We start from the raw sequence: 56,607 nt of genomic DNA on the forward strand, positions 1-56,607 counted from the left end.
TGATCGATGACAACGTCGATCTGGCGATCCGCATTACTGATCGCCCACCCGCAGGACTGGTCGGTCGGCAATTGCTGACCATCGACCATTTGCTCTGCGCGACGCCGCAGTACCTGGCCGAACACGGCACGCCGACCCATCCCCACGACTTGCTCAATCACAGCTGCATCTACCTGGGTGAAACCCCGAGCGATGCGCGCTGGAAATTCAAGAAAGGCACCAAGGCCGTGACCGTCGGCGTGCGCGGACGTTATGCGGCCAATCACACCGGCGTGCGATTGGGCGCGGTGTTGCAACACATCGGCATCGGCAGCCTGCCGTATTTCACCGCGCGTTATGCGCTGGAGCAGGGGCTGATTGTGCAAGTGTTGCCGGACTGGACCTTCCTCGCCTCTTACCATGGTGGCGCTTGGCTGCTGCATTCGCCGACTCGTTATCTGCCGCCCAAGCTGCGGGTGTTTATCGATTATCTGGTGGAGTGCCTGGAGAAGGAGCCGACCTTGAGCAAACCGGGTAAGCCCAGTGCGTTGAGCAAAGTCGCGGCGGAGTATGAGTTGCCGGAGAGTGATGGGTTGCTCTGACGGGCCTCATCGCGAGCAAGCTCGCTCCCACAGGGATCTTCATTGATTGCAAAATGGGATTCCGACACCGGTCAAATGTGGGAGCGAGCTTGCTCGCGAAGGCGTCCGTACAGGCACCGCATTACCCGAAGCAATGCCACAAAAAAAGGCCCGCATGAATCACCATGCGGGCCTTTTTGTATTTCCAACCGTGGATCAGTGCTTGCTGTCGTCCTGCGACATTGCCAGCAGCTGTTTTTCCTGGTTCCAGTCGAAAGGTTCGTCGTTCTGTTCGGCTTCAAAACGACGCTCTTCCAGCGCCTGATACAAGTCGATTTCATCATCGGGCATGTAGTGCAGGCAGTCGCCGGCGAAGTACCACAGCAGGTCGCGCGGCACCAAGTGAGCGATTTGTGGGTAGCGGGTGATTACCTGGCACAGGATGTCCTGGCCCAGGTATTGGCTTTCGATCGGATCGACCGGCAGCAATGCACGCAGTTCATCGAAGCGCTCCAGGAACAAGGCATGGCTTTCTTCGGGAACCTGTTCGGCCTCACCCACGGCGACCAGGATGCTGCGCAAGTGGTCAAGCAAGACGAGATGATCGGCAACGACATTGGACACGAGATAAGTCCTCAAGAGCAAAACGGGCGCGGGAGTATAAAGCTCCCGCGCCCATTTTTACATCGATGGCTGGATCAGCGGACTTTTCCCTCCTCCAGCATAAGCTCCTCTTTGTGGAAATCATCGACATCGATCACTTTGCGTCGCGCCACTTCGGCGTCACGCAGGGTTTGCGCTTCACCCGGTTGCAAGACCCCGGCTTCCAGCGCCGCGTCGATGGCATGTTCCCCGGCGGCCGGTTTGACCTGGCCGCTTTTGAGCGCCACATGCAGCTTTTTCTGCAACGGTTGTGCTGCGTTCAGCAGGTTGCAGGCATGTTGCAGGGCGCCGACGGCGTCGTCGGCCGATTGCGGACGGTAGCAACCGCCGAGCAACTCTTCGAGAGTCGGATCGCCCTTGGCCCGGCCAATCACCGCTGCCACTTCGGCACCGAGTTTGTCCGACGGCCCTTTGTGGCGACGACCGAACGGGAACACGATCACCCGCAGCAGGCAACCCAGCACCTTGTTCGGGAAGTTGCTCAGCAGTTCATCCAGTGCGCGCTCGGACTGGCCCAGGCTCTCTTCCATGGCCCAGATAAACAGCGGTGCCATGTGATCCGGTGAATCGAGATCGTGGTAACGCTTGAGCGCGGCGGAGGCCAGGTACATGTTGCTGAGCACATCCCCCAGACGCGCCGACAGGCGTTCACGGCGTTTCAGTTCGCCGCCCAGCAACATCATGCTCAGGTCGGCGAGCATCGCGAACGCGGCGGCCTGACGATTCAGGGCGCGGAAGTAACCCTGGCTGAGCTTGTTGCCCGGCGCGTGTTCGAAGTGCCCGAAACCGAGGTTCAACACCAGCGTACTGGCGGCGTTGCTCACGGCGAAACCGATGTGCTTGAGCAACAGGCCATCGAACTCGGTGAGTGCCTGATCCTTGTCTTCACGACCGGCGAGGGCCATTTCCTTGAGCACGAACGGATGGCAACGGATCGCGCCCTGGCCGAAGATCATCAGGTTGCGCGAGAGAATGTTCGCGCCTTCCACGGTGATGAAGATCGGCGCGCCATTCCAGCTGCGACCCAGGTAGTTGTTGGGTCCCATGATGATCGCCTTGCCGCCATGCACATCCATGGCGTGGCTGATGCACTCGCGGCCGCGTTCGGTCAGGTGGTATTTGAGAATTGCCGACAGCACTGACGGTTTTTCGCCAAGGTCTACCGCATTAGCGGTCAGCATCCGTGCGGCGTCCATCATCCAGGCATTGCCGCCGATACGCGCCATGGCTTCCTGAATACCTTCGAAGGCCGACAGCGGTACGTTGAATTGCTCGCGCACCTGAGCGTACTGGCCGGTCACCAGACTGGTGAACTTCGCCGCGCCGGTGCCGACTGCAGGCAGGGAAATCGAACGCCCCACCGACAGGCAGTTCATCAGCATCATCCAGCCCTTGCCGAGCATTTCCTGGCCGCCGATGAGGAAGTCCAGCGGAATGAACACGTCCTTGCCGGAGTTCGGGCCGTTCATGAACGCGGCGCCAAGCGGCAGGTGACGACGGCCGATTTCAACCCCGGCGGTGTCGGTCGGGATCAGTGCCAGGCTGATGCCCAGGTCTTCCTTGTCACCGAGCAAATGATCCGGGTCATAGGCCTTGAAGGCCAGGCCGAGCAGAGTGGCCACCGGGCCGAGGGTGATGTAGCGTTTTTCCCAGTTCAGGCGCAGGCCCAGGGTTTCCTGACCTTCCCATTCGCCTTTGCAGATGACCCCGGTGTCGGGCATCGCGCCGGCATCGGAACCGGCCAACGGACCGGTCAAGGCGAAGCACGGAATGTCATCGCCGCGAGCCAGCCGTGGCAGGTAATGGTTGCGTTGTTCGTCGGTGCCGTAATGCAGCAACAGTTCGGCCGGGCCGAGTGAGTTGGGGACCATCACGGTGGAGGCGAGGTCGCCGCTGCGGGTCGCCAGTTTCATCGCAACCTGGGAGTGGGCATAGGCGGAGAAGCCTTTGCCACCGAACTCTTTGGGGATGATGAGGGCGAAGAAGCCGTTTTCCTTGATATGCGCCCAGGCTTCGGGCGGCAGGTCCATGTCCTGGCCGATCTGCCAGTCACTGACCATGGCACAGAGTTCTTCGGTCGGGCCGTCGATAAAGGCCTGTTCCTCTTCGCTCAACTGCGCTTTTGGATAGGACAGCAATTTGTCCCAGTCCGGACGACCACTGAACAGTTCGCCGTCCCACCAGACCGTGCCGGCGTCGATGGCATCGCGTTCGGTTTGCGACATCGGCGGCAGGGTTTTCTGGAACCAGCTGAACAGCGGCGCGCTGAAGAATTTGCGGCGCAGGTCAGGCAGCAACAATGGCGCTGCGACCGCCGCGATCAAGACCCAGAGAAGCAGCAACAGCCAACCCGGCGCATGGCTGAACGCGCCCATCGCCACCACGTACACCGCAACGATGCCCAAGGCAGGCAGCGGGGCGATGCGGCGATGGGCCAAATAAGCTATTCCAACGATCAGAACCAGTATCCACAACAACAGCATATTTAATCCTCCGTGAAGCCAGGGCAAAACCAACTTTCAGAGCTTAGACGGCATCCGCAAAATCGGGTGGTCAGAGCAATGGATAGAAATCGTGGGAAACCTTGGATGGGTTTTGTAAGACCTGTTGGCATCAGGCCTCGGAAATCGTTCGCAAGGTGAGCGGCAAAGCGCCCATGTTTGGCCGAATCGTCGTTATCTCTGTGCTGAAGGTGTCGTTAGACTCGAGGCTCCCCCAGGAGATCGCCCTCATGCACGAGTATCTGAATCCCGGCCGCTTCATCGATAGTGACCACCCTGCGGTGGTGGAGTTCGCCGAAAAACATCGCGGTGTCAGTCGCGATCCGTGCGAGCAGGCGATCAATCTGTATTACGCGGTGCGTGAGGCCGTGCGCTACAACCCTTACACCTTCAGTCGCGACCCAGACACCTTGCGCGGCAGTTACGCGCTGGCGGCCGGCGAAAGTTATTGCGTGCCCAAGGCCACGTTGCTGGCGGCATGTGCCCGGCATTGCGGGATTGCGGCGCGCATCGGCCTGGCGGACGTGCGCAATCACCTGTCGACCCCGCGTCTGCTGGAGCTGCTCAAGAGTGACGTGTTCGCTATGCACGGTTATACCGAGCTGTACCTGAACGAACGCTGGGTCAAGGCCACTCCGGCGTTCAATCAAGGTTTGTGCGAATTATTCAATGTCGCGCCGCTGGAATTCGATGGGCTGAACGACAGCGTTTTCCATCCCTTCAACCGCGACGGCGAGCAACTGATGGAATACCTGGTGGACCACGGCCAGTTTCCTGATGTGCCTGAAGCGTTCTTTTTCGAACACCTGGAAAAATGCTATCCGCATCTGTTCGGCGAGCAACTGCCCGTGTTGTTGGGGGACATGCAGAGTGATTTGAGTCGCGCCTGATCCGGCGTATGCTGCCTGCGCATTCATCCAAGAAGAGGCAGTCATGCTGAAGATATGGGGTCGGAAAAACTCGTCGAATGTCAGGAAACCACTGTGGGCCGCCGAGGAACTGGGCCTGGCCTATGAGGCCATCGATGCCGGTGGAGCGTTCGGGGTGGTGGACACGCCGGAATACCGTGCGATGAATCCCAATGGCCGCGTGCCGGTGATTCAGGACGACGGCTTCGTACTGTGGGAATCCAACGCCATCGTGCGTTACCTGATGGCTCGCCACGCCAGCGACACGGCTTGGTATCCGCGCGACATCCAGGCCCGGGCGTCTGCCGATAAGTGGATGGACTGGACCAGCTCAAGTTTTGCCAGCCCGTTCCGCACGGTGTTCTGGGGCGTGGTGCGCACCCCGAAAGAGCAGCAGGACTGGACCGCTATCAATGCGGCGATCAAAGAGTGCGATGGCCTGCTGTCGATGGTCGATCAGGCGCTGGCGCTGAAGCCGTACCTGTCCGGCGATGAAATCGGCATGGGCGACATTCCTCTGGGCAGCTTCATTTATGCCTGGTTCGAGATGCCGATCGAGCGCGCGCCGCAACCGCATCTGCAAGCCTGGTACGCGCGATTGAAACAGCGTCCGGCGTATCAAAAAGCCGTCATGACCGCGTTGACTTAATACTCACTATCGACACACTTGACTGTACTTGTGTGGCGGCGACAAGCACCATTGCCCTCATGCGCCGTGGTTGTATTGATCGCCGCCCGCCCTTATTTATTCCTTTCCTCCCTTCTTGGTGCGTATCCCGATATGAGTTCCGCTCTGTCCATCCGGCAGCTAACCAAAACCTACGGCAACGGTTTCCAGGCCCTGAGTGGTATCGATCTGGACGTCGCTGAAGGTGACTTTTTCGCCTTGCTCGGCCCTAACGGCGCCGGCAAATCCACGACCATCGGCATTCTTTCGACCCTGGTGAATAAGACCACGGGCACGGTGAATATCTTCGGCCATGACCTGGACAAGAATCCTGCGCAGCTCAAGCGCTCCATCGGCGTGGTGCCGCAGGAATTCAACTTCAACCAGTTTGAAAAGACTTTCGACATCGTCGTGACCCAGGCTGGTTATTACGGCATCCCGCCGAAAATCGCCAAAGAACGCGCCGAGCAATACCTGACGCAACTGGGCCTGTGGGACAAACGCGATGTGCCGTCTCGCTCACTGTCCGGCGGCATGAAGCGTCGCCTGATGATCGCCCGCGCGCTGGTTCACGAACCGCGCCTGTTGATCCTCGACGAACCGACGGCGGGGGTGGACATCGAATTGCGTCGCTCGATGTGGACCTTCCTCACCGAGCTGAATCAGAAAGGCATCACGATCATCCTCACCACGCACTATCTGGAAGAGGCTGAACAGTTGTGCCGCAACATCGGGATCATCGACCACGGCACCATCGTCGAGAACACCAGCATGAAGCAACTGCTCAGCCAACTGCATGTGGAAACCTTCCTGCTCGACACCAAGAACACGCTCAACGTGGTGCCGCAGTTACTCGGTTACCCGACCCGGCTGATCGACGGCCACACCCTGGAAGTCCAGGTGGACAAGGCCATGGGCATCACCGCGCTGTTTACCCAGTTGGCGCAGCAGAACATTGAAGTGCTGAGCCTGCGTAACAAAACCAATCGCCTCGAGGAGTTGTTCGTGTCCCTGGTGGAGAAAAATCTGTCGAAGGTGGCGGTATGAGTTCCGAGCTGCAACCCAACCTCGTCGCCCTCAATACCATCGTTTACCGCGAAGTGAAGCGCTTTACCCGGATCTGGCCGCAGACCCTGCTGCCGCCGGCAATCACCATGGTTTTGTACTTCGTGATCTTCGGCAATCTGATCGGCAAGCAGATTGGCGGCATGGGTGGCTTCACCTACATGGAGTACATCGTGCCGGGGCTGATCATGATGTCGGTGATCACCAACTCCTACGGCAACGTGGTGTCGAGTTTCTTCGGCAGCAAGTTCCAGCGTTCCATCGAGGAATTGATGGTCTCGCCGGTGTCGCCGCATACGATTCTGATCGGCTACACCCTGGGCGGCGTGCTGCGCGGGCTGATGGTCGGGGTGATCGTGACGATCCTGTCGCTGTTCTTCACCGATTTGCAGGTGCATCACCTGGGTGTGACCATTTTGGTGGTGGTGCTGACGGCGACGATCTTCTCGCTGCTGGGCTTCATCAACGCGGTGTTTGCGCGCAACTTCGATGACATCTCGATCATCCCGACCTTCGTGCTGACACCGCTGACGTACCTGGGCGGGGTGTTCTACTCGATCTCGTTGCTGCCACCGTTCTGGCAGACCGTGTCCCTGGCCAACCCGGTGCTGCACATGGTCAACGCCTTCCGTTACGGCATCCTTGGCGTTTCGGACATCAAGATCAGCGTGGCGATTACCTTCATGCTGGTGGCGACCGTGGCGTTGTACATCGGTTGTGCGCGGTTGCTGGTGAGTGGGCGCGGGATGCGTACCTGATTCGGGACCGCGTCGCCTGAAATCGCGAGCAAGCTCGCTCCCACATTGGACTTGTGAACGACACAAAACCCCTGTGGGAGCGAGCTTGCTCGCGATAGCGTCAGCCCAGACAACTCTATAAAAAACGGCCTCCAAAATTGGAGGCCGTTTTGCATTCTCACATCCGGTTCTTCTTGCGCCGCGCCCATTGCCGCGCCACCCACCAACGCCAATACATCATGGTTGCGCAATAGGCGAGGGCGCCCAACACCAAACCCACCACCACCGACCCCAGCAAAAATGGCTGCCACAAGGTCGAGAGTTCGCCGCTTATCCACTCCCAGGTCAGTTCGTCGGGCAGATGCCGGGCCGGCACATCCATCAGCCAGGCGCCGGTCTGGTAAGTACAGAAGAACACGGCGGGCATGGTGATCGGGTTGGTCAGCCAGACCAGGCTCACCGCGATCGGCATGTTGCCGCGCACCATGATCGCGAGCACCGCAGCCACCAGCATTTGCAGCGGAATCGGCAGAAACGCCGCGAACAGGCCGACGGCCATCGCCCGGGCTACCGAGTGGCGGTTGAGGTGCCAAAGGTTCGGGTCATGCAGCAGGGTGCCGAGAAAGCGTAAGGATTTGTGTTCCTTGATGCTGGTCGGGTCTGGCATGTAGCGTTTGAATAAGCGCCGGGGCATAAGGCTTCTCGGTCGGTTCAGGCGGCAAGTATGTCTGGATTCTATTAGCGACCCATTCAGACTTTGTGACAATTGATAACGACGTCCGTGCGCCGGGTCGTCTATGCCTAACGAGGGAACTCTCAAGGACGGGCTTATGCGCACAGGGATGGTGGCGCTGGCGCTCGGGTTATTGGCGTTGCGTTTTTTACCGGTGTTACCGCCGGTCTGGTTATGGTTGTTGCTGCCGGTGGTGGGTTTGATGTTGCTGCCCTTTCCCACGTATCCGTTGGCATTTTTTCTGTTTGGCTTCAGTTGGGCCTGTGGACAGGCGCAATCGGCGCTGGACGATCGACTGCCAGCGAATCTGGACGGTGAAACCCGCTGGGTCGAAGGTCGAGTGGTGGGTTTGCCGCAGAGCAGCGAGAAAGTGCTGCGTTTCGAATTGGCAGACGCGCGTTCGCGACACGGATCTGTGCCGCCGCTGATGCGCCTGGCCTGGTACGGAGGGCCGCCGGTCAATAGCGGCGAACGCTGGCGGATGGCGGTGAAGTTGAAGCGCCCGACCGGCCTGCTCAATCCCCACGCTTTCGATTACGACGCCTGGCTGCTGGCACAAGGCATCGGCGCGACCGGCACGGTCAAGGATGGCCAGCGCCTGTCATCCGCCCGCTGGGCCTGGCGCGACGGTATTCGCCAGCGTTTGCTAAGTGTCGATGCCCAAGGGCGAGCCGGAGCGCTGGCGGCGTTGGTGCTGGGCGATGGCACCGGGTTGAGCCGCGAGGACTGGCAGGTGCTGCAAGACACCGGCACCGTGCACCTGCTGGTGATTTCCGGGCAGCACATCGGTTTGCTCGCGGGTTTGGTGTATTTGCTGATCGCCGGGCTCGCCCGATATGGCCTGTGGCCGGTGCGTTGGCCCTGGTTGCCGTGGGCGTGTGGGCTGGCATTCGCTGCGGCGCTCGGTTATGGGCTGCTGGCCGGTTTCGAAGTACCGGTGCGCCGGGCCTGCGTGATGATTGGCCTGGTGCTGTTGTGGCGGCTGCGCTTTCGTCATCTCGGCGCTTGGTGGCCGTTGTTGCTGGCGCTGGATGGCGTCTTGTTGCTGGACCCGCTCGCGAGTCTGCAGCCCGGATTCTGGCTGTCCTTTGCGGCGGTGGCGGTGTTGATTTTCACTTTCGGCGGTCGGTTGGGCCCTTGGCGCTGGTGGCAAACCTGGACCCGCGCCCAATGGCTGATTGCAATCGGCCTGTGCCCGCTGCTGCTGATGTTGGGGTTGCCCATCAGCGTGAGTGGACCGCTGGTTAATCTGCTCGCGGTGCCGTGGATCAGTCTGGTGGTCTTGCCGCCAGCCTTGCTCGGGACATTGCTGTTGCCGGTGCCTTACGTGGGGGAAGGGTTGCTGTGGTTGGCCGGCGGGCTGATCGATTTGCTGTTCAAGGGCCTGGCACTCATGGCGAATCAGTTGCCCGCGTGGGTGCCGGTGGCAGTGCCGCCATGGATCGGGGCTATCGGCGCATTGGGCGCCTTTCTTCTATTAATGCCACGCGGCGTTCCGTTGCGCCCATTGGGCTGGCCGATGCTATTGCTGCTGGCATTTCCACCGCGCGAAGAGGTGCCCGAAGGCTGGGCCGAGATCTGGCAACTGGATGTCGGCCAGGGTTTGGCAATCCTGGTGCGCACTCGCCAGCACACGCTGCTGTACGACGCCGGCCCGCGTTTCGGTGATTTCGACCTCGGTGAACGGGTGGTTCTGCCGGCATTGCGCAAACTCGGGGTGAACGGAGTCGATCTGATGCTGCTCAGTCACGCCGACGCCGACCACGCTGGTGGTGCGCGAGCCGTCTCACAGGGACTGAAAGTAGCGCGGGTGATCAGTGGCGATCCGCTGGCGCTGCCAACAGAGTTACAGGCCGAGGGCTGCGAAAGTGGCCAGCAATGGACCTGGGATGGCGTGACCTTCCGGCTCTGGCAATGGTCGGCGGCCAGCGAAAGCAATCAGAAATCCTGCGTCTTGCAAATCGAAGCCAATGGTGAACGCCTGCTGCTGACCGGCGACATCGATACCCACGCCGAACGCGCGCTCCTGGACAGCCCATTGGCGGTGCCCACCGATTGGCTGGCGGCGCCACACCACGGCAGTCGCAGTTCGTCATCCATGGCACTGCTCACCACGCTGCAACCCAAAGCGGTGCTGATCTCGCGCGGTCACGGCAACTCTTTCGGGCATCCCCATCCGACGGTCATGGCGCGGTATCGCAAACGGGGCTTGCACATCTATGACAGCGCCGAGCACGGCGCCGTCCGTCTGCAACTGGGCAGCTTCAAACCACCGCGAACGATGCGTCAACAACGGCGCTTCTGGCGCGATGTGCCTGCGCTGAATAAATAACTGGCCGGACGGGATGCGACATCCCGGTCTTCGGTGCGCCGACCCCCTATGTTAGAGTGGCGCACTTTTTCGAGGGGACTGTCACTGTGTGGGAATTGGTCAAATCCGGCGGCTGGATGATGCTGCCGATCATTTTGAGTTCCATCGTGGCCATGGCGATCGTCGCCGAGCGTCTGTGGACCCTGCGTGCCAGCCGAGTCACCCCGGAGCATTTGCTCGGGCAAGTCTGGGTCTGGATCAAAGACAAACAGCTCAATAAAGAAAAACTCAAGGAACTGCGCGCCAACTCGCCGTTGGGCGAAATCCTCGCGGCAGGCCTGGCCAACTCCAAGCATGGTCGCGAGATCATGAAAGAGTGCATCGAAGAGGCCGCTGCCCGGGTCATCCACGAACTGGAGCGTTACATCAACGCCCTGGGCACCATCGCCGCCATGGCCCCGTTGCTCGGGTTGCTGGGGACGGTGCTGGGCATGATCGATATCTTCAGCTCGTTCATGGGCACGGGCATGACCACCAACGCGGCCGTGCTGGCCGGCGGTATTTCCAAAGCCTTGATCACCACGGCTTCGGGCCTGATCGTCGGTATCCCGTCGGTATTCTTCCACCGGTTCCTGCAACGGCGCATCGATGAGCTGGTGGTGGGGATGGAGCAGGAAGCCATCAAGCTGGTTGAAGTGGTGCAGGGCGACCGTGACGTGGACCTGTCCGAGGGCAAAAAAGCGTGAAATTCCGCCGCAAGCAACGGGAGAATGTGGACATCAACCTCGTGTCGCTGATCGACGTGGTGTTTGTCCTGCTGCTGTTTTTCGTTGTGACCACTACCTTCACTCGCGAAACCCAATTGCGCGTCGAGCTGCCGGAAGCGGTCAGCGGTTCGCCGGCTGAAGACCAGCAGGTCAAGCAACTGGACATCGCCATCAACGCCGAAGGGGTGTTTTCGGTCAACAACCAGTTGTTGCCGAAGAATGACCTGAGCAGCCTGATGGACGCGTTGCAGAAAGAATCCAACGGCGACACCAACTTGCCGCTGTCCATCACCGCCGACGGCAAGACCCAGCATCAATCCGTCATCACCGCCATGGACGCCGCCGGCAAGCTCGGTTTCAGCCATCTGCGCATGACCACCGTCGAGGCAGCGCCGACGCACTGATGGCCATGTCCGATCGATTGCTCGCCGCGTGGTATGCCGGTCATCCGGCCCTGAAGCTGTTGCAGCCGCTGGAATGGCTGTATCGGCGGGTGATCATCGGCAAGCGCAATCGCTTTCTCGCGGGTGAGGGTGAGATCTATCAGCCACCGGTGCCGCTGATCGTGGTCGGCAATATCACTGTCGGCGGCACCGGCAAGACGCCGATGATCCTGTGGATGATCGAGCACTGCCAGCGCAGTGGTTTGCGGGTCGGCGTGGTCAGTCGGGGTTATGGCGCCAAGCCGCCGCACCTGCCGTGGCGGGTCGAGGCTGATCAAGGCGCCGACATCGCCGGTGACGAGCCGTTGCTGATCGTGCAGCGCACCGGCGTGCCCTTGATGATCGACCCGGACCGCAGCAGTGCGGTCAAAGCCTTGCTGGCGAGTGAACCGCTGGACCTGATCCTGTCCGACGACGGTATGCAGCATTATCGATTGGCCCGGGATCTGGAGCTGGTGCTGATTGACGCCGCCCGTGGCCTGGGCAATAAACGTTGCCTGCCCGCCGGGCCGTTGCGCGAACCGATCGAGCGTCTGCAAAGTGTCGACGCGGTGCTCTATAACGGCGCCACCGATGACCGCGACGACGGTTTTGCCTTTCAACTGCAACCCACCGCCTTGATCAATCTGAAAAGCGGCGAACGCAAGCAGCTCGACCATTTCCCCCCAGGCCAGGCGCTGCACGCGGTGGCTGGGATCGGCAATCCCCAGCGTTTCTTCAACACCCTCGAAACGCTACACTGGCAGCCAATCCCCCATGGGTTCGCCGACCACGCCGAATACAGCGTGCAGGCCTTGAATTTCACACCGTCATTGCCGTTGGTGATGACCGAAAAGGATGCGGTGAAGTGCCGTGCCTTTGCCGCTGCCGACTGGTGGTACCTGGCAGTCGATGCTGTGCCTTCGCCGGCCTTCGTGGCCTGGTTCGATACGCAGCTGATGCGCTTGTTGCCGAATCGTCTTTTGCCTTAAAACCGTTTTTATCCAGGGAATGCTCATGGACACCAAATTGCTCGATATCCTCGCTTGCCCGGTCTGCAAAGGCCCGCTCAAGCTCAGTGCCGACAAGACCGAGCTGATCAGCAAGGGCGCCGGCCTGGCGTACCCGATTCGCGACGGCATCCCGGTAATGCTCGAAACCGAAGCGCGCACCCTGACCACCGACGAGCGCCTGGATAAATGACCACAGCCTTTACCGTTGTCATTCCATCGCGTTACGCCTCCACCCGCTTGCCGGGCAAACCGCTGCTGCTGATCGCCGGCAAGCCGATGATCCAGCACGTCTGGGAACAGGCGAGCAAAAGCAGCGCCCAGCGCGTGGTGGTCGCTACGGACGATGCGCGCATCGTCGAAGCCTGCAAAGGCTTTGGCGCCGAAGTGGTGCTGACCCGTGAAGATCACAACTCCGGCACCGATCGTTTGGCCGAAGTGGCGACGAAATTGGGCCTGGCGCCCGACGCGATCGTGGTCAACGTCCAGGGTGACGAGCCGCTGATCCCGCCGAGCGTGATCGATCAGGTCGCCGCCAACCTGGCCGCCCACACCGAAGCGCGCATGGCCACGTTGGCCGAGCCGATCGAGGATGTGGAAACCCTGTTCAATCCCAACGTGGTCAAGGTCGTCAGCGACCTCAATGGCCTGGCGCTGACCTTCAGCCGCGCCACGCTGCCATGGGCCCGAGACGCATTTGCCAAGACTCGCGAGCAAATGCCGCAAGGCGTGCCATATCGTCGCCATATCGGCATCTATGCCTACCGCGCCGGTTTCCTGCATGACTTCGTCAGCTGGGGCCCGTGCTGGCTGGAAAACACCGAATCCCTGGAACAACTGCGCGCCCTGTGGCACGGCGTGCGGATTCACGTTGCCGATGCGTTGATCGCACCGCCGACCGGCGTCGACACCGTCGAAGACCTCGAGCGCGTTCGTCGCCTGCTGGAGGCCTGATGCGGGTTCTGTTCGTCTGCCTGGGCAACATCTGCCGTTCGCCCACGGCCGAAGGCGTGTTGCGGCATAAATTGCGTGAGGCCGGTCTGGCCGATCAAGTCGAAGTGGCCTCCGCCGGCACCGGTGACTGGCACGTCGGCAAGGCCCCGGACAAGCGCAGCCAGGCCGCAGCCAAGTTGCGCGGTTACGACTTGTCGGCCCAGCGTGCCCAGCAAGTCAGCCGTGCGGATTTCGCCACGTATGACCTGATCCTGGCCATGGACAACAGCAACCTGCGCAACCTCAAGGCCCTGCAACCGGCCAAGGGCAAGGCTGAGCTGGACCTGTTCCTGCGACGCTATCAGTCGGAAATCGACGAAGTGCCGGACCCGTACTACGACGGCGACCAAGGCTTTGAGCAAGTGCTGGATTTGATTGAGCGCGCCAGTGATTTGCTGGTGATCGAGTTGAAGGGACGGTTATGAGTTTGCAGGTACACCCCGGGGTTTCCCTCAAACCGTTCAACAGTTTTGGCGTGGACGTTCGAGCGCAGCTGTTTGCCGAAGCCCATAACGACGCCGAAGTTCGCGAAGCCCTGGCCTATGCCGCTTCCCACGCCTTGCCGCTGTTGGTAATCGGCGGTGGCAGCAATTTGCTGCTGACCGCGGATATCCAGGCGTTGGTGCTGCGCATGGCCACGCGCGGCATTCGTGTGTTGAGCGATGATGGCAGTCAGGTGGTGATCGAAGCCGAGGCCGGCGAACCTTGGCATCCGTTCGTGCAACACACCTTGGCCCAAGGCTTGTCGGGGCTGGAAAACCTCAGCCTGATTCCAGGCACTGTTGGCGCGGCACCGATGCAAAACATCGGCGCCTACGGCGTCGAGATCAAGGACGTGTTCGCTGGCCTTACCGCGCTGGATCGCCAGACCGGCGAGCTGCGGGATTTCAGCCTGGAAGAATGCAATTTCGCCTACCGCGACAGCCTGTTCAAACAGCAGCCGGGGCGTTGGTTGATCCTGCGGGTCCGCTTCACCCTGAATCGCACTGCGCACCTGCATCTGGAATACGGCCCGGTGCGTCAGCGCCTGACCGAGCAGGGCATCGACCACCCGACGCCGACCGATGTCAGCCAGGCGATTTGCAGCATCCGCAGCGAAAAACTCCCGGACCCGGCCGTGCTCGGCAATGCCGGCAGCTTCTTCAAGAACCCGTTGGTGCCAGCGGCACTGGTGACTCGGCTCAAGCTTGAATACCCGGATCTGGTGGCCTACGCGCAAGCAGACGGGCAAATGAAACTGGCGGCGGGCTGGTTGATCGAGAAGGCTGGCTGGAAAGGTTTCCGTGAGGCTGATGCTGGCGTGCATAAATTGCAGGCACTGGTGCTAGTCAACTACGGTGGCGCGACCGGTTTGCAGTTACTGGATTTGGCGCAACGGATCCAGAAAGACATTGCGCAACGCTTCAGCGTCGAGCTGGAAATGGAACCCAATCGATATTGAAGCTACGCTTTAAACAGGCGAATTTCGAAGCCCTGCACAACTTCAATTGTGCAGGGCTTTTTTGTTAATGCTGGGTTAACTTAGCCACCTAACGATGCAAGCATTTGCTCCACCAAAGGCCCGACGCAGACATTGCCGTCCGCGTAAGAGAGCCGATTAGCCTGAGCCGATCTGCGTGAACCCACCGCTACCCCCTGGCGGCAGATTGCTCGACCCCATAACCGAAACAACTATGCGGGCGTGCCCATGATTACCCTCAAACTCAATGGCCAAGACCATCAACTCGACGTGACCGAGGATATGCCGCTGCTCTGGGCGATCCGCGACGTGGCCGGTTACAACGGCACTAAATTCGGCTGTGGCATGGGCCTGTGCGGCGCGTGCACCATCCATATCGACGGTTTGCCGGCGCGCAGTTGCATCACGCCGATTGGTTCGGTGGTCGGCCAGGACGTGCGTACCATCGACAATCTGCACGCCGACCCGGTCGGGCAAATCGTCCAGCAAGCCTGGCTCGACACCGCCGTGGCCCAGTGCGGTTTCTGCCAGGGCGGGCAGATCATGTCCGCCACCGCGTTGCTCAAGACCAATCCCAACCCGAGCGACGAGCAAATCGAAGAGGCGATGGTCGGCAACATCTGCCGTTGCGGTACTTACAACCGCATCAAGACCGCCATCCGCCAGGCCTCCACTCATCTGAAGGAGGCCAAGGCATGAGCCAGCTCCCGAATGATTTCGCCCTTAGCAATCTGAGTAACCTCAGCCGTCGCGGTTTTCTCAAAGGCGTCGGCGCCACCAGTGCGCTGGTAATCGCCGCCAGTTGGGGCTGGCAAGACGCTTTCGCCGAAGACAAACCGAAGAAGTTCGGCGCCGATGGTATGCCTAATGGCTCGGTCGACGATCCGAAGGTCTACGTCAGCATCGCCGCCGACGGCACGGTGACCGTGGTGTGCAACCGTTCGGAAATGGGCCAGGGCGTGCGCACCAGCCTGAGCATGGTGGTGGCCGATGAACTGGACGCCGACTGGGCGCTGGTCAAGGTGCAACAGGCGCCGGGTGACGAAGTGCGCTTCGGCAACCAGGACACCGACGGATCGCGCAGCATGCGCCACTGGTACGAACCGATGCGCCGTTGCGGTGCCGCCGCGCGGACCATGCTGGAACAGGCTGCGGCCGAGCAGTGGAAAGTGCCGGTCGGTGAGTGCCGTGCGCAACTGCATAAAGTGATTCACCAACCGACCAAGCGTGAGCTCGGTTACGGCGAACTCGCCGCCGCTGCCGGTGCGCTGGCGGTGCCGGCCCGTGACAGCCTGCGGCTCAAGCAGCCGTCGGAATTTCGCTATATCGGCAAGGAAGGCGTGCGCGCCATCGACGGTGCCGACATCGTCAACGGTCGTGCGGTCTACGGCGCCGATGTGCATTTCGACGGCATGCTTTACGCGACCATCGCCCGTCCTGCGGTGTATGGCGGCAAGGTCAAATCCTTCGATGCCGCCGCGGCAATGAAAGTCCCGGGCGTGATCAAGGTCTTGCAGATCGAAAGCCGTCCGCTGCCATCAGAGTTCCAGCCATTAGGTGGCGTGGCCGTAGTCGCGAGCAACACTTGGGCCGCGATCAAGGGCCGCGAAGCGCTGAACATCGAATGGGATGACGGCCCCAACGCCAGTTACGACTCGATTGCCTACCGCAAAGAACTGGAAGCCGCCTCGCTCAAGCCCGGCAAAGTGGTGCGCAATACCGGCGACATCGACAAGGCCTTGGCCGGCGCCGGCAGCACCCTCGAAGCGTCCTACTATCTGCCACATCTGGCACAGGCGCCGATGGAGCCGATGGTTGCCATCGCTCGCTTCAAGGATGGCGTGTGCGAAGCCTGGGCACCGAGTCAGGCGCCGCAAGTTACCCGTGAGCGGATCGGCGAGCGCCTCGGCGTGCCGTTCGATAACGTCACCTTCAACGTCACTTTGCTCGGCGGTGGTTTTGGGCGTAAGTCCAAACCGGATTTCGTCATCGAAGCCGCGATCCTCGCCAAGGAATTCCCCGGCAAGGCCGTGCGAGTGCAGTGGACCCGTGAAGACGATATCCACTGTTCCTACTTCCATACCGTGTCCGCCGAATACCTGAAGGCCAGCCTCGACAAGGATGGCCTGCCGTCCGGCTGGTTGCACCGCACCGTGGCGCCGAGCATCACCGCACTGTTCGCCCCGGGCATGAACCACGAGGCGGCGTTCGAGTTGGGCATGGGCTTCACCAACATGGCGTATGCGATCCCCAATGTGCGCCTGGAAAACCCGGAAGCGACAGTCCACACCCGGGTCGGCTGGTATCGCTCGGTGTCGAACATTCCCCACGGCTTCGCAATTCAGACCTTCGTCGATGAATTGGCCCACAAGGCCGGGCAGGATCCGCTGAAGTATCAGATCAAGTTGCTCGGCCCGGACCGTCAGATCGATCCGCGCACCTTGAGTGAAGAGTGGAACTACGGCGAGTCTCCCGAGCGTTATCCGATCGACACCGCGCGAATGCGCACCGTACTGGAAACCGCCGCCAAAGCCGCTGGTTGGGGGCGCACGCTACCCAAAGGCCGAGGGTTGGGGCTGGCGGTGCATTACAGCTTCGTCACCTATGTGGCGGCGGTGATCGAAGTCGAAGTCAAAGACGACGGCACCTTGATCGTGCACAAGGCCGACATCGCCGTGGATTGCGGCCCGCAGATCAATCCCGAGCGGATTCGCTCGCAGTTCGAAGGCGCCTGCGTGATGGGCCTGGGCAACGCGGTGCTCGGCGAAATCAGCTTCAAGGACGGCAAGGTCCAGCAGGACAACTTCCACATGTACGAAGTGGCGCGCATGTCCCTGGCGCCGAAAGAAGTTGCCGTGCATCTGGTCACGCCACCGGGCGAAGTGCCATTGGGCGGGGTCGGTGAGCCGGGCGTGCCGCCGATTGCGCCGGCGCTGTGCAACGCGATCTTCGCCGCCACCGGCAAACGTATCCGCAGTCTGCCGGTTCGCTATCAACTGCAGGGCTGGCAGAAGGCGCAGGCCTGATGGACAGCGTCGATCTGAACGTCCTGCGCAGCGTGCTCGACTGGCGTCGCGCCGGTCAGCGGGTGGTGTTGTACAGCGTGGTCCAGACCTGGGGCACCGCGCCCCGGGCGCCGGGTGCCATGTTGGCGTTGCGTGAGGACGGCGTAGTGATCGGCTCGGTGTCGGGCGGTTGTGTCGAGGATGATCTGATTGCGCGGCTGCACGACGGCCGTATCCCGGCCGACGGGCCGCCCGTGCAATTGATCACCTACGGCGTCACCCGCGAAGAGGCGGCGCGGTTCGGCTTGCCGTGCGGCGGCACCTTGCGCCTGACCGAGGAACGGGTCGGTGATCCGGCGTGGGTCGCCGAGTTACTGGCGCGCTGCGAGGCCCATGAAATCGTCGCCCGTTCGCTGGACGTCACGACCGGTGAAGTGGTTTTGCAAGCGGCGCACAAGACCGATGTGCTGAGTTTTGACGGCAGCACCTTGCGCGCGATCTACGGTCCGCGCTGGCGTTTATTGCTGATCGGTGCCGGGCAACTGTCGCGCTATGTCGCGGAAATGGCGCGACTGCTGGATTTCGAAGTGCTGATCTGCGATCCGCGCACCGAGTTCGTCTACGGCTGGGAAGAACAGCACGGTCGCTTCGTGCCGGGCATGCCCGACGAAGCCGTGTTGAACATCCAGACCGACGAACGCACTGCCATCGTCGCCCTGACCCACGATCCACGCCTGGATGACATGGCGCTGCTGACCGCCCTCGATTCCAGGGCGTTCTACGTCGGCGCACTGGGTTCGCGGGTCAACAGCCTGAAGCGCCGGGACAACCTGGCTCAGCTAGGCTTGTCAGAACAGGCCATCGCGCGGCTGCACGGTCCGATTGGTCTGCACATCGGCAGCCACACCCCGGCGGAAATCGCCTTGTCGTTGCTGGCCGAAATCGTGGCGATCAAGAACGGTGTCGAGCTGAAGCAGAAGAAGCCGTTGCGGGAGGACGTATGAGCGAGCCCATCGGTGTGATCGTGTTGGCGGCGGGGCAGGGCAGCCGCTTTCGAACGGTCGCGGGCGCTGAAAAGGACAAGTTGCTGGCCGACTGCACCGGTCGCGACGGCGCCATACGCTCGGTGATCGAGCAGGTGTTGGTGAATCTGCCTGCATCTATTGAAAAGCGCGTACTGGTGACCACCGAGGATCGCCCTCAGGTGATTCGCATGGCCCAGGCTTATGGTTACGAGGTTGTGCTGATCGAGTCCACCGGCATGGGCGACAGCATTGCGGCGGGTGTGGCGGCTTGCTCGCAGCTCGGCGGGTGGTTGATTGTGTTAGGTGATATGCCGTTTATCTTGCCATCGAGCATCGAGCAAGTCGTCGCGGCGATTGCGGATGATTGCATCAGCGTGCCGGTGCACGAGAGCGAGTTCGGGCATCCGGTGGGTTTTGGCCGGCGTTTTGGGCCGGGGCTGATGGGGTTGTCCGGTGATCGCGGGGCCAAACCGTTGTTTGCGCAGGCGAGGGTGGTTGAGGTGGCGGTGGACGATCCCGGTGTGTTGTGGGATGTGGATGTGCCTGAGAAGTTGATCTACCCGCCGGCATAGATTTCCTGTGGGAGCGGGCTTGCTCGCGAATGCGGTGGATCAGCCTGCATGAATGTTGAATGTTAAACCGTTTTCGCGAGCAAGCCCGCTCCCACAGGGGATTGCGCTGAAGATTACGGGCATAAAAAAAGCCCCGCCTGGATCACCAGGCGGGGCTTTTTAGTAGCCGATGGAATCAGACGAGGGGTTTAGGCTCGTGTTCTTTTTCCTGGGCTTCTTCGTGTTGCTGTACCGCGTCCTGAACGGAGCGAGGTGCTTCGTCGATCACGGATTCAACCGGGTCGGCAGCGACTTCAGCGGCCGGAGCAGGAGCTGCCTCGACGACTTCAGCCACAACCGGTGCTGGCTCGGCAACGGCCGGAGCAGCAGCGGCAGCCAGTTCGGCTTCTTTCTGCAGACGCTCGGCTTCACGCTTGCGGCGACGCACTTCACGTGGGTCGTTCGGCGCGCGGCCATTTTCGGTCAGGGCGCTGGCAGGGGCGGCTTCGACCACCGGTGCAGCGACTTGTGCGACAACCGGAGCTTCAACCACTGGAGCAGGCTCGGCAGCGGCAACCACTGGCTCGGAGACCATCGCTTCAACCGCCGGTGCTTCAGCGACTGGCGCTGGTGCTTCGACGACTGGCTCGGAGGCTACCGGCTCGGCAACCCAGTTGAACGCGGTTTGCTCTTCGCGCACTTCGCGGACAGCTTCGGTCACGGTTTCGGTCGATGTTTCGACAACCGATTCTGCGACAACCACTGGCTCGGCGACGAAAGCAGGCTCGGCAGCGGCTTGAATTTCAGGCTGTGCTTCACGAACCGGCGCTACTTCAACTTCCGGAGCGGCTGTGGCTTCTACCGGAGTAGTCGCTTCAACGACCGGCGCTTCTACTGGTGCAGTTTCCTGAACAGCAGCAGTGGCGCGTTCGGCTTGCTCGTGAGCCTGGGCTTCGGCAGGCGCGCTGATCACGGTGCTGGCAACGGCTGCAGTAACAGCCAGGCCGGCGGCCAGATCGGCAACGCTTGGCGCTTCGTTGGTTTCGCTGGCTTCGCTACCGTCGGCGGACTCGGACTCTTCCGAACCTTCGATCACGTTGCCGTTGGCATCACGTTGACGCTCGCGACGGTTGCTGCGACGACGCTGGCCACGGGAGCGGCGGCGTGGACGATCGCCTTCGGCGCCTTCCTGACCGTCTTCCTGTTGCTGCTCTTCGTTGGTCAGCAGTTCTTCTTCGGAGGTTGCAGCCGCTTGTTCTGCACGTGGCTGACGCTCTTCACGCGGTGGGCGTGGTGCGCGTTCTTCACGTGGCTGACGGGCTGGACGCTCTTCAGTGGTAGCAGCAACGGCAGCAGCAGCGGCAGCGACTGGCGCAGCAGGAGCGGCATCCAGTGGCTCGCGCAGTTCACGTACCGGACGCTCTTCGCGGTCGCCACGTGGCTTGCGGTCTTCACGAGGAGCGCGCGGTGCACGTTCTTCACGAGGGGCGCGTGGTGCGCGTTCTTCGCGAGCGACTACCGGGGTAGTGGTGGTCTCTTCACGGGCTTCGCGTGGTTGACGCTCTTCGCGTGGCTCACGTGGTGCGCGTTCTTCACGCGGTGCACGTTCCTCACGAGGCTTGCGCTCTTCATCGCGGCGACCGTTACGGTTGCGGCTCTGCTGACGACCGTTGCGACGCTCTTCGTTACGGGCCGGACGCTCGGTGGTCGCTGGTTTTTCAACCACAACCGGAGCCGCTGGCTCTTCTTTGGTAGCGAACAGGCTGACCAGCGACTTCACCAGGCCTTTGAACAGGCTTGGCTCTGGCGCGGCGACCGGTGCAGCAACTGGAGCGGCAGCGACGACTTCAGTCGGCACCGGTGCGTTGGCACGGGCCGGTGCAGTCTTGACCGCGGCTTCCTGGCGAACCAGGGTGCGGGTCGCAGCGGCTGGCTGGACTTCTTCCACTTCGGCAGCGGCAGCAGCGATTTCGTAGCTGGACTGGTTGATGTGGGCTTCCGGGCTGTCATCACGCAGACGCTGAACTTCGAAGTGCGGCGTTTCGAGGTGATCGTTCGGCAGAATGACGATGCGGGCACGGGTGCGCAGTTCGATCTTGGTGATCGAGTTGCGTTTTTCGTTGAGCAGGAACGCGGCCACCGGGATCGGCACTTGTGCGCGAACTTCGGCGGTGCGGTCTTTCAGGGCTTCTTCTTCGATCAGGCGCAGGATCGCCAGCGACAGCGATTCAACGTCGCGGATGATGCCGGTGCCGTTGCAACGCGGGCAAACGATGCCGCTGCTTTCGCCAAGCGATGGACGCAGGCGTTGACGGGACATTTCCAGCAGGCCGAAGCGCGAGATGCGACCGACTTGCACGCGAGCGCGGTCGGCTTCCAGGCATTCGCGGACTTTCTCTTCCACGGCGCGCTGGTTCTTGGCAGGGGTCATGTCGATGAAGTCGATGACGATCAGGCCGCCAATGTCGCGCAAGCGCAACTGACGGGCAATTTCTTCGGCGGCTTCAAGGTTGGTCTGCAGGGCGGTTTCTTCGATGTCGCTGCCTTTGGTGGCGCGCGCCGAGTTGATGTCGATGGACACCAGGGCTTCGGTTGGATCGATAACGATGGAGCCGCCGGAAGGCAGTTCAACGACGCGCTGGAAAGCGGTCTCGATCTGGCTTTCGATCTGGAAACGGTTGAACAGCGGAACGCTGTCTTCGTACAGCTTGATCTTGCTGGCGTACTGCGGCATCACCTGGCGGATGAAGGTCAGGGCTTCGTCCTGGGCTTCAACGCTGTCGATCAGCACTTCGCCGATGTCCTGGCGCAGGTAATCGCGGATGGCGCGGATGATCACGTTGCTTTCCTGGTAGATCAGGAATGGCGCGGAACGATCCAGCGACGCTTCTTTGATAGCGGTCCACAGTTGCAGCAGGTAGTCGAGGTCCCACTGCATTTCTTCGCTGCTGCGGCCCAGGCCGGCAGTGCGCACGATCAGACCCATGTCGGCAGGTGCAACCAGGCCGTTCAGGGCTTCACGCAGTTCGTTGCGCTCTTCACCTTCGATGCGACGGGAGATACCGCCGGCACGCGGGTTGTTCGGCATCAGCACGAGATAACGACCGGCCAGGCTGATGAAGGTGGTCAGGGCTGCGCCCTTGTTGCCACGTTCTTCTTTTTCGACCTGAACGATGACTTCCTGGCCTTCGGTCAGGACGTCCTTGATGTTGACGCGGCCTTCGGGGGCTTTCTTGAAGTATTCGCGGGAGATTTCTTTGAGGGGCAGGAAGCCGTGGCGCTCGGAGCCGAAATCGACAAAGGCAGCCTCAAGGCTTGGTTCGATGCGAGTAATCCGGCCTTTATAGATGTTGGCCTTCTTCTGCTCGCGTGCACCGGATTCGATGTCCAGGTCGTAGAGGCGTTGGCCATCTACCAGTGCAACACGCAACTCTTCGGGTTGAGTTGCGTTAATCAGCATTCTTTTCATGTAGTACCGTCGGTTTCCGGGCTGCCGGAAACGGCGTTCGGCACACACGACTTCTCACGGTCGGTGTCAGGTGCGTCAGGAGTGGTTGGACACTCCAGTGTCTAGCGATGGCGACCAATAGGGGCCGGCGTCGCGACGTACGCGTCCTGCTTGCTGTGGCTACTTAAGCACTCAGTCAGGAGGAGGAATCAACCAGCGGCTGTGGACGAGATGAAGCGTCTTGATAAAGCCTATTGCTACACAGTCCAGCGGTTGTGCATCTCCACCCTACACGTATCCCTGATAATTCGGGTGCTGCCGCGCGCAGAATCCGCAGCGGGTTGGCATTTACCGTGAGCTCCGAAAGGGGAGGTCACGCATCATGGCTAATTTAGGCGTTGTTTCCGAAGCGTTCGCTCGGGGTCATTCGCAGCTGACTGCACTTTGTGAACTGGCCATGAATATTGGCTCGCAAGGCGAGTGAAAACTCTGCTTTGCCGCTTGATTCAGGCCTCATGTCACCTGCGCTCGTTACACCTGCAAACTCCACCGTTACGTAGCGAAAGCCCCGTAGGACGGCCTCGCGTCCTGGTGAATTGCGTTGGTCAGGGCCGGTTTTTGACCGTTAGTCCGCTGTCCAGGCCGCTTTTGGCGGCGTTCGCGACTATAGCAGCAATGATTAAGTGCTTCAATTCCATAAAAAATTGTTATCATCCGCGCCATGACGACTACTGCCCCTTCGACCCCAGCCGTACAACTGCTGGAGGTCTCGCCGGAATATGCCGGCCAACGTATTGATAACTTCCTTCTCGCTCGGCTCAAAGGCGTGCCCAAGACCTTGATTTACCGCATTTTGCGCAAAGGCGAAGTGCGAGTGAACAAAGGCCGGATCAAGCCCGAATACAAGCTGCAGGCGGGCGATATCGTGCGCGTGCCGCCGGTTCGCGTGCCTGAGCGCGACGAGCCGGTTCCGCTGGCACAAGGCCTGCTCCAGCGCCTCGAAGCCTCGATTATCTTCGAGGACAAGGCGTTGATCGTGATCAACAAGCCTTGTGGCATCGCGGTCCATGGCGGCAGCGGCCTGACTTACGGGGTGATCGAAGCCTTTCGTCAGTTGCGCCCCGATTGCAAGGAGCTCGAACTGGTTCACCGTCTCGACCGTGATACTTCCGGCCTGCTAATGATCGCCAAGAAGCGCAGCATGCTGCGTCACTTGCATACGGCGTTGCGCGGCGATGGCGTCGACAAGCGCTATATGGCGCTGGTCCGCGGCAACTGGGCGGCCTCGATCAAGCAGGTCCGTGCATCGCTCGGCAAGAGCAACCTGCGCTCCGGCGAGCGCATGGTCGAGGTCGACGAGGAGGAGGGCAAGGAGTCGGTGACCGTGTTCAAGGTCCTGCGTCGTTTCGGCGACTTTGCCACCCTGATCGAAGCCAAGCCGATCACCGGCCGGACTCACCAGATTCGCGTCCACACCTTGCACGCCGGGCATTGCATTGCCGGTGACACCAAGTATGGCGATGACGATTTCAGCAAGGAAATTCGCGACCTGGGCGGCAAGCGCCTGTTCCTTCACGCCTACATGCTGACCGTGCCGTTGCCTGATGGCGGCGAGCTGAAGTTGCAGGCGCCGGTCGACGAGATGTGGGCCAAGACCGTGGAGCGCCTGAGTGCACCCCTCTGATTACAAGCTGCTGATTTTTGATTGGGACGGCACCTTGGCCGATTCCATTGGTCGGATTGTCGAGGCGATGCATGTCGCGTCCGAGCGCTCCGGTTTCCAATTGTGCGACGACTTTGCCGTCAAAGGCATTATCGGCCTGGGGTTGCCCGAGGCGATTCGCACGTTGTACCCGCAGATCGGCGACGACGAGCTGATAGCGTTCCGTCAGCACTACGCGGACCACTACATCGCTGCGGAAGCAGTGCCTTCGCCGTTGTTCGAAGGTGTGGTCGAGTCGATGGCGGCGTTTCGTGACGAGGGTTATCGCTTGGCGGTCGCCACCGGTAAGGCGCGTCGCGGGCTGGATCGGGTGCTCAAGGCGCATGGTTGGGAAGATTATTTCGATATCACCCGTGCCGCTGATGAAACCGCCAGCAAGCCGCATCCGCTGATGTTGGAAGAGATCCTCGCCCATTGTGGTGTGACCGCGCAGCAAGCGCTGATGGTCGGGGATTCGTCCTTCGATTTGCAGATGGCGCGCAACGCTGGCATGGATTCTGTTGCGGTCAGTTATGGCGCCCAGTCCATTGAGGCGCTGAAACTGTTTGAGCCGCGACTGGCCATTGATCATTTTTCTGAATTGCATGCGTGGTTGAATCAGCGCACCTAAAACATTTTTGCTGAGGTAGATGGAATGACCGACGAATGGAAAGCGCCCGACAAATCGAGCGCTGAAGGTGGTGACGAGAAGAGCTGGAAGCTGCTGGAAAAGACCTTGCTGGCCGGTGTGCAGGAACAGCGCCGCTCCCGTCGCTGGGGGATTTTCTTCAAATTCCTGGCTTTTACGTATCTGTTTGTTGCCTTGCTGTTGCTGTCGCCGCTGATCAGCATGGAAAAAAGCGCGACCCGTGGCTCGAATTACACGGCGGTGATCGATGTCACGGGCGTTATTGCTGACAAAGAGACCGCCAGCGCCGACAACATCGTGACCAGCCTGCGTGCGGCCTTCGAAGATGAGAAGGTCAAGGGTGTGATCCTGCGGATCAACAGTCCGGGTGGCAGCCCTGTGCAGTCGGGTTACGTCTACGATGAAATTGGTCGCCTGCGTGCCTTGCATCCGAACGTCAAGGTGTACGCCGTGATCTCGGACCTGGGCGCTTCCGGTGCTTATTACATTGCCAGTGCGGCGGATCAGATCTACGCCGACAAGGCGAGCCTGGTGGGCTCCATTGGTGTGACGGCGGCCGGCTACGGTTTTGTCGGCACCATGGAAAAGCTTGGTGTTGAGCGCCGCACCTACACCTCTGGCGAGCACAAATCGTTTCTTGATCCGTTCCAGCCGCAAAAGCCTGAAGAAACCCAGTTCTGGCAGGGCGTGCTCGACACCACTCACCAGCAGTTCATTGCCAGCGTGAAGAAGGGTCGTGGCGACCGTCTCAAAGACAAGGATCATCCTGAGTTGTTCTCCGGCCTGGTCTGGTCGGGTGAGCAGGCGCTGCCGCTGGGCTTGATCGATGGCCTGGGGAATACCAGTTCGGTTGCTCGCGATATTATTGGCGAGAAAGAAATCGTCGACTTCACTGTCCAGGAATCGCCGCTTGATCGCTTCTCGAAGAAGCTCGGTGCCAGCGTGGCTGAGCAGATTGCGATGTGGATGGGGTTTCATGGTCCGTCGTTGCGCTAGTTCTCTGGTGGCATAAAAAAACCGGCTTTTTGCCGGTTTTTTTACAATCAAAAGATCGCAGCCTCGTTTCACTCGACAGCTCCTACAGTGAAACGAGGCTGCGATCTTTTGATCTTCAAGGAATCTGCACACCTTCAGCCAAAAGCATGTCGATCAACCGAATCAGCGGCAGGCCGATCAGGCTGGTGGCGTCAGGGCCTTCAGTGCTTTGAAACAGGCTCACCCCCAAACCTTCGGCCTTGAAGCTGCCAGCGCAGTCGTAGGGCTGTTCTGCGCGCAGGTAGCGTTCGATGCGCGCCGGGTCGAGTGTGCGCATGTGCACGGTGAACGGCACGCAGTCGACCTGGCAATGGCCGGTCTGGCTGTTGAGCAGCGCGAGGCCGGTCAGGAAGGTCACGCCGGCGCCGCTGGAAGCCAGCAATTGTTCGCGAGCCTTTTCGAAGGTGTGAGGTTTGCCGATAATCCGCTCGCCGAGCACCGCGACCTGGTCGGAGCCGATGATCAGATGAGCGGGGTGGCTGACGGCCAGCGCCCGCGCTTTCTCTTCAGCCAGGCGCTTTACCAAATTAATCGCGGACTCGTCCGGGCGATGGCTTTCATCGATATCCGGCGAGCTGCAGGTGAACTCAAGCTGCAAGCGGGCCAGCAATTCCCGGCGATAAACCGAACTTGAAGCGAGTAATAAAGGCAGCATGGGCATCTCCAAAAGGCAGGGCCGAATTCTAGCGAGGCTTCCAAGTGACGGACAGGGCTGAATTTCCTTTGACATGGCTGGGTGCATCCCTATAATGCTGCGCCTATGTTGAATGACCCGATTCCACCTCACGTTGACCCGCGCAAATTGGCTGATCGTGGCACCACCCTTCAAGGTGAATTGCTGCTGGCCGATTTGGAGAGACTCTGCGACCCGCTTTCCGACACTGTCGGTACGGTGCAGGCTAAATTCGTTTTTGAACGAGATGAACGTAAGTCTGTGGTAATCCACAGTTTTATCGACACCGAAGTCAAAATGGTTTGCCAGCGTTGTCTTGAGCTGGTCACCCTGCCGATCCATAGCGAATGCAGTTATGCTGTGGTGAAGGAGGGTGCGAATACCCAGTCGTTGCCGAAAGGTTATGACGTGCTGGAACTGGGCGAAGATCCATTGGATCTGCAGTCACTGATCGAGGAGGAGCTTCTGCTCGCCTTGCCCATTGTGCCTGCTCATCATCCGGAAGAATGCCAGCAGCCGGCGGGTCTCGATGAGCCCGAACCGAGCGAGGACGAGGTAACGCGGTCCAACCCGTTCAGTGTATTGGCGCAGTTAAAGCGTGACCCAAACGTTTAGGAGTTAATCAATTATGGCTGTTCAGCAGAACAAAAAATCCCGCTCTGCCCGTGACATGCGTCGTTCGCACGACGCCCTGACGGCAAGCACTCTGTCTGTAGAAAAAACCACTGGTGAAATTCACCTGCGTCACCACGTATCGCCAGAAGGCGTATACCGTGGCCGTAAAGTGATCGACAAGGGCGCTGACGAGTAATCACTTGTCTGCTCAAGTCATCGCGATTGACGCAATGGGCGGGGACTTCGGTCCCCGCAGCATTGTTCAGGCCAGCCTTGCTTGCCTGTCTGCTACGCCCTCGCTGCACCTGACCCTCGTCGGTCAACCTACCCTTTTAGAAGAACTGCTCTCCAGTCATTCGGCTGTGGATCGCGCGCGCCTGTCGATTACCCCGGCGTCCGAAGTCATCACCATGGACGAAAAGCCTGCCCAGGCCTTGCGTGGCAAGCCTGATTCATCGATGCGCGTGGCCCTTGAGTTGTTGCGTGATGGCAAGGTCCAGGCCTGTGTCAGTGCCGGCAATACCGGTGCGTTGATGGCCCTGTCGCGTTTTGTACTCAAGACTTTGCCGGGCATCGATCGGCCGGCGATGGTCGCGGCGATTCCGACCGAGAAGGGTTATTGCCAGTTGCTCGATCTTGGTGCCAACGTCGATTGCAGTGCTGAGCACCTGTTGCAGTTCGCGATCATGGGTTCGGTGGCGGCGGAAACCTTGGGTGTGGTTCGTCCTCGCGTGGCGTTGCTGAATATCGGTACTGAAGACATCAAGGGCAATCAGCAGGTCAAGCTGGCAGCGACCTTGTTGCAGAACGCCCGGGGCATCAACTACATCGGTTTTGTAGAAGGTGACGGTGTTTATCGCGGCGAGGCGGATGTGGTGGTGTGTGACGGCTTTGTCGGCAATATCCTGCTCAAATCCAGCGAAGGCCTGGCAACCATGATTGCCGGGCGCATCGAGGCGTTGTTCAAGCAAAGCTTCGCCTCGCGGGTGGTCGGCGCGCTGGCATTGCCGCTGATGAAGCGCTTGCAGGCGGATCTGGCTCCGGCACGACACAATGGTGCAAGCTTCCTCGGTTTGCAGGGCATTGTCGTGAAAAGCCACGGTTCTGCCGGGGTGCAGGGTTTCCAGAGTGCGATCCAGCGTGCCCTGATCGAGATCCAGGAAAACCTCCCGGAACGGCTGCACGGTCGTCTTGAGGATCTGTTGCCTTAGGCGTTTTCGTCGGACAATGCTTAAATGTGACCGCTCAGTTCAATTGGCCATCCAACTGTCAGTTTCTTGCAGTCCCCCAGCGGGACGTCAATTCTCCGACGACAAGATCATTAGGGGCTTGTTACATGTCTGCTTCCCTCGCATTCGTCTTTCCAGGACAGGGTTCGCAGTCCCTCGGCATGCTGGCCGAGTTGGGCGCGCAACATCCAGTGGTCCTCGAAACATTTAAAGAAGCTTCCGATGCTCTGGGTTACGACCTGTGGGCACTGACCCAGCAAGGGCCGGAAGAGCAGCTCAATCAAACCGATAAAACCCAGCCGGCCATTCTGACCGCCTCGATCGCCTTGTGGCGTCTGTGGCTGGCTGAAGGCGGTGCGCGTCCGGCTTATGTTGCCGGTCACAGCCTGGGCGAATACAGCGCCCTGGTGGCTGCGGGTAGCCTGAGCCTGGGCGACGCGGTGAAACTGGTCGAGCGTCGTGGCCAGTTGATGCAAGAGGCCGTTCCGGCCGGGCAGGGCGGCATGGCCGCTATTCTCGGTCTGGAAGACGCCGACGTGCTGGCTGCCTGTGCCGAAGCGGCGCAAGGCGAAGTGGTCAGCGCCGTCAATTTCAACTCCCCGGGCCAGGTGGTCATTGCTGGCGCCAAGGCTGCGGTCGAGCGTGCCATCGAAGGCTGCAAGGCGCGTGGTGCCAAGCGCGCCATGCCGTTGCCGGTCAGCGTGCCGTCTCACTGCGAGCTGATGCGTCCGGCGGCCGAGCGGTTTGCCGAGTCCATCGCTGCCATCGACTGGCAGGCTCCGCAGATTCCGGTTGTCCAGAACGTCAGCGCTGCGGTGCCGGCCGATCTGGAGACCCTCAAGCGTGATCTGCTTGAGCAGCTCTACAAGCCTGTGCGCTGGGTCGAATCGGTCCAGGCGCTGGCAGCCAAGGGCGCGACCCAACTGGTCGAGTGCGGCCCTGGCAAGGTGCTTGCCGGCCTGAACAAACGCTGCGCCGAAGGCGTATCCACATCTAACCTCAATACCCCAGACGCTTTCGCTGCCGCTCGCGCAGCGCTGGCCTGAATCAGGAGAAACTTGCATGAGTCTGCAAGGTAAAGTTGCACTGGTCACCGGTGCGAGCCGTGGTATCGGCCAGGCTATCGCCCTGGAACTGGGTCGTGAGGGCGCCATCGTCATCGGCACCGCGACCACCGCTTCGGGTGCCGAGCGCATCGCCGCTACCCTGAAAGAAAACGGTATTCAAGGCACTGGCCTGGAACTCAATGTCACCAGCGACGAGTCCGTTGCAGCGGTGCTGGCGAACATCACCGCGCAGTTCGGTGTCCCGGTAATCCTTGTCAACAATGCTGGCATCACCCGCGATAATCTGATGATGCGCATGAAAGACGACGAATGGAACGACGTCATCGATACCAATCTGAACAGTCTGTTCCGCCTGTCCAAGGGCGTTTTGCGCGGCATGACCAAGGCGCGTTGGGGACGAATTATCAGTATTGGTTCGGTTGTGGGTGCCATGGGCAACGCAGGCCAAGTAAACTACGCAGCCGCCAAGGCCGGTCTGGAAGGTTTCAGCCGTGCATTGGCGCGTGAAGTCGGTTCGCGTTCGATTACGGTAAACTCGGTGGCTCCAGGGTTCATCGACACTGATATGACCCGCGAACTGCCCGAAGCGCAGCGTGAAGGCTTGATTACACAGATTCCGCTGGGCCGTCTGGGACAAGCACAAGAGATCGCGTCTGTGGTCGCTTTTCTTGCATCCGACGGTGCGGCTTACGTTACTGGGGCTACAATCCCGGTGAACGGCGGGATGTACATGAGTTAAATGTGACGGGTTGCTTCAAAAAAATGTCATACGAGCTGTCTAAAATCCGTTATAAAGCTGCAATCTATTTATAGGCAGAGGGCCCCCGGGTTTGAGGAGTGAAGCTTTCAGTTGAAAAACTGAAAAGTCTTTCTATACACTTACCCACTGGCCAGCTGCCTGAATTTGTCCATTAGGAGTGAAAACAAGGTATGAGCACCATCGAAGAGCGCGTCAAGAAAATCGTTGCTGAGCAACTGGGCGTTAAAGAAGAAGAAGTGGTCAACACTGCTTCCTTCGTTGAAGACCTGGGTGCCGACTCCCTTGACACCGTTGAGCTGGTGATGGCTCTGGAAGAGGAATTCGAGACCGAAATCCCTGACGAAGAAGCTGAGAAGATCACTACTGTACAAGCTGCAATCGATTACGTTACTAACCACCAGGCTTAATAGCTTGTAATCGTTGCTTGCTGTCATGGAAAAACCGCACTGCCATCACGGCGTGCGGTTTTTTCTTTAGGCCTGATGCAAAGTCGTCATTTGAAAAAGGAGAGTGCTGTGTCGCGTAGACGCGTCGTAGTCACCGGTATGGGTATGTTGTCGCCACTGGGCACGGATGTGCCAAGCAGTTGGCAGGGCATTCTGGCTGGCCGCAGTGGCATTGGTCTGATCGAACACACCGACCTTTCTGCCTATTCCACCCGTTTTGGCGGCTCGGTAAAGGGCTTCAATGTCGAGGAATACCTGTCGGTCAAGGAAGCTCGCAAGCTCGACCTGTTCATTCAATACGGTCTGGCCGCAGGGTTTCAGGCTGTGCGTAACTCCGGTCTGGAAGTCACTGACGCCAACCGCGAGCGCATCGGCGTGGCCATGGGTTCGGGTATTGGCGGTCTGACCAATATCGAAGAAACCAGCCGCACGCTGCATGATTCCGGCCCTCGTCGAATTTCACCGTTCTTCGTGCCTGGCTCGATCATCAATATGATTTCCGGTTTCCTGTCCATCCACTTGGGTGCACAGGGACCTAACTACGCCATCGCCACGGCGTGTACCACCGGTACGCACTGCATCGGCATGGCGGCCCGCAACATCATGTACGACGAAGCCGACGTGATGATTGCCGGCGGCGCCGAGATGGCCGCTTGCGGTCTGGGCATGGGTGGCTTTGGTGCCTCCCGCGCACTGTCGACTCGCAACGACGAGCCGACCCGCGCCAGCCGTCCATGGGACAAGGGCCGTGATGGTTTCGTCCTGTCTGACGGCGCCGGTGCGCTGGTTCTGGAAGAACTGGAGCACGCCAAGGCCCGTGGCGCGACTATCTACGCCGAGCTGATCGGTTTTGGCACCAGCGGCGATGCTTACCACATGACTTCGCCTCCCGCTGATGGCGCCGGTGCTGCACGTTGCATCACCAATGCCCTGCGCGACGCCAAGATCAATGGCGATCAGGTCCAGTACATCAACGCCCACGGCACGTCGACTTCGGCCGGCGACCTCGCCGAAGCCTGTGCGATCAAGTCGGTGTTCGGCGATCACGCCTACAAACTGGCGGTCAGTTCGACCAAGTCCATGACCGGCCACCTGTTGGGTGCGGCGGGCGCGGTCGAGGCGATCTTCAGTGTGCTGGCGATCAACAGCCAAGTGGCGCCGCCGACCATCAACCTCGATGAGCCGGACGAAGGCTGCGACCTCGACTTCGTGCCGCACACCGCGCGCAACATGGATATCGATGTAGTGCTGTCCAACTCCTTCGGGTTTGGCGGGACCAACGGCTCGCTGGTGTTCCGCCGGTTCGCTGACTGATGGACAGCTGGGTCGACGGTCAGCCGGCTGACGCTCTGTCGCTGAAGGATCGCGGCCTGGCTTACGGTGATGGTCTGTTCGAGACCATTGCTGTGCAAGGCGGGCAACCGTTGTTGCTGGACCGGCATCTGTCGCGTCTGGCGCAAGGTTGCTCACGCCTGGCGATCACTGCCGATCAGGAACTGATTCGCAGCGAACTGCTGGCCTATGCCGTCGCACTGGGCGAGGGCGTGCTCAAGCTCATCCTCACTCGCGGCGACAGCTTGCGCGGTTATGCCCCCGATCCTTCGGCCCAGGCCCGACGCATTCTGCAAGGCAATCCTGCGGCTGCTTATCCTGCTGTCCATGCCGAGCAGGGCGTTCGTTTGTTCCCTTGCACCACACGACTTTCCAAACAACCACTGCTTGCCGGGCTCAAACACTTGAACCGTCTTGAGCAAGTGCTTGCGCGTGCCGAATGGCAAGACACCGAACACGCTGAAGGCTTGATGCTCGATCAGGTCGGTCGCGTCATCGAAGGTGTCTTCAGTAACGTGTTCCTGGTGCGCGATGGTGTGCTGATCACCGCCGATCTGAAGCGCTGCGGCGTGGCCGGCGTGATGCGTGCCGAATTATTGTTTCAGGCTGAGTCATTGGGGATCCCCACGCAAATCACCGACATCAGCCTCGATCAGCTGCAATGGGCCGATGAGGTCTTCGTCTGCAACAGCGTGTATGGCATTTGGCCGGTGCGCGCCTATGCAGCACTGAGCTGGTCGGTTGGCCCGCTCACCCGTAAACTCCAAACCATTGCCCGCGCGCTACTGGATGCTTGATACGTGAGACGTAAACTCTTGCTGCTGCTGGAAACCGGTCTGGTTCTGGCAGGGCTGCTATCAGCTGCTTCGGCCTGGAAAATCCATTCGGCGCTGGAACAGCCGCTGAATATCACCCAGGAAGAACTGCTGGAAGTGCCCAAGGGCACGACACCGACCCGCACTTTCTATCGACTCGAAACCGATGGCGTCATCAAGGACGCCTTCTGGTTGCGCGTCTATTGGCGCTTCAATCTTTCCGCCACGCCGATCCACAGCGGCGAATACCGCATGCTGCCGGGGATGACCGTCGACGGTCTGATCGACCTGTGGAAGCGTGGCGAAGTGGTGCAGTACAACGTGACGCTGGTCGAAGGCTGGAATTTCCATCAGGTCCGCGCGGCACTGGCCAAGGATGACAAGCTCAAGCAAACCCTGACTGGCCTGAGCGACACCCAAGTGATGGACAAGCTGGGTCACAGCGGGATTTTCCCTGAGGGCCGCTTCTTCCCGGACACTTACAGCTTCGTGCGCGGCATGACCGATGCCGAGTTGCTGAAAAAAGCCTATGAGCGCCTCGATGAGGTGTTGGCCAAGGAATGGGAAAAACGTGCCGCTGACGCGCCGTACACCGAACCCTATCAGGCACTGATCATGGCCTCGCTGGTGGAGAAGGAAACCGGCGTGCCACAGGAGCGCGGGCAGATTGCTGGCGTGTTTGTGCGGCGGATGGCGATGGGCATGATGCTGCAGACCGATCCGACGGTGATCTACGGTCTGGGTGATCGCTATACCGGCAAGTTGACTCGCGCGCATCTCAAGGAAGCGACGCCGTATAACACTTACATGATCTCCGGCCTGCCGCCGACACCGATTGCGATGGTCGGTCGTGAGGCGATCCATGCGGCGCTAAACCCGGTGGCCGGCAACAGCCTGTATTTTGTGGCTCGCGGCGACGGCAGTCATGTGTTCTCGGATGACCTGGATGCCCATAACTCGGCAGTACGCGAGTTTCAGCTCAAGCGTCGGGCGGATTACCGTTCCAGCCCGGCCCCAGCTAACGCCCCGGTGACGCCGGAAGCCGAGACGCCAATTCCCGCAGCTTCGCCCGACCCCGCGCCCGAAGCGGTGCCGCAAGTGCCGGCGCAAGATCCTGCCCCAGCACCTGAGCCGACGACTGCACCTGAAGCTGTACCGCCAACGCCGGCGCAAGAACCCGCAGCCGAACCGGATGCGTCGACGCCGACACCGCAAAGCTCGCAATGACACTGATTAAGGACTGCCTGTGACTGGCTTGTTTATTACCCTGGAAGGCCCGGAAGGCGCCGGCAAGAGCACTAACCGCGAATACCTGGCCGAACGCCTGCGCGCCGCCGGTATCGAAGTGCTGCTGACCCGCGAGCCGGGCGGCACGCCGTTGGCCGAGCGCATTCGCGAAGTGCTGCTGGCCCCGGTGGATGAAGTCATGAACCCCGACACCGAGCTGCTGCTGGTGTTCGCCGCCCGTGCCCAGCATCTGGCGGAGGTGATTCGTCCGGCGCTGGCCCGTGGCGCGGTGGTGTTGTGCGACCGTTTCACTGATTCGACCTACGCCTATCAGGGCGGCGGTCGCGGTTTGTCGCTGGAGCGCATCGCGACTCTGGAAACCTTCGTCCAGGGCGACTTGCGTCCGGACCTGACACTGATTTTCGATCTGCCGGTGGAAGTCGGCCTGGCTCGCGCCAGTGCTCGCGGTCGACTGGATCGCTTCGAGCTCGAAGGTCGAGCCTTTTTCGATGCCGTGCGCAGCGCCTTTCTCAAGCGCGCTGAAGCCGACCCGGCTCGTTATGTGCTGGTGGATGCCGCCCAGCCGCTGCCACAGGTCCAGCAGTCCCTGGATGCGTTGCTTCCGCGTTTACTGGAGTTGACCCGTGGCTGAGGCCTATCCATGGCAGGACGAGCTCTGGCAGCAACTGGCGGGGCGCAAGCAGCATGCCCACGCTTATTTGCTACATGGCCCGGCCGGCATTGGTAAACGTGCGTTGGCTGAGCGGTTGATGGCGCATTTGCTGTGCCAGCGTCCGACGGCCCAGGATGCCTGCGGCGAGTGCAAGTCCTGCCTGTTGCTCAAGGCCGGCAGTCACCCCGACAACTACATCCTCGAACCGGAAGAGGCGGACAAGGCGATCAAGGTCGACCAAGTGCGCGATCTGGTCAGCTTCGTGGTGCAGACCGCGCAGATGGGCGGGCGTAAAGTGGTGCTGATCGAGCCGGTCGAGTCGATGAACGTCAACGCCGCCAACGCCTTGCTCAAAAGTCTTGAAGAACCGTCCGGCGATACCGTGTTGCTGCTAGTCAGTCACCAGACCAGCCGTTTGCTGCCAACGATCAAGAGCCGCTGCCAGCAGCAGGCTTGTCCGCTGCCCAGCGAGGCGATGAGCCTGGCGTGGTTGGCGACGGCGTTGCCGGATTGCTCGCAGGAAGAGCGCGTCGAGTTGCTGACATTGGCTGCTGGTTCGCCTTTGGGCGCGGTCAAGTTGCAGAATCAGGGCGTACGCGAGCAGCGGGTGTTGGTGGTCGAAGGCGTAAAGCAACTGCTCAAGCAGCAGAAGTCGCCGACCCAGCTGGCCGAAGAATGGAAAAGCATTCCGCAATTGCTGCTGTTTGACTGGTTCTGCGACTGGTCGAGCCTGATCCTGCGCTATCAGTTGACCAAGGATGAAGAAGGCCTGGGCCTGATGGACATGCGCAAGGTCATTCAATACCTGGCGCAGAAGTCCGGGCAGGACAAAGTTCTCAATATTCAGGACTGGATTCTCGCCCAGCGTCAGAAGGTCATGAGCAAGGCCAACCTGAATCCGGCGCTGCTGCTTGAGGCGCTGCTGGTGCAATGGGTGTCTTTGCCGGGCCAGAAGTGACTAGACTCTGAGCATCCGCAGTGGAGGTCAGCATGAATGAACCCGTCAACACCGGGCCGCGTAACGGCATTTTGTCACTGACGATCAAGGACAAGTCCGTGCTGTATGCGGCCTACATGCCGTTCATCAAGAACGGCGGCCTGTTCATCCCGACCAACAAAAGCTACAAGTTGGGCGACGAGGTGTTCATGTTGCTGAACCTTATGGACGAGGCGGAAAAGATTCCGGTCGCCGGCAAAGTCACTTGGATCACGCCCAAAGGTGCCCAAGGCAACCGCGCCGCCGGAGTTGGCGTGCAATTCAACGACGGTGACAACACCGCCCGCAGTCGAATCGAAACCCATCTGGCCGGAGCACTGAAATCCGACCGTCCCACTCATACGATGTAAGTTGCAGCCCTTTTATGCTCGTAGATTCCCATTGCCACCTTGACCGCCTCGACCTCGTCGCCCATGACGGCTCCCTGGATGCCGCCCTCGATGCGGCCCGCCAGCGCGGGGTTGGACATTTTTTGTGTATCGGCGTCAGCGTCGATAATGCCGCCGACGTCAAAGCCTTGGCCGAGCGTTATGACGACGTCGATTGTTCGGTCGGCGTGCATCCGCTGGATGTGCAGCCCGGTGCCGCGCCTGCGCTGGATTGGTTGTTGCAGGAACTGAATCATCCACGCGTGGTGGCGATTGGTGAAACCGGTCTGGATTACCACTACGAGCCGGAAGCGGCGGAGTTGCAGCAGGAATCTTTCCGCCTGCATCTGCAAGCCGCTCAGCAGACCGGCAAACCGGTGATCATCCACACCCGTGGCGCTCGCGCGGATACCTTGAACCTGTTGCGCGAAGCCGCGTTGCCCCAGGCCGGTGTGCTGCATTGCTTCACCGAGGACTGGGACATGGCGAAGGCTGCGCTGGACATGGGTTATTACATTTCCCTGTCCGGGATTGTCACCTTCCGCAATGCCGATGCGTTGCGCGACGTGGCGAGCAAGGTGCCGGCCGACCGTTTGCTGGTGGAAACCGATTCACCATACCTGGCGCCGATCCCTTATCGCGGCAAACCGAACCTGCCGCAATATGTGCGGGAAGTGGCAGAGTTCCTGGCGATGCTGCGGGGTGAGTCTTATGAGCGATTTGCTGAGCAGACGACGGAAAACTTCAAGCGATTGTTTCCATTGGCCCATGTGAAATCAGCTTAGGATTCAGTGCCGCCTTCGCGAGCGAGCCCGCTCCCACAAGGCTGAATCGCAGGCAAAAAAAACCCGGGTTCTGGGGGGTGAATCCGGGTTAAGACCATTAGGAGTAAAACAAAGGCACGCGGTCCGTTGGTACCTATATCGACGCGGCACTTGGGGGAGATGCCTCGCCGACAGTTCAAGTATTGATCAGTATTGCGTCGACGCCAGTTTAGCCGCCCCGGTTTTTAAACAATTTTGGAATACGGCCGCTTCGGAAGAGTTCTCATCAACCGGCGACCTTGCGTGAAATCATCAAGAAACACAGATATGCTCGGATGATCCGTGCATTTTGGCGCAAGTTAGGCATAATACGCGGCTTCGAATTTTGACCCCTACAGACCTTTTCTTATGCATAAAGAACCTCGTAAGGTCCGTGAGTTTCGTCGCCGCGAGCAAGAAATTCTCGATACCGCGCTCAAGCTGTTCCTCGACCAAGGTGAAGACAGTGTCACCGTCGAGATGATTGCTGATGCCGTCGGTATCGGCAAAGGCACGATCTACAAGCACTTCAAATCCAAGGCCGAGATCTATCTGCGCCTGATGCTCGATTACGAGCGCGATTTGAACGAGCTGTTGCATTCCGCCGATGTCGACAAGGACAAGGAAGCCCTGTCCCGGGCCTACTTCGAATTCCGCATGCGCGATCCGCAACGCTATCGCTTGTTCGATCGCCTGGAAGAAAAGGTGGTAAAGGGCAACCAGGTGCCGGAGATGGTCGAGGAGCTGCACAAGATCCGTGCCTCGAACTTCGAACGCCTGACCCTGCTGATCAAGGGCCGGATCAGCGAAGGCAAGCTCGAAGACGTGCCGCCATACTTCCACTACTGCGCGTCCTGGGCGTTGGTGCATGGCGCCGTGGCGCTGTATCACTCGCCGTTCTGGAGCAATGTGCTGGAAGATCAGGAAGGTTTCTTCCAGTTCCTGATGGACATCGGCGTGCGCATGGGCAACAAGCGCAAGCGCGACACCGACACGCCAAGCAGCTGAGCCATTCAGCCGGCTGATTGCGCCATTATTTAGCTACATGGCGCAGTACCGCAGGAATATACTCAGGCTTAGGTATTGCTAAAACTTGATTTGTGAGTCAAGTTTTAGCGGTCCCGAAACTTCTTCTGCCGGAGTGATCAATGATCGTTGACCGTCAAGGCAGGCGTTTTCGCAATTTGCGGATCAGCCTGACCTCAGCCTGCAATTACGCGTGTACCTATTGCGTGCCGAACGGCAAGCGGCTGGTCGCTGCGCAGGATGAACTGTCGGCCGAGGCCATGGCGCGCGGCGTGGCTTATCTGATCGAAGCCGCCGGCATCGAGCGGTTGCGCATCACCGGCGGCGAGCCGCTGGTCAGCCCCAAACTCGAAGCTTTCATGATGGCCGTCGGCAAGATGGGCCTGGAAGACATCAGCCTGACCACCAACGGCCAGTTGCTGGCGAAAAAACTGCCGCTGCTGGTGGATGCCGGTATCCGGCGCATCAACGTTTCCCTCGATACCCTGGACGCCAGCGCATTCCGCAGCATTGCCCGTGGCGGCGATCTGGCGACGGTGCTCGACGGCATGGACCAGGCGTCGGCGGCCGGCATCAAGATCAAGGTCAACATGGTGCCGTTGCGTGGGCAGAACCTCGATCAGGTGATGCCGCTACTCGATTACTGTCTGGAGCGTGGCTACGAGCTGCGTTTTATTGAGTTGATGCGCATGGGCCACCTGGCCAGCGACAACAATGCCTTCCTGCAACAGTTCGTCAGCCTTCAGCAGTTGCTGAGCCTGATCGGCGAGAGCTACGAGTACCTGCAAGCTAACGCTCCGGTGGATGCCACGGCTGTGCGCTATGAGATCCCGGGGCGGGGCTACTTCGGTGTCATTGCCAACGAAAGCGTGCCGTTCTGCCGGACGTGTTCGCGTCTGCGGCTGTCGTCCACGGGTTGGCTGCATGGTTGCCTGTCGTCGAGCAATCGCCACTATGTCGGCGATCTGCTGGACAAACCGCGTCATCAGGCGCTTCCGGCGTTGCAGCGATTGCTGGTGAAAGCGTTGGGAGACAAGCAGGAAGTGGCGTTCTCCGGTGGGGCGACCATCATGAAGATTATCGGCGGCTGATCGGGCCTCTTCGCGGGCAAGCCTCGCTCCTACAGGTTTTGTACTCATCCTTGTAGGAGCGAGGCTTGCCCGCGAAAGCAATCTCCCGGTCATTTAAAAAACCTCTGAATCACTGCAGTCCAGAGAGCTGGCGCGGAAGCTGCATTCAACGCCCATTCGCCGGTTTTCCGTCACCGGCTTCTGGAGGGTAGGATGCGTAGCCTGGTTTTGCTGCTGGCCGTTTTGGCGCTTGGTGGCTGCATGAATGTCAGCGACATGGGCGAAGGTGTTCGCTACCACATGAGCGACGCGGGGCTGCTGGATCACAGCAACAGTCAGCGCGTGAATAACTTCCGCATTCAGCCGGACTCCTTTATCTATATCGCCCAAGGTGCCTTCGCGCCGCCGGGCAGCGCTTATCCACGCCCGAACGTGGTGGCGGAAGAAGCCTTCGACGGCTTTATCGAATACTTCCCGATGGTCCGCCGCGCCCGTGCGCCGGAAGGCCTCGATGCGGCCATGGGCGAAGCCCGCGCCGCCGGTGCGCATTACCTGCTCTACACACGGTTTGCCAAGGCAGACGACCGCATCGGTAACTCGGACGAATGGCTCGATCAGGAAGCCGTGGATCGCCTCGGTATCGACAGCGGCGTCATTCAAATCATGTTGATCGAGACCAGCACCCAGTATTTGATCGATACTGCACGGATCAAGAGTCGTGGCGGTTTACTGACGTTCCACGACACCAAGCCAGAAGACCTGCTGGGCCCGCCGCTGGAGCAATACGCTCGTAGCCTGTTGGGGCTCAGCGACCAGTAATTCAAAGGAGATCGCCATGAGTGGCCCGCAAAAAGCCAACGACCTACTGGGGCAAATCCCCAAGACCAAAGGCTTGCCACCGGTCCACTTGTGGAACCCCGACTTCTGCGGCGACATCGACATGCGCATCGCCCGGGACGGCACTTGGTACTACCTGGGCACGCCGATCGGGCGCAAGCCAATGGTCAAGCTGTTCTCCACCATCATCCGCCGCGACGGCGATGATTACTTTCTGATTACTCCGGTCGAGAAAGTCGGGATCAAGGTCGATGACGCGCCGTTCGTGGCGATTGCCGTGGATGTCGAAGGCGAGGGCGAAGCTCAACTGCTGCGCTTCACCACCAACGTCGATGAGACGGCCGAGGCGGGCACCGAACATCCCATTCGCGTGATGATTGATCCCGTGACCCAGGAACCTGCGCCGTACGTGCACGTTCGGACCAACCTTGAAGCGCTGATCCACCGCAATGTGTTCTACCAATTGGTGGAGCTGGCGGTGAGTCGTGAGATCGACGGGCAGCGCTGGTTGGGTGTTTGGAGTGGCGGGGAGTTCTTCCCAATCGGTCTTGAACCCTAAGCAAATCCAAATGTGGGAGCGGGCTTGCTCGCGAAGGCGTCGTGTCAGTCAGCATATAAATAAACTGACACACCGCTTTCGCGAGCAAGCCCGCTCCCACATTGTTTTTGTGTGTTTCGCGCAAAATTCAAATTGACACTCAATCGTATGATGATTAGCGTGGGCCTCCATCGCGAACGGTTTTTTGCCGTCCCTGCTTCGAGGTTTTCATGTCCAGCAGTTTTCATGCGTCGACGGTCGATTGGCTAGGTGGCTGGATAGCCGCCGGCCAAGTCAAGCCCGGCGAAACCATCAAGGTTGAAGCCGACCTGGGCGAACAGCTCGGGGTCAGTCGCACGGTGATTCGCGAAGCCATCAAGACCCTGGTCGCCAAAGGCATGCTCGAAGTCGGGCCGAAGGTCGGGACACGCGTGCTGCCGATAAAGCGCTGGAACCTGTTTGATCCGCAAGTCGTTGGTTGGCTCTCCCGCAGCGGCCTGCCGGAAAACTTCGTCGACGACTTGCTCGACTTGCGCCGCACCATCGAACCCATGGCCGTGCGCTGGGCCTGTGAGCGCGCCACCGTCGAACAGGTGCAAGCGATCCTCCAAGCCTACAACGCACTGGAGCGCGCCGTGGACAGCGGCATCGACTACAACCTCGCCGACCAGTTTTTCCACGAGTGCATCCTCGCCGCCAGCCACAATCAATTCATCGAACAAATGGTCCCGGCCCTCGGCGCGCTGCTGGCGGTGTCGTTTGAAGTCTCCGCCGCCGACCCGGATGAACTCCGCCGCACGCTACCGATCCACAAAGACATGGCCGACGCCATCGCCGCCCGGGATGCCGCGCGGGGTGTGTGGGCCTGCATGACCCTGATCGACAATGCCGATCTGGCTATCAAGCGTTTCTACCCACAAGTCATGGCTGACAAAAAAGCCAGCTAACCACACCAATCCCTTGTAGGAGCGAGGCTTGCCCGCGAAGGCGTCATCACATTCAACACTGATGTCACAGACCCATCGCCTTCGCGGCCAAGCCTCGCTCCTACATAGAAAAGCAATAAAGCAGGAGGTTTCATGACGTGGACTGCCGTGACCGAACACCGCGCCCAGCTCGGTGAAGGCCCGTTCTGGGATGCGCCGACCCAAGCGCTCTACTGGGTCGACATCGCCGGCAAGCAAGCGCTGCGGCTGATCGGCAGCAACGTGCAGATCTGGCAGATGCCCGAGCACGTGTCCGCCTTCATCCCCTGCGAAAGCGGCGATGCCTTGGTGGCGATGAGCAGCGGCGTCTACCGGCTGGATCTGGATTCCCCCGGCCTCGAACCGCGCCTGACTTTGCTTTGTGTCGCCGATCCGCAACCCGGCAACCGTCCCAACGAAGCCCGTTGCGATGCGCAAGGTCGGCTCTGGCTCGGGACCATGCAGAACAACATCGGCGAGAACGGCGAAGACTTGCCGATCGTGCGCCGCTCCGGTGGCCTGTTCCGCATTGATCGCGATGCGAGGGTCACGCCGCTGCTGCGGGGGCTGGGCATTCCCAACACCCTGTTGTGGAGCGACGACTCGACCCGCCTGTACTTCGCTGACAGCCTCGACCGCACGCTCTATCAGCACTTCATCCGCACCGACGGTAGCCTCGACCCGGCCCAGGTCTGGTTCGGCCCCCACGAACGCGGCGGCCCCGACGGTTCGGCGATGGATGCGCAGGGCTATCTGTGGAACGCCCGGTGGGACGGCAGTTGTCTGCTTCGAATCAGCCCCGAAGGCCAGGTTGATCGGGTAATCGAATTGCCGGTCAGCCGCCCCACCAGTTGCGTGTTCGGTGGCGAAGACCTGCAAACCCTGTACATCACCAGCGCCGCCAGTCCGCTCAACCATCCACTGGACGGCGCGGTGCTGTCGATTCGGTTCGATGTGCCCGGAAAAACCTGTACGAGATTTGCTGGATAAATCCCAAAATATGGGATGTAAAATTATATATTGAGATTATTTGGCGGTCGGGTTTATAGTCGGCTCCATCAGTTACACGCACTCACACTTAAAAAAACAAAACAGGTGAAGTGATGCAGGGATTTTCTAAGCAGTTTTTCGACCGGACATCGACAGATGCCCGGTTTTTGTCGTGCCTGAAAAAGGGAGCCGGGATTCATGGCTGAGCCTCTTTCCCTGCCTCCCGTGCCCGAGCCGCCGAAGGGCGAACGACTAAAAAACAAAGTCGTGCTGCTCACCGGCGCGGCTCAAGGTATCGGCGAAGCCATCGTTGCGACGTTTGCCTGCCAGCAAGCCAGGCTGATCATCAGCGACATCCAGGGCGAAAAAGTCGAGAAAGTCGCGGCCCACTGGCGCGACAAAGGTTTTGACGTGCAAGCGATCAAGGCTGATGTATCGAACCAGCAAGACCTGCACGCCATGGCCAGATTGGCCGTCGAACGCCACGGCCGCATCGACGTGCTGGTCAACTGCGCGGGGGTCAATGTGTTCTGTGATCCTCTGGAAATGACCGAGGAAGACTGGCGCCGCTGCTTCGCTATTGACCTCGACGGCGCGTGGTTCGGCTGCAAGGCCGTGTTGCCGCAGATGATCGAGCAGGGCATCGGCAGCATCATCAACATCGCCTCGACCCATTCTTCCCACATTATTCCCGGCTGCTTTCCGTATCCGGTGGCCAAGCACGGTTTGCTCGGCCTGACCCGCGCCCTCGGCATCGAATACGCGCCGAAGGGCGTTCGCGTCAACGCCATCGCGCCGGGCTACATCGAAACCCAACTGAACGTCGATTACTGGAACGGTTTTGCCGACCCCCAGGCCGAACGTCAGCGGGCCTTTGATCTGCATCCGCCGCGCCGCATCGGGCAGCCGATGGAAGTGGCGATGACGGCTGTTTTCCTGGCCAGTGATGAAGCGCCGTTCATCAATGCGTCATGCATCACCATCGATGGTGGGCGCTCGGTCATGTACCACGACTGAGCACATCGGGTTTCAGACGCGGAACTCCGTCCGAAATCCAATCATCATACGATATGACTTTTGGCTACACGCTTGACCGCTGCATCGGTTTTCAAAATAACGCTCAAAAAAAATAACAAGGAGTCAGCTTATGAATCGTCGTCCTGGGATCCGTTCCCTGTGCTGTGCCGCTTTGGCGGTCACGGCGGTCAGCCTGAGCAGTTCGCTGCTGGCGGCCGAGCAAGTGAAAATCGGTTTTCTGGTCAAGCAGGCTGAAGAGCCCTGGTTCCAGACCGAATGGGCCTTCGCCGAAAAGGCCGGCAAGGACAAAGGCTTCACCGTGATCAAGATCGCTGTGCCCGATGGCGAGAAAACCCTCTCGGCCATCGACAGCCTGGCGGCCAACGGTGCCAAAGGCTTTGTGATTTGCCCGCCAGACGTCGGCCTCGGCCCAGCCATCGTCGCCAAAGCCAAGGCCAACGGCTTGAAAGTGATGACTGTCGATGACCGTTTCGTCGATGCCAACGGCAAGTTCATGGAAGACGTGCCGTACCTCGGCATGGCCGCGTTTGAAGTCGGCCAGAAACAGGGCACCGCCATGGCCACCGAAGCAAAAAAACGCGGCTGGGACTGGAAAGAAACCTACGCCGTGATCAACACCTTCAACGAACTCGACACCGGCAAGAAACGCACCGACGGTTCGGCCAAGGCCTTGGAAGATGCCGGTTTCCCTAAAGACCACATCCTCTTCACCGCACAGAAAACCCTCGACGTACCGGGCAGCATGGACGCCACCAACTCGGCCCTGGTGAAACTGCCAAGCGGCGCGAAAAACCTGATCATCGGCGGCATGAACGACAACACTGTGCTGGGCGGCGTGCGCGCCACCGAAAGCGCCGGGTTTACCGCCGCCAACGTGATCGGCATCGGCATCAACGGCACCGACGCCATCGGCGAACTGAAAAAGCCTAACAGCGGCTTCTTCGGCTCGATGCTGCCAAGCCCGCACATCGAAGGCTACAACACCGCCGCGATGATGTACGAGTGGGTCACCACCGGCAAAGAACCGCCGAAATACACCGCCATGGATGACGTGACGCTGATCACTCGCGAGAACTTCAAGCAGGAACTGGAAAAGATCGGCCTGTGGAATTGAAGGCCGGTTGATTTCATCGGCGGCCCTGGCGACGGGGCTGCCTGATCTGTGTGATGAGGTGGTTATGCAAGCGCAAACACAAACACAAGAACACGTCGGCGGCAGCTTGCGCTTCAACGGGATCGGCAAGACCTTTCCCGGGGTGAAGGCGCTGGACGGCATCAGCTTCGTCGCGCATCCGGGGCAGGTGCATGCCTTGATGGGCGAGAACGGCGCCGGCAAATCGACGTTGCTGAAAATCCTCGGCGGCGCCTACATTCCGAGCAGCGGCGACCTGCAGATCGGCGAGCGGACGATGGCCTTCAAGTCCACTGCCGACAGCATCGCAAGCCGCGTCGCAGTGATCCACCAGGAGCTGCATCTGGTCCCGGAAATGACCGTCGCGGAGAACCTGTTCCTTGGGCACCTGCCGGCCAGTTTCGGCCTGATCAATCGCAGCACGTTGCGCCAGCAAGCGTTGGCCTGCCTCAAGGGCCTGGCGGATGAAATCGATCCGCAAGAGAAAGTCGGGCGCCTGTCCCTCGGTCAGCGGCAATTGGTGGAAATCGCCAAGGCGTTGTCCCGTGGTGCGCATGTGATTGCGTTCGACGAACCGACCAGCAGCCTCTCGGCCCGGGAGATCGATCGCTTGATGGCGATCATCGGTCGCTTGCGGGATGAAGGCAAAGTGGTGCTCTACGTTTCCCATCGCATGGAAGAAGTGTTCCGCATCTGCAACGCGGTGACCGTGTTCAAGGATGGCCGCTTCGTGCGCACCTTCGAGAACATGAGTGAACTGACCCACGACCAGCTAGTGACCTGCATGGTCGGTCGCGATATCCAGGACATCTATGATTACCGCCCGCGTCAGCGCGGTGCGGTGGCGCTGAAGGTCGACGGTTTGCTCGGGCCTGGCCTGCGTGAGCCGGTGAGTTTCGAGGTGCACAAAGGCGAAATCCTCGGGCTGTTCGGTTTGGTCGGGGCAGGGCGCACCGAGCTGTTTCGCATGCTCAGCGGCCTGACCCGCAACACCGCCGGACGCCTGGAGCTGCGCGGCCATGAACTGAAACTGCGCTCACCGCGCGATGCGATAGCCGCCGGGGTTCTGCTGTGCCCCGAGGACCGCAAGAAGGAGGGCATCATGCCGCTCTCCAGCGTCGCCGAGAACATCAACATCAGCGCGCGCAAGTCCCATTCCACCTTCGGTTGCCTGTTGCGTGGCCTGTGGGAAAAGGGCAACGCCGACAAGCAGATCGCCGCGCTGAAAGTGAAGACGCCGAGCGCGTCGCAGAAAATCATGTACCTGTCTGGTGGCAATCAGCAGAAGGCGATTCTCGGTCGCTGGCTGTCGATGCCGATGAAAGTCCTGCTGCTCGACGAACCGACTCGCGGCATCGATATCGGCGCCAAAGCCGAGATCTACCAGATCATCCATAACCTCGCGGCCAGTGGCATTGCGGTGATCGTGGTGTCCAGCGACTTGATGGAAGTCATGGGCATTTCCGACCGCATCCTGGTGCTGTGCGAAGGCGCGATGCGCGGCGAGCTGTCCCGCGACGAGGCCAATGAATCCAACCTGCTGCAACTGGCTTTGCCGCGCCAACGCGCTGACGGCGTGGCGAATTGAGAGGTAATTATGATGACTATCCAAAACAACGCTCTGCCTACCCAGCGCAAACCCCTGGACCTGCGGCGTTTTCTTGATGACTGGGTCATGCTGCTGGCGGCCATCGCCATCTTCGTCGCCTGCACCTTGCTGATCGACAACTTCCTCTCGCCACTGAACATGCGCGGCCTGGGCCTGGCGATTTCCACCACCGGGATCGCCGCGTGCACCATGTTGTATTGCCTGGCGTCCGGGCATTTCGACTTGTCGGTGGGTTCGGTGATTGCTTGCGCCGGCGTGGTCGCGGCGGTGGTGATGCGTGACACCGACAGCGTGTTCCTCGGCGTCGCGGCAGCGCTGTTCATGGGGCTGATTGTTGGGTTGATCAACGGGATCGTGATCGCCAAGTTACGCGTCAATGCCTTGATTACCACGTTGGCGACCATGCAGATCGTGCGCGGCCTGGCGTACATTTTTGCCAACGGCAAAGCGGTGGGCGTGTCCCAGGAACAGTTCTTCGTGTTCGGCAATGGCCAGTTGTTCGGCGTGCCGGTGCCGATCCTGATCACCATCGTGTGCTTCCTGTTTTTCGGCTGGCTGCTGAACTACACCACCTACGGCCGCAACACCATGGCCATCGGCGGTAACCAGGAAGCGGCGTTGCTGGCCGGGGTCAACGTGGACCGGACCAAGATCATCATCTTCGCCGTGCATGGTTTGATCGGCGCGTTGGCCGGGGTGATCCTGGCGTCGCGCATGACCTCGGGCCAACCGATGATTGGCCAGGGTTTTGAGCTGACCGTGATTTCGGCGTGTGTGTTGGGTGGGGTGTCGCTGAGCGGCGGGATCGGCATGATCCGGCATGTGATTGCCGGGGTGTTGATTCTGGCGATCATCGAGAACGCGATGAACCTGAAGAACATCGATACGTTTTATCAGTATGTAATTCGCGGTTCGATTCTCTTGCTGGCCGTCGTGATTGACCGTCTGAAGCAGCGCTGAGATTTTTGTTGATCTGACTGACGCCTTCGCGGGCAAGCCTCGCTCCTACGGGTTGTGTGTCGTGCGCAAATTTTGCGGCTGACATTTAACCTGTAGGAGCGAGGCTTGCCCGCGAAGGCTTTGTACCTGACACCTCCCATTCCGCGCATCGCCTTAGCCACCTCCCGTCACCTCCCCAAAAATATCCCTTGCTCGCCCGACCCTGTTTCGGTTATCACTTTGTACATGATTAGACAGGTTCGATTTGACAAGAAACAACGGGTGGTCGACGAACTCATCCGGCGCATCGAAAGCGGCCTCATGGAGGACGGCTTTCTGTTGCCGGGCGAGCATCAGTTGGCTCAAGAATTCAAGGTCAGCCGCGGCACGCTGCGTGAAGCCCTGGCCGAACTGAAGAGGCGCAACTACATCGCCACGCAAAGCGGAGTCGGCTCAATCGTCACCTTCGACGGCGTGGTGCTCGATCAGCGCAGCGGCTGGGCCCAGGCTCTCGCGGACAGCGGGGCGCTGGTCAACACCGAAGTGCTGCGGTTGGAGGCGATCAGTCGTCCTGACCTGCTGTCGCGCTTCGGCACCGACAAATTCATCACTCTCGACCGTCGCCGCCGGGCCAATGACGGCACGTTGGTGTCCCTTGAACGCTCACTGATTCCCGCCACTGGCACCCTGGAAAGTCTGCCGCGAGTGGGCCTGATCGATAACTCGTTGACCATCACCCTGGCCGCCTACGGTTACATCGGCGAACGCGGTGACCAGTGGATCGGCGCCGAGCCGCTGAACGCCGAGGATGCCGAATTGCTCGGTCGTCCGCTCGGCACGGTATTCCTCAAGGCTCTGCGCACTACGTACGACCGTCAGGGCCGGTTCATGGAACAGGTCGAAAGTTTGCTCGACCCCGTACATTTCCGTCTGCACCTGCAATTTGGAGAGTCAAAGTGACCGCGCTCAATCGTGCCTTGGGCGCGTTCTATGGGCTGGCTCTGGGCGACGCCCTGGGCATGCCGACCCAATCCCTGAGCCGTGCCGAGATCAAGGCGCGCTTCGGCGAAATCACCGACCTGGAAGATGCCGGCCCCGATCAACCGATCGCCGCCAACATGCCCAAGGGCTCGATCACCGACGACACTGAACAGGCGATCCTGGTCGGTCAGTTGCTGATCGAAGGCGAAGGCTGGATCGAGCCTTCGATGCTCGCTCAACGGCTGATCGAATGGGAAGCCGAGATGCAGGCCAAGGGCTCGCAGGATTTGCTCGGCCCATCGACCAAACGCGCGATCGAGATGATCCTCGCCGGTCATTCGCCGGAAGAAGCGGGGCGCTACGGCACCACCAATGGCGCGGCGATGCGTATTACGCCAGTCGGGATCGCGGCGGATGTCGCCGATCCGGAACGCTTCATCACGGCAGTAGTGCAGGCCTGCCAGGTTACTCACAACACCACGCTGGGGATTTCCAGCGCGGCGGCGGTGGCGGCAGTGGTTTCGGCCGGCATCAACGGCATGGACCTCGGCGAGGCTTTGAACCTGGGCATGCAAATCGCCCAGCAAGCGGAAAGCCATGGCCACTGGGTCGCGGGTGGCCGCATCGCCTCGCGGATCAGTTGGGCGCGGACCATCAGCATCGACAGCGACAAGGCCTTGCTGGCCGACTTGCTCTACGACGTGATCGGCACGTCGGTAGCCTCGCAGGAGTCGGTGGTGGTGTCGTTTGCCCTGGCCCAGCAAGTGGCCATCGGTGAGATGAGCGCCTTCGACGCCGTGTGCATGGCCGCGAGCCTGGGTGGCGACACCGACACCATCGCGGCAATTCTCGGCGCGATGCTCGGGGCTTGCCTGGGGCTGGAGAGCTGGCCGGCAGCGATGATCGAAAAGGTCAAAACCGTGAATGGTCTGGAGCTGGAACCCCTTGTGCAGGGGCTGTTGGCTCTGCGCTGATCGGACGGGCCCCATCGCGAGCAAGCTCGCTCCCACAAGGGATAGTGCAAGCCTTCAGGTACACGCTGTACCTGTGGGAGCGAGCTTGCTCGCGATAGGCGCACCGCCGACCTGAATTTTTCACCTGCAACGGAAAGCACGAATACGGCCAGGACTGCCGGGATGTTATGTCGACTTCCGAAACTGCCCACAACCAAAACAATGGCAACAGGAGCATCCATCATGAGTTCATCGAACGCCGGGCCAAGCGCCGGGCAACTGGAAACCCGTGGCATCGAGCCGGTCCCGGAAAGCGAGTGCAACGGGCATCCGCTGCAACTGTTCTGGGTCTGGTTCGCCGCCAACATCTCGATCCTCGGCCTGCCGTTGGGCGCGACCCTCGTGGCTTTTCGCGGCCTGGCAATCTGGCAGGCAATCATCGTCGCGATCCTCGGTGCTGCCGGTTCGTTCGCGGTGGTCGGGATCATCTCCATCGCCGGCCGGCGTGGTCGCGCACCGAGCCTGACCCTGTCCCGAGCGATCTTCGGCGTTCGTGGCAACATCGGTCCGACCGTGGTCTCGCTGATGTCGCGCCTGGGTTGGGAAACCGTCAACACCACCACCGCCGCGTTCGTGTTGCTGTCGTTGTGCTCGATCCTGTTCGGCTCGCCTGTGGAAGCGAAAAGCGCTCCCGTCTTGACGCTGATCTTCATCGCGATTTTCGTCCTGCTGACCCTGTCGGTGTCCGGCCTCGGCCACGCCACGTTGCTGGTGATCCAGAAGTGGGCGACCTACGTGTTCGGCGCGCTGAACATCCTGGTCGGCGGCTTCCTGTGCGCCACCATCGACTGGAGCGCGGTGTTCAACGCCACGCCGGCACCGCTGAGCGCCATGATCATCGGCGTCGGCACCATGGCTGCCGGCACCGGGATCGGCTGGGCCAACGCCGGTGCCGACATGTCGCGCTACCAGCACAAGAGCGTCAAAGCCGTGCGCCTGGTAGCCTCGGCCGCATTCGGTGCGGGGATTCCGTTGGTGCTGCTGATCACCCTCGGTGGCCTGCTGTCGGTGGGCAACAACGACCTGGCCCAGGCCACTGACCCGATCATCGCGATCCGCGACATGCTGCCGACCTGGATGGCCGTGCCGTACCTGATCACTGCATTCGGCGGGCTGCTGCTGTCGAATAACCTGTCGGTGTATTCCGCCGGTTTGACCACGTTGACCCTCGGTTTGAAGGTCCCTCGGGTCTACGCGGTGGTGGTCGATATCGTCGCGATCTTCGCTGGTTCGATCTACTTCATGCTGATTGCCGACAGCTTCTACGGCCCGTTCATCACCTTCATTTCCCTGCTGGCGGTGCCGATCACTGCGTGGGTCGGGATCTTCGTGGTCGACTTGATTCATCGTCATTACTACAGCCCCAAAGACTTGCTGGACGTCAGCCCGAGCAGCGCCTATTGGTATCGCGGCGGTGTCGAATGGCGAGCTTTCGGCGCGTGGGCGTTCGCGATCGTGCTGGGTTTCAGCTTCACCACCATCGGCACCACGGCTGAAAACATCTGGTTCCGCGGCTTCCTGTCCGACTCGTATCTGGGGCATAACGGCCTCGGCTGGATCGTGACCTTCCTGGTAGCCGGCGGGATTTACTTTGTACTCGGCGGGGCCAAGGATCGTCGTGCTGCAATGATCGAGAATGCTCATGCCTAAGATGTTGCATACCGGCCAGGTCATCATCGACCTGGTCATGGCCGTGGACAAACTGCCCCAGGCCGGCGGCGACGTACTGGCGCAATCCGCCAGTTTCGAGGCCGGCGGTGGCTTCAATGTAATGGCTGCCGCCCAGCGTAATGGTTTGTCGGTGGTCTATCTCGGCCGCCATGGCACCGGCCGTTTCGGGGATTTGGCCCGAGAAGCGATGAAGGCTGAAGGCATCCGAATCGGCATCGGCCACAAAGCCGAGCGCGACACGGGTTTGTGTGTCGCCGTGACTGACGCTTCGGCCGAACGCAGTTTCATTTCCTACATCGGCGCTGAAGGTGAAGTCAGCGCTGAAGACCTGGGGAGTGCGCCGGCCGAGGCGGGTGACTATGTCTACGTCAGCGGCTACAGCCTGTTGCATGTCGGTAAAGCTCAGGCGCTGGTGGACTGGGTGCTGGCGTTGCCGAAAGGGATCAACGTGATTTTCGATCCGGGCCCGTTGGTGGATTCACCGGATGAGCCGTTGATGAAAGCGCTGCTGGCGCGGATTGATGTGTGGACCAGCAACGGTGTCGAGGCGCTGCGGTTTACCGGGGCGTCGGACATTGCCGAGGCGCTGGATCGGTTGGTCGAGCATCTGCCGGCCGATGTGTTGATGGTGGTTCGCGATGGGCCGCAGGGTTGCTGGATCAGCCAGCATGGCGAGCGTCAGCATGTACCGGGTTTCAAGGTTGAAGCGGTGGACAGCAATGGCGCCGGGGATGCGCACGCCGGAGTGTTTGTGGCCGGGTTGGCGCAAGGGCTGCCGGTGATTGAGGCGGCGCGGCGGGCGAATGCGGCGGCTGCATTGGCGGTCACTCGGTGGGGGCCGGCGACTTCGCCGGGGACGGCTGAGGTGGATGCGTTAATTCGCGAGACGTTCGGCGGCTGACCAGCCGCTGACGCAACCTGTGGCGAGGGAGCTTGCTCCCGCTGGACTGCGCAGCAGGCCCATTTTTAGGGCCGCTTTGCGCCCCAGCGGGAGCAAGCTCCCTCGCCACAGGTACGTCATCGCCCCAGGTAATTTGGCACCCCCGTTTGCTATCCGGTGTGAAAATTCGCACAATGCGCGCCCCAGGAAGGGGAAGCGTCTGACAACCTGTCAGGCCAGTTTCGTACGCTCAAGGAGAGAGTCCCTCGTTGCAAAACCTCCCGTTGAACACCCCTCGGCACGCCATGCATGGCCCGCCGCGCTTTTTTTATGGAAGATCAAAAATGAATTACCGGATGATGATTGGCGCGACCCTGGTCGCCGCCTCTGCGATGCTCGCTGGTTGTGGCGACAAGCCCGACACAGCCGCCAGTGCCCAGCCGAGCCAAAGCGCCGCTGAACAGCAGCAGATCGAGAAATACAACCAGTACGTCGATGTTGCCAACAGCCTGACCACGTCTTTCCAGGAAGCCCGGGAAAACTATGTGACGCAACAGATGCCGCTGTTGCAGGGTAAGGAAGCGCCGACCTCGATGCGCATCGAGAATGACATCCTCGTGGATCGCTCGGCGAAGCAGCTGGATGCCGCTGCTGCCATCGATACCCCGATTGTCGAAATCGATGCCGCCGCCAAGGACTTTTCCGCTGCGCTCAAAGTGTTGTCCCCGTTGAGCCACGAGCTGAACAACTACGCCAACTCCAAAGGTTACCTGGCCGACAATGGCGACAAGGCGCGTCAGTTGAGCAAGGATTACGTGGCTGCGCTGACCTTGGTCGCACAGAAAGAACAGGCGTTCTACAAAGGGCTGAGCGATCGCGATCAGGCGCTGACCAAAGAGGCGTTCGACAAGGCGCCGAAAGACACCGCGGCTTACTATCGCGCCGGGGTGATCTACTACGGCAAAGTCAACAATGCCGATGCGAACGTATTGTTCGCCGCACCGAATGACCCAAAAGCACTCGACGCTTTCGAAAAGTCCCTGGCGCAGGTCGCGTATGCCGCGGCGGGTTGGGACAAGAAAGTCACCGAGCAATCGGCCAAGTCCGGCAAGAGCTGCAACGGCGGCATGCTGGAGATCAATGATTTCCTGGGGCAGTCCCGCTCGCTGGTCAAAGACATCAAGGACGGCGTGTTCAAGCGTGAAGAAACCGGCATCATGGCGCGCATGAGCAGCTCGAACATCGTTAACTCGGCTAACCGCTACAACAGCAAATACTCGAACGTGATTGACCGGTTCAATCACCCGCTGTGCTGAGCAGGTCTCAAGACATCTGGTGTCTGATCTGACGTCTTCGCGGGCAAGCCTCGCTCCTACAGGTTTACGCAACCCCCTGTAGGAGCGAGGCTTGCCCGCGAAGGGTCCCTCAAATTCAACACAAGCCCCGAGCGCTAACCCGCCTTGCGCAACGCCTCAATCAACGCCTGCTTCGATGTGCTCGGCCTTGCGCTTTTGCTCGGCGGTGTATTTGTCTTTGCTTCCACGAGGCATGGGATTTCTCTTGGCTTCACGAATGTAAAAAGGATCGCAGCCTGCGATGCATGGCGTGCATCCGAAGGCTGCGATCCTTTGATCTTGCTGCGGTTAAACGTCCAGCTTACGCGCCGCTTCAACCCCCGCCGCGCTGAGTTTTATCGGCAGGTTCAGCGAATGCTCGCCGGCCTCGTTGCAACTGACATGGCCATGCTGGATCAACCCGCGATCCTGCAAAGCGGCGAGGGTACTGGCCACGACTTTCTCCCCCGGTAATTGTCCAGGACCTCCTTGCCCAAACCACTTGGGTGGGCGTGCAACAGGCGGGTCAGGACTTCATGTTCCAGGTTTTTATCGACGTTCATGGTTACCTCTTTCATGGATGTGGATAGGGTGTTGCGTCGCTCGCGTGGGCGAACTATTTACCGGCACCTTCGGAGCCAGAACCACCGGTGGTGGTTTTCGAGCTCGTGCCGCTGCCGGCGTTATCGGGTGTCTGGTTGTCCGGCGTATTCATCCCGCCCTGACGGCCAGTGTCACTGCCTTGCAACCGTGGATCGGTGCCGGTGGCAGGCGGCAGACTGCTGTCGATGCCCGAGCCGTTGGTGTTCATGCCGGGAGCACTCTGGATGGCAGGGGCCTTGGGTTTTTCGACCGGGTCGGTCGTGCCGGTGCCGGTCGCCGTAGTGGCGGCGAGGGCCGAGGTGGACAGCAGGGCAGCGAGAGCGAGAGTCGTCAGGCGGGACATGATCATGGTGTCGTCTCCAGATTATTAGAGTCCTTACCTGATATTGGTCCGCCACCGATTTGGATTGGTGCCTGATTAACGACGAACGGTTCAGGCCTGTTGCAGGTTTTTGGCGATGGCTTTGCGCCAGACCAGCCGGCCCACGGTGATAAACCAGTTCAACGCGGCGATCAGCAAAACTGTAAACAATAATGTCGCCATCCCGTATTCGACGATGATCTTCCCGGCCAGCAGCGGGAAACCGAACACACCAATAAAGTAAGACAGGCTAAACAGCAGCAAGGCTTGCGCCGTGGTACCGCTCGGCGCTTCGTTCGCCGCCAGGCCGTTGATCACCGAATACGTCAGGCCGTAGCCGACGCCGAGCATGATCGCCGCGAGTAGATAGGTGAAGCTGCTGTCGACCATGAAGCTGAACATCATGATCGAGCCCATCATCAGCCCTGAGAGCAGGCAGGACGCGCGGAACGGATCGCGCTTGACTACGAAGCTGGAGATCAGCATCCGGCTGCTAATGGCCGCGCCCATGAAGCCGAAGAAAAACAGCGAGTAATCCAGTGAGCGGGATGCGGCGTAGCTGGTCTGGAAACTCGACAACCCGCCGAACACGCAGCCGCCGAGGCCGACCATGATGATCGGGAACAGCGCTTTGGACGACAGCACTTGGGCCGTTGCGCGCCAGGAAATTCGCGAGATGGCCGTCGAGTTCGTGTGTGCCTGTTTGAGTTGCGAATCCAGCCGCCAGAACAGTAAAACGCCGATCAGACTCGCCAATGCCGCCAGGTAAAACGCCGCCGTCACCGGATAGCCCAAGGCGCTGGCGGCGCGCCCCAGCAATGGACCGCTGCCAATGCCGGTCATCATGCTGCCCGACAGCAGCGCAAAGTATTTGGCCCGTTGGGCCGGCGTCACCAGGCTCGCCACGATGATCGGTCCCAGGGTGTAGAACACTCCCCAACCCAAGCCCAGCAGCAGCCCGAAAAACAACAGCAGATTGCCGAAGCCCGGCGTCAGCGCAAAACCCAGGCTCGCGGCCACCAGCAAAATGCCGAACAGCGCGATGGAACGGGCCGCTCCGAGCACGTCTGACAGGTGCCCGGAGACGACTACCGCCGCAAAGGTGCTGAGCATCGCTGCGGAAATCACACTGCCTGCGTCATGCTCGTTGCCGCCTCGCGAACCGATCAACAGCGAGAGCAAAAACGTCGAGCCGTAGGACAGCGACAGCAGATAACTGGCGAGGCAAAACAGGCCGAACAACTTGCTCGGGACTTGGGGCGGCGCGGTAGACATGAGGCGGTTCCTTGACCCGATAGACGTGCGGTTTATCTATCTACCATGGGAGGCGTCGCCGTTAGGTCCGAGGTTGTCGATTCCAGGGTTAGTGCTGAGCGGAGTAAGGGCTTTCAGCCAACGCCGATTTCTTCCTTGAACAACTCCATGAAGCCCTTGAGCCGTTGATGGCGAATCTGTGCCAAGTTTTGGCCCGTGGCGGTCTGGAAACCGTCCGCCAGGTGCAGCAGCTTGGTCTGGAAATGGTCGAGACAGAAGCGCTTGTCGTCATAGTCGCGGGCCTTGGCTTCCGGGTCCTGCGGGTCGTACAGCGCACTGCCCATGCGCCCGGCGATGTAGAAGGTTCGCGCGACGCCAAGCATGCCAAGGGAGTCGAGACGGTCGGCGTCCTGCAGGATCCGGGCTTCGAGGGTGGTCGGAGTGATGTTGGCGGAAAAACTGTGGGCTTCGATGGCGTGGACGACGGCGGCGATTTTTGCGTCGGGCCAATCCTGCGACGTCAGCAGTATTGCCGCTTTGTCCGCCGCCAGTCTTGAGGCTTGGGAACGCAGCGGCGAGTTCTTTTCCACCGCCACGCAGTCATGTAACAGCACCGCCGCCAGCAGCACCTCCAGATCTCCGCCTTCTTGCGCCTGAAGCGTGCGCACGTTGTGCCACACCCGCTGCAAGTGCGACAGGTCGTGGGCGCCGTCTTCCGAGGGTTCCAGTGCGTGGGGCAGCAGGGTTTCGGCGAGAGGTTGCAGTGGGGCGAAAGCGGTGGTGGTCATAAACATCCTTTGTGTCGTGCACAGTCCAAATGTGGGAGCGGGCTTGCTCGCGAAGGCGGCGTGTCAGTCGATATCGTTGCTGGCTGACTAACCGCCTTCGCGAGCAAGCCCGCTCCCACACAAGCCCAACCGGGCCGACTGTAGAGTACTTTTTGCATTGGCATGTGACGAGCGCCGATTGCCGCCTTAGTATGGCGTTTTCCACTTTTGACAAGGCACGTCCATGACGATCGACATCCGCCCGGCGACCCCCAGCGATGCACCGCAAATCCTCGCGTTCATCACTGAGCTGGCCGACTACGAACGTGCCCGCCACGAAGTCATCGCCAGCGTTGCCGACATCGAGCGCAGCCTGTTCAGCG

General features: G+C 60.3%; 57 protein-coding genes and 2 pseudogenes (2 of these 59 cut by a window edge). 49 read left to right on the forward strand and 10 right to left on the reverse strand.

What is annotated here, in order from left to right; all coding sequences use genetic code 11:
• Positions 1-581: the 3' portion of a LysR family transcriptional regulator gene (locus NK667_RS03420; protein WP_054613846.1), read on the forward strand. The gene continues 418 nt to the left of window position 1, outside the view; only the last 581 of its 999 coding nucleotides appear in the window; its start codon lies off the left edge, out of view; its stop codon occupies positions 579-581.
• A gap of 195 nt (positions 582-776) precedes the next feature.
• Here the strand turns inward: NK667_RS03420 and NK667_RS03425 are convergent, their stop codons facing one another.
• Complete coding sequence (locus NK667_RS03425) at positions 777-1,184, reverse strand: PA2817 family protein (protein ID WP_054051726.1); 408 nt, start codon at positions 1,182-1,184, stop codon at positions 777-779.
• Positions 1,185-1,258: 74 nt separating this feature from the next.
• Positions 1,259-3,706 (reverse strand): acyl-CoA dehydrogenase, encoded by a 2,448-nt coding sequence (locus tag NK667_RS03430; protein WP_054613847.1) that lies wholly within the window; start codon positions 3,704-3,706, stop codon positions 1,259-1,261.
• A gap of 248 nt (positions 3,707-3,954) precedes the next feature.
• Between NK667_RS03430 and NK667_RS03435 the strand changes: the two genes are divergently transcribed.
• The 4 genes from NK667_RS03435 to NK667_RS03450 all read left to right on the forward strand — a co-directional run bounded on the left by NK667_RS03435 (position 3,955) and on the right by NK667_RS03450 (position 7,122).
• Positions 3,955-4,614 (forward strand): transglutaminase-like domain-containing protein, encoded by a 660-nt coding sequence (locus tag NK667_RS03435; protein ID WP_054613848.1) that lies wholly within the window; start codon positions 3,955-3,957, stop codon positions 4,612-4,614.
• Between the two features lie 43 nt (positions 4,615-4,657).
• Positions 4,658-5,281 carry a glutathione S-transferase family protein gene (locus NK667_RS03440; RefSeq protein ID WP_054613849.1) on the forward strand — a complete coding sequence of 208 codons (624 nt, stop codon included), beginning with the start codon at positions 4,658-4,660 and terminating at the stop codon, positions 5,279-5,281.
• Positions 5,282-5,413: 132 nt separating this feature from the next.
• On the forward strand, positions 5,414-6,346 hold the full coding sequence (locus tag NK667_RS03445) for an ABC transporter ATP-binding protein (RefSeq protein ID WP_054051734.1): 933 nt from the start codon (positions 5,414-5,416) through the stop codon (positions 6,344-6,346).
• A complete protein-coding gene (locus tag NK667_RS03450) occupies positions 6,343-7,122 on the forward strand; it encodes an ABC transporter permease (RefSeq protein ID WP_054051736.1) in 780 nt (259 codons plus the stop codon). The genes NK667_RS03445 and NK667_RS03450 overlap by 4 nt, the downstream gene beginning before the upstream one ends.
• A 157-nt stretch (positions 7,123-7,279) precedes the next feature.
• On the opposite strand, the gene NK667_RS03455 is transcribed toward NK667_RS03450, so the two are convergent.
• Positions 7,280-7,795, reverse strand: coding sequence for a DUF2062 domain-containing protein (locus NK667_RS03455; RefSeq protein ID WP_054613850.1), 516 nt, complete (start codon positions 7,793-7,795; stop codon positions 7,280-7,282).
• 136 nt (positions 7,796-7,931) lie between these two features.
• On the opposite strand from NK667_RS03455, the gene NK667_RS03460 reads away from it, so the two are divergent.
• From NK667_RS03460 to NK667_RS03515, 12 genes are all read left to right on the forward strand, one after another.
• Positions 7,932-10,166: a DNA internalization-related competence protein ComEC/Rec2 gene (locus NK667_RS03460; protein ID WP_054613851.1), complete on the forward strand. Its 2,235-nt coding sequence runs from the start codon at positions 7,932-7,934 to the stop codon at positions 10,164-10,166.
• 86 nt (positions 10,167-10,252) lie between these two features.
• Positions 10,253-10,891, forward strand: coding sequence for a MotA/TolQ/ExbB proton channel family protein (locus tag NK667_RS03465; protein WP_054051742.1), 639 nt, complete (start codon positions 10,253-10,255; stop codon positions 10,889-10,891).
• A complete protein-coding gene (locus NK667_RS03470) occupies positions 10,888-11,316 on the forward strand; it encodes an ExbD/TolR family protein (protein WP_054051743.1) in 429 nt (142 codons plus the stop codon). Before NK667_RS03465 ends, NK667_RS03470 begins: the two co-directional genes overlap by 4 nt.
• Positions 11,316-12,326, forward strand: a complete 1,011-nt coding sequence (lpxK, locus tag NK667_RS03475; RefSeq protein WP_054613852.1) for a tetraacyldisaccharide 4'-kinase — start codon at positions 11,316-11,318, stop codon at positions 12,324-12,326. The genes NK667_RS03470 and lpxK overlap by 1 nt, the downstream gene beginning before the upstream one ends.
• 25 nt (positions 12,327-12,351) lie before the next feature.
• The gene (locus tag NK667_RS03480) at positions 12,352-12,537 is read left to right on the forward strand and encodes a Trm112 family protein (RefSeq protein WP_007945752.1); all 186 of its coding nucleotides are present in this window, start codon (positions 12,352-12,354) and stop codon (positions 12,535-12,537) included.
• Positions 12,534-13,298 carry a 3-deoxy-manno-octulosonate cytidylyltransferase gene (kdsB, locus tag NK667_RS03485; RefSeq protein ID WP_054051747.1) on the forward strand — a complete coding sequence of 255 codons (765 nt, stop codon included), beginning with the start codon at positions 12,534-12,536 and terminating at the stop codon, positions 13,296-13,298. The genes NK667_RS03480 and kdsB overlap by 4 nt, the downstream gene beginning before the upstream one ends.
• Positions 13,298-13,762 carry a low molecular weight protein-tyrosine-phosphatase gene (locus NK667_RS03490; protein WP_054613853.1) on the forward strand — a complete coding sequence of 155 codons (465 nt, stop codon included), beginning with the start codon at positions 13,298-13,300 and terminating at the stop codon, positions 13,760-13,762. Before kdsB ends, NK667_RS03490 begins: the two co-directional genes overlap by 1 nt.
• The gene (gene murB, locus NK667_RS03495) at positions 13,759-14,778 is read left to right on the forward strand and encodes a UDP-N-acetylmuramate dehydrogenase (RefSeq protein ID WP_054613854.1); all 1,020 of its coding nucleotides are present in this window, start codon (positions 13,759-13,761) and stop codon (positions 14,776-14,778) included. The genes NK667_RS03490 and murB overlap by 4 nt, the downstream gene beginning before the upstream one ends.
• Before the next feature lie 246 nt (positions 14,779-15,024).
• The gene (locus NK667_RS03500; RefSeq protein WP_054051753.1) at positions 15,025-15,495 is read left to right on the forward strand and encodes a (2Fe-2S)-binding protein; all 471 of its coding nucleotides are present in this window, start codon (positions 15,025-15,027) and stop codon (positions 15,493-15,495) included.
• Positions 15,492-17,822 (forward strand): xanthine dehydrogenase family protein molybdopterin-binding subunit, encoded by a 2,331-nt coding sequence (locus NK667_RS03505; protein WP_054613855.1) that lies wholly within the window; start codon positions 15,492-15,494, stop codon positions 17,820-17,822. Before NK667_RS03500 ends, NK667_RS03505 begins: the two co-directional genes overlap by 4 nt.
• Entirely contained in the window at positions 17,822-18,805 is a 984-nt protein-coding gene (locus tag NK667_RS03510) for an XdhC family protein (RefSeq protein WP_054613856.1), read from the forward strand. The genes NK667_RS03505 and NK667_RS03510 overlap by 1 nt, the downstream gene beginning before the upstream one ends.
• Complete coding sequence (locus NK667_RS03515) at positions 18,802-19,398, forward strand: nucleotidyltransferase family protein (RefSeq protein WP_054613857.1); 597 nt, start codon at positions 18,802-18,804, stop codon at positions 19,396-19,398. The genes NK667_RS03510 and NK667_RS03515 overlap by 4 nt, the downstream gene beginning before the upstream one ends.
• Before the next feature lie 175 nt (positions 19,399-19,573).
• Here the strand turns inward: NK667_RS03515 and rne are convergent, their stop codons facing one another.
• On the reverse strand, positions 19,574-22,846 hold the full coding sequence (gene rne / locus NK667_RS03520; RefSeq protein WP_054613858.1) for a ribonuclease E: 3,273 nt from the start codon (positions 22,844-22,846) through the stop codon (positions 19,574-19,576).
• A gap of 700 nt (positions 22,847-23,546) precedes the next feature.
• Here rne and rluC point away from each other — a divergent pair.
• The 3 genes from rluC to sppA are packed head-to-tail and all read left to right on the forward strand — an operon-like array spanning position 23,547 to position 26,172.
• A complete protein-coding gene (gene rluC, locus NK667_RS03525; RefSeq protein WP_054051763.1) occupies positions 23,547-24,509 on the forward strand; it encodes a 23S rRNA pseudouridine(955/2504/2580) synthase RluC in 963 nt (320 codons plus the stop codon).
• Complete coding sequence (locus NK667_RS03530; protein WP_054051765.1) at positions 24,496-25,158, forward strand: HAD-IA family hydrolase; 663 nt, start codon at positions 24,496-24,498, stop codon at positions 25,156-25,158. The genes rluC and NK667_RS03530 overlap by 14 nt, the downstream gene beginning before the upstream one ends.
• Before the next feature lie 24 nt (positions 25,159-25,182).
• Entirely contained in the window at positions 25,183-26,172 is a 990-nt protein-coding gene (gene sppA / locus NK667_RS03535) for a signal peptide peptidase SppA (RefSeq protein WP_054051767.1), read from the forward strand.
• A 115-nt stretch (positions 26,173-26,287) separates the two neighbouring features.
• On the opposite strand, the gene NK667_RS03540 is transcribed toward sppA, so the two are convergent.
• A complete protein-coding gene (locus tag NK667_RS03540) occupies positions 26,288-26,866 on the reverse strand; it encodes a Maf family protein (RefSeq protein ID WP_054613859.1) in 579 nt (192 codons plus the stop codon).
• Positions 26,867-26,971: 105 nt separating this feature from the next.
• Here NK667_RS03540 and NK667_RS03545 point away from each other — a divergent pair, with 105 nt between their 5' ends.
• The 28 genes from NK667_RS03545 to NK667_RS03680 all read left to right on the forward strand — a co-directional run bounded on the left by NK667_RS03545 (position 26,972) and on the right by NK667_RS03680 (position 53,221).
• A complete protein-coding gene (locus tag NK667_RS03545) occupies positions 26,972-27,499 on the forward strand; it encodes a YceD family protein (RefSeq protein WP_004371317.1) in 528 nt (175 codons plus the stop codon).
• Between the two features lie 13 nt (positions 27,500-27,512).
• Positions 27,513-27,695 carry a 50S ribosomal protein L32 gene (gene rpmF / locus NK667_RS03550; RefSeq protein ID WP_008152339.1) on the forward strand — a complete coding sequence of 61 codons (183 nt, stop codon included), beginning with the start codon at positions 27,513-27,515 and terminating at the stop codon, positions 27,693-27,695.
• Positions 27,696-27,699: 4 nt separating this feature from the next.
• Positions 27,700-28,710 (forward strand): phosphate acyltransferase PlsX, encoded by a 1,011-nt coding sequence (gene plsX / locus NK667_RS03555; RefSeq protein WP_082356729.1) that lies wholly within the window; start codon positions 27,700-27,702, stop codon positions 28,708-28,710.
• 125 nt (positions 28,711-28,835) lie between these two features.
• Positions 28,836-29,774 (forward strand): ACP S-malonyltransferase, encoded by a 939-nt coding sequence (fabD, locus tag NK667_RS03560; RefSeq protein WP_054051772.1) that lies wholly within the window; start codon positions 28,836-28,838, stop codon positions 29,772-29,774.
• A 16-nt stretch (positions 29,775-29,790) separates the two neighbouring features.
• Positions 29,791-30,534: a 3-oxoacyl-ACP reductase FabG gene (gene fabG / locus NK667_RS03565; RefSeq protein WP_054613860.1), complete on the forward strand. Its 744-nt coding sequence runs from the start codon at positions 29,791-29,793 to the stop codon at positions 30,532-30,534.
• Between the two features lie 191 nt (positions 30,535-30,725).
• On the forward strand, positions 30,726-30,962 hold the full coding sequence (gene acpP / locus NK667_RS03570) for an acyl carrier protein (RefSeq protein ID WP_003442511.1): 237 nt from the start codon (positions 30,726-30,728) through the stop codon (positions 30,960-30,962).
• Positions 30,963-31,070: 108 nt separating this feature from the next.
• Positions 31,071-32,315 carry a beta-ketoacyl-ACP synthase II gene (gene fabF, locus NK667_RS03575; protein WP_054613861.1) on the forward strand — a complete coding sequence of 415 codons (1,245 nt, stop codon included), beginning with the start codon at positions 31,071-31,073 and terminating at the stop codon, positions 32,313-32,315.
• Complete coding sequence (gene pabC / locus NK667_RS03580; RefSeq protein ID WP_054613862.1) at positions 32,315-33,130, forward strand: aminodeoxychorismate lyase; 816 nt, start codon at positions 32,315-32,317, stop codon at positions 33,128-33,130. Before fabF ends, pabC begins: the two co-directional genes overlap by 1 nt.
• 3 nt (positions 33,131-33,133) lie before the next feature.
• Positions 33,134-34,375: an endolytic transglycosylase MltG gene (gene mltG / locus NK667_RS03585; RefSeq protein WP_054613863.1), complete on the forward strand. Its 1,242-nt coding sequence runs from the start codon at positions 33,134-33,136 to the stop codon at positions 34,373-34,375.
• A gap of 19 nt (positions 34,376-34,394) precedes the next feature.
• The gene (gene tmk, locus NK667_RS03590; RefSeq protein ID WP_054051783.1) at positions 34,395-35,027 is read left to right on the forward strand and encodes a dTMP kinase; all 633 of its coding nucleotides are present in this window, start codon (positions 34,395-34,397) and stop codon (positions 35,025-35,027) included.
• Positions 35,020-36,006, forward strand: a complete 987-nt coding sequence (locus NK667_RS03595) for a DNA polymerase III subunit delta' (RefSeq protein WP_054051786.1) — start codon at positions 35,020-35,022, stop codon at positions 36,004-36,006. Before tmk ends, NK667_RS03595 begins: the two co-directional genes overlap by 8 nt.
• A gap of 32 nt (positions 36,007-36,038) precedes the next feature.
• Entirely contained in the window at positions 36,039-36,395 is a 357-nt protein-coding gene (locus tag NK667_RS03600) for a PilZ domain-containing protein (RefSeq protein WP_054051788.1), read from the forward strand.
• 14 nt (positions 36,396-36,409) lie between these two features.
• The gene (locus NK667_RS03605) at positions 36,410-37,198 is read left to right on the forward strand and encodes a TatD family hydrolase (protein ID WP_054613864.1); all 789 of its coding nucleotides are present in this window, start codon (positions 36,410-36,412) and stop codon (positions 37,196-37,198) included.
• Positions 37,199-37,585: 387 nt separating this feature from the next.
• Complete coding sequence (locus NK667_RS03610; RefSeq protein ID WP_008152317.1) at positions 37,586-38,224, forward strand: TetR/AcrR family transcriptional regulator; 639 nt, start codon at positions 37,586-37,588, stop codon at positions 38,222-38,224.
• A 140-nt stretch (positions 38,225-38,364) separates the two neighbouring features.
• Entirely contained in the window at positions 38,365-39,333 is a 969-nt protein-coding gene (locus tag NK667_RS03615) for a GTP 3',8-cyclase MoaA (RefSeq protein ID WP_054613865.1), read from the forward strand.
• Between the two features lie 192 nt (positions 39,334-39,525).
• A complete protein-coding gene (locus NK667_RS03620) occupies positions 39,526-40,131 on the forward strand; it encodes a DUF4823 domain-containing protein (RefSeq protein WP_054613866.1) in 606 nt (201 codons plus the stop codon).
• A 16-nt stretch (positions 40,132-40,147) separates the two neighbouring features.
• Positions 40,148-40,708: a DUF1285 domain-containing protein gene (locus tag NK667_RS03625; protein WP_054051795.1), complete on the forward strand. Its 561-nt coding sequence runs from the start codon at positions 40,148-40,150 to the stop codon at positions 40,706-40,708.
• Between the two features lie 209 nt (positions 40,709-40,917).
• Entirely contained in the window at positions 40,918-41,634 is a 717-nt protein-coding gene (locus NK667_RS03630; protein WP_054052212.1) for a FadR/GntR family transcriptional regulator, read from the forward strand.
• A 132-nt stretch (positions 41,635-41,766) separates the two neighbouring features.
• Positions 41,767-42,642 carry an SMP-30/gluconolactonase/LRE family protein gene (locus NK667_RS03635; protein WP_054613867.1) on the forward strand — a complete coding sequence of 292 codons (876 nt, stop codon included), beginning with the start codon at positions 41,767-41,769 and terminating at the stop codon, positions 42,640-42,642.
• 198 nt (positions 42,643-42,840) lie between these two features.
• The gene (locus tag NK667_RS03640; RefSeq protein ID WP_054613868.1) at positions 42,841-43,659 is read left to right on the forward strand and encodes an SDR family oxidoreductase; all 819 of its coding nucleotides are present in this window, start codon (positions 42,841-42,843) and stop codon (positions 43,657-43,659) included.
• A gap of 130 nt (positions 43,660-43,789) precedes the next feature.
• On the forward strand, positions 43,790-44,794 hold the full coding sequence (locus NK667_RS03645) for a substrate-binding domain-containing protein (RefSeq protein WP_054051801.1): 1,005 nt from the start codon (positions 43,790-43,792) through the stop codon (positions 44,792-44,794).
• Positions 44,795-44,858: 64 nt separating this feature from the next.
• Entirely contained in the window at positions 44,859-46,400 is a 1,542-nt protein-coding gene (gene araG / locus NK667_RS03650) for an L-arabinose ABC transporter ATP-binding protein AraG (protein WP_054051803.1), read from the forward strand.
• A gap of 12 nt (positions 46,401-46,412) precedes the next feature.
• Positions 46,413-47,381 (forward strand): L-arabinose ABC transporter permease AraH, encoded by a 969-nt coding sequence (gene araH, locus NK667_RS03655; RefSeq protein ID WP_054052214.1) that lies wholly within the window; start codon positions 46,413-46,415, stop codon positions 47,379-47,381.
• Positions 47,382-47,606: 225 nt separating this feature from the next.
• Positions 47,607-48,320 (forward strand): GntR family transcriptional regulator, encoded by a 714-nt coding sequence (locus NK667_RS03660; RefSeq protein ID WP_054051805.1) that lies wholly within the window; start codon positions 47,607-47,609, stop codon positions 48,318-48,320.
• Positions 48,317-49,315, forward strand: a complete 999-nt coding sequence (locus NK667_RS03665; RefSeq protein ID WP_054613869.1) for an ADP-ribosylglycohydrolase family protein — start codon at positions 48,317-48,319, stop codon at positions 49,313-49,315. The genes NK667_RS03660 and NK667_RS03665 overlap by 4 nt, the downstream gene beginning before the upstream one ends.
• A 222-nt stretch (positions 49,316-49,537) precedes the next feature.
• Complete coding sequence (locus NK667_RS03670; protein WP_054613870.1) at positions 49,538-51,004, forward strand: purine-cytosine permease family protein; 1,467 nt, start codon at positions 49,538-49,540, stop codon at positions 51,002-51,004.
• Complete coding sequence (locus NK667_RS03675; protein ID WP_054614072.1) at positions 50,997-51,926, forward strand: PfkB family carbohydrate kinase; 930 nt, start codon at positions 50,997-50,999, stop codon at positions 51,924-51,926. The genes NK667_RS03670 and NK667_RS03675 overlap by 8 nt, the downstream gene beginning before the upstream one ends.
• Before the next feature lie 323 nt (positions 51,927-52,249).
• Positions 52,250-53,221, forward strand: a complete 972-nt coding sequence (locus NK667_RS03680) for a DUF3829 domain-containing protein (RefSeq protein ID WP_054613871.1) — start codon at positions 52,250-52,252, stop codon at positions 53,219-53,221.
• A 171-nt stretch (positions 53,222-53,392) separates the two neighbouring features.
• Here the strand turns inward: NK667_RS03680 and NK667_RS03685 are convergent.
• The 5 genes and pseudogenes from NK667_RS03685 to NK667_RS03705 all read right to left on the reverse strand — a co-directional run.
• A pseudogene (locus NK667_RS03685) lies at positions 53,393-53,455 on the reverse strand (termination factor Rho); the annotation flags it as partial.
• A gap of 93 nt (positions 53,456-53,548) precedes the next feature.
• Positions 53,549-53,802, reverse strand: a pseudogene (locus tag NK667_RS03690) (hypothetical protein).
• Positions 53,803-53,855: 53 nt separating this feature from the next.
• Positions 53,856-54,191 carry a hypothetical protein gene (locus NK667_RS03695; protein ID WP_054613872.1) on the reverse strand — a complete coding sequence of 112 codons (336 nt, stop codon included), beginning with the start codon at positions 54,189-54,191 and terminating at the stop codon, positions 53,856-53,858.
• An 84-nt stretch (positions 54,192-54,275) separates the two neighbouring features.
• On the reverse strand, positions 54,276-55,478 hold the full coding sequence (locus NK667_RS03700; RefSeq protein ID WP_054613873.1) for an MFS transporter: 1,203 nt from the start codon (positions 55,476-55,478) through the stop codon (positions 54,276-54,278).
• Positions 55,479-55,591: 113 nt separating this feature from the next.
• Entirely contained in the window at positions 55,592-56,245 is a 654-nt protein-coding gene (locus NK667_RS03705; RefSeq protein WP_054613874.1) for an HD domain-containing protein, read from the reverse strand.
• Between the two features lie 223 nt (positions 56,246-56,468).
• Between NK667_RS03705 and NK667_RS03710 the strand changes: the two genes are divergently transcribed.
• Positions 56,469-56,607, forward strand: the beginning of a protein-coding gene (locus NK667_RS03710; RefSeq protein ID WP_054051821.1) for a GNAT family N-acetyltransferase. Its footprint extends 344 nt past the window's final position; 139 of the gene's 483 nt are visible here — the first part of the coding sequence; the start codon lies at positions 56,469-56,471; its stop codon lies beyond the right edge, outside the window.

The organism is Pseudomonas nunensis, from assembly GCF_024296925.1.
In the GTDB taxonomy this organism is placed as follows: domain Bacteria; phylum Pseudomonadota; class Gammaproteobacteria; order Pseudomonadales; family Pseudomonadaceae; genus Aquipseudomonas; species Aquipseudomonas nunensis.

What these genes read in the sequence shown, in the direction of transcription:
- NK667_RS03430 (WP_054613847.1), bottom strand. Translation starts at nt 3,706, where the DNA reads ATGCTGTTGTTGTGGATACTGGTTCTGATCGTTGGAATAGCTTATTTG.
- NK667_RS03435 (WP_054613848.1), top strand. Translation starts at nt 3,955, where the DNA reads ATGCACGAGTATCTGAATCCCGGCCGCTTCATCGATAGTGACCACCCT.
- NK667_RS03440 (WP_054613849.1), top strand. Translation starts at nt 4,658, where the DNA reads ATGCTGAAGATATGGGGTCGGAAAAACTCGTCGAATGTCAGGAAACCA.
- NK667_RS03445 (WP_054051734.1), top strand. Translation starts at nt 5,414, where the DNA reads ATGAGTTCCGCTCTGTCCATCCGGCAGCTAACCAAAACCTACGGCAAC.
- NK667_RS03450 (WP_054051736.1), top strand. Translation starts at nt 6,343, where the DNA reads ATGAGTTCCGAGCTGCAACCCAACCTCGTCGCCCTCAATACCATCGTT.
- NK667_RS03455 (WP_054613850.1), bottom strand. Translation starts at nt 7,795, where the DNA reads ATGCCCCGGCGCTTATTCAAACGCTACATGCCAGACCCGACCAGCATC.
- NK667_RS03460 (WP_054613851.1), top strand. Translation starts at nt 7,932, where the DNA reads ATGCGCACAGGGATGGTGGCGCTGGCGCTCGGGTTATTGGCGTTGCGT.
- lpxK (WP_054613852.1), top strand. Translation starts at nt 11,316, where the DNA reads ATGGCCATGTCCGATCGATTGCTCGCCGCGTGGTATGCCGGTCATCCG.
- NK667_RS03480 (WP_007945752.1), top strand. Translation starts at nt 12,352, where the DNA reads ATGGACACCAAATTGCTCGATATCCTCGCTTGCCCGGTCTGCAAAGGC.
- kdsB (WP_054051747.1), top strand. Translation starts at nt 12,534, where the DNA reads ATGACCACAGCCTTTACCGTTGTCATTCCATCGCGTTACGCCTCCACC.
- NK667_RS03490 (WP_054613853.1), top strand. Translation starts at nt 13,298, where the DNA reads ATGCGGGTTCTGTTCGTCTGCCTGGGCAACATCTGCCGTTCGCCCACG.
- murB (WP_054613854.1), top strand. Translation starts at nt 13,759, where the DNA reads ATGAGTTTGCAGGTACACCCCGGGGTTTCCCTCAAACCGTTCAACAGT.
- NK667_RS03500 (WP_054051753.1), top strand. Translation starts at nt 15,025, where the DNA reads ATGATTACCCTCAAACTCAATGGCCAAGACCATCAACTCGACGTGACC.
- NK667_RS03505 (WP_054613855.1), top strand. Translation starts at nt 15,492, where the DNA reads ATGAGCCAGCTCCCGAATGATTTCGCCCTTAGCAATCTGAGTAACCTC.
- NK667_RS03510 (WP_054613856.1), top strand. Translation starts at nt 17,822, where the DNA reads ATGGACAGCGTCGATCTGAACGTCCTGCGCAGCGTGCTCGACTGGCGT.
- NK667_RS03515 (WP_054613857.1), top strand. Translation starts at nt 18,802, where the DNA reads ATGAGCGAGCCCATCGGTGTGATCGTGTTGGCGGCGGGGCAGGGCAGC.
- rne (WP_054613858.1), bottom strand. Translation starts at nt 22,846, where the DNA reads ATGAAAAGAATGCTGATTAACGCAACTCAACCCGAAGAGTTGCGTGTT.
- rluC (WP_054051763.1), top strand. Translation starts at nt 23,547, where the DNA reads ATGACGACTACTGCCCCTTCGACCCCAGCCGTACAACTGCTGGAGGTC.
- sppA (WP_054051767.1), top strand. Translation starts at nt 25,183, where the DNA reads ATGACCGACGAATGGAAAGCGCCCGACAAATCGAGCGCTGAAGGTGGT.
- NK667_RS03540 (WP_054613859.1), bottom strand. Translation starts at nt 26,866, where the DNA reads ATGCTGCCTTTATTACTCGCTTCAAGTTCGGTTTATCGCCGGGAATTG.
- NK667_RS03545 (WP_004371317.1), top strand. Translation starts at nt 26,972, where the DNA reads ATGTTGAATGACCCGATTCCACCTCACGTTGACCCGCGCAAATTGGCT.
- rpmF (WP_008152339.1), top strand. Translation starts at nt 27,513, where the DNA reads ATGGCTGTTCAGCAGAACAAAAAATCCCGCTCTGCCCGTGACATGCGT.
- fabD (WP_054051772.1), top strand. Translation starts at nt 28,836, where the DNA reads ATGTCTGCTTCCCTCGCATTCGTCTTTCCAGGACAGGGTTCGCAGTCC.
- fabG (WP_054613860.1), top strand. Translation starts at nt 29,791, where the DNA reads ATGAGTCTGCAAGGTAAAGTTGCACTGGTCACCGGTGCGAGCCGTGGT.
- acpP (WP_003442511.1), top strand. Translation starts at nt 30,726, where the DNA reads ATGAGCACCATCGAAGAGCGCGTCAAGAAAATCGTTGCTGAGCAACTG.
- pabC (WP_054613862.1), top strand. Translation starts at nt 32,315, where the DNA reads ATGGACAGCTGGGTCGACGGTCAGCCGGCTGACGCTCTGTCGCTGAAG.
- NK667_RS03600 (WP_054051788.1), top strand. Translation starts at nt 36,039, where the DNA reads ATGAATGAACCCGTCAACACCGGGCCGCGTAACGGCATTTTGTCACTG.
- NK667_RS03605 (WP_054613864.1), top strand. Translation starts at nt 36,410, where the DNA reads ATGCTCGTAGATTCCCATTGCCACCTTGACCGCCTCGACCTCGTCGCC.
- NK667_RS03610 (WP_008152317.1), top strand. Translation starts at nt 37,586, where the DNA reads ATGCATAAAGAACCTCGTAAGGTCCGTGAGTTTCGTCGCCGCGAGCAA.
- NK667_RS03615 (WP_054613865.1), top strand. Translation starts at nt 38,365, where the DNA reads ATGATCGTTGACCGTCAAGGCAGGCGTTTTCGCAATTTGCGGATCAGC.
- NK667_RS03620 (WP_054613866.1), top strand. Translation starts at nt 39,526, where the DNA reads ATGCGTAGCCTGGTTTTGCTGCTGGCCGTTTTGGCGCTTGGTGGCTGC.
- NK667_RS03625 (WP_054051795.1), top strand. Translation starts at nt 40,148, where the DNA reads ATGAGTGGCCCGCAAAAAGCCAACGACCTACTGGGGCAAATCCCCAAG.
- NK667_RS03630 (WP_054052212.1), top strand. Translation starts at nt 40,918, where the DNA reads ATGTCCAGCAGTTTTCATGCGTCGACGGTCGATTGGCTAGGTGGCTGG.
- NK667_RS03635 (WP_054613867.1), top strand. Translation starts at nt 41,767, where the DNA reads ATGACGTGGACTGCCGTGACCGAACACCGCGCCCAGCTCGGTGAAGGC.
- NK667_RS03640 (WP_054613868.1), top strand. Translation starts at nt 42,841, where the DNA reads ATGGCTGAGCCTCTTTCCCTGCCTCCCGTGCCCGAGCCGCCGAAGGGC.
- NK667_RS03645 (WP_054051801.1), top strand. Translation starts at nt 43,790, where the DNA reads ATGAATCGTCGTCCTGGGATCCGTTCCCTGTGCTGTGCCGCTTTGGCG.
- araG (WP_054051803.1), top strand. Translation starts at nt 44,859, where the DNA reads ATGCAAGCGCAAACACAAACACAAGAACACGTCGGCGGCAGCTTGCGC.
- araH (WP_054052214.1), top strand. Translation starts at nt 46,413, where the DNA reads ATGACTATCCAAAACAACGCTCTGCCTACCCAGCGCAAACCCCTGGAC.
- NK667_RS03660 (WP_054051805.1), top strand. Translation starts at nt 47,607, where the DNA reads ATGATTAGACAGGTTCGATTTGACAAGAAACAACGGGTGGTCGACGAA.
- NK667_RS03670 (WP_054613870.1), top strand. Translation starts at nt 49,538, where the DNA reads ATGAGTTCATCGAACGCCGGGCCAAGCGCCGGGCAACTGGAAACCCGT.
- NK667_RS03675 (WP_054614072.1), top strand. Translation starts at nt 50,997, where the DNA reads ATGCCTAAGATGTTGCATACCGGCCAGGTCATCATCGACCTGGTCATG.
- NK667_RS03680 (WP_054613871.1), top strand. Translation starts at nt 52,250, where the DNA reads ATGAATTACCGGATGATGATTGGCGCGACCCTGGTCGCCGCCTCTGCG.
- NK667_RS03695 (WP_054613872.1), bottom strand. Translation starts at nt 54,191, where the DNA reads ATGATCATGTCCCGCCTGACGACTCTCGCTCTCGCTGCCCTGCTGTCC.
- NK667_RS03700 (WP_054613873.1), bottom strand. Translation starts at nt 55,478, where the DNA reads ATGTCTACCGCGCCGCCCCAAGTCCCGAGCAAGTTGTTCGGCCTGTTT.
- NK667_RS03705 (WP_054613874.1), bottom strand. Translation starts at nt 56,245, where the DNA reads ATGACCACCACCGCTTTCGCCCCACTGCAACCTCTCGCCGAAACCCTG.